At 61.1% G+C, this 56,127-nt stretch carries 53 protein-coding genes (1 of these 53 only partly in view); 23 read left to right on the forward strand and 30 right to left on the reverse strand.

The features are described from left to right. On the reverse strand, positions 1 to 1,928 hold a 1,928-nt coding region (locus ACLD1X_RS22870), incomplete at its 3' end, for a carbon starvation CstA family protein (protein ID WP_429371523.1). A gap of 160 nt (positions 1,929 to 2,088) precedes the next feature. Between ACLD1X_RS22870 and ACLD1X_RS22875 the strand changes: the two genes are divergently transcribed. Then, complete coding sequence (locus ACLD1X_RS22875; protein WP_429371525.1) at positions 2,089 to 2,457, forward strand: PilZ domain-containing protein; 369 nt, start codon at positions 2,089 to 2,091, stop codon at positions 2,455 to 2,457. 119 nt (positions 2,458 to 2,576) lie between these two features. Here the strand turns inward: ACLD1X_RS22875 and radA are convergent, their stop codons facing one another. Beyond that, complete coding sequence (gene radA / locus ACLD1X_RS22880) at positions 2,577 to 3,944, reverse strand: DNA repair protein RadA (protein WP_429371527.1); 1,368 nt, start codon at positions 3,942 to 3,944, stop codon at positions 2,577 to 2,579. A 615-nt stretch (positions 3,945 to 4,559) separates the two neighbouring features. On the opposite strand from radA, the gene mscL reads away from it, so the two are divergent. Next, positions 4,560 to 4,973, forward strand: coding sequence for a large-conductance mechanosensitive channel protein MscL (gene mscL, locus ACLD1X_RS22885; protein WP_429371529.1), 414 nt, complete (start codon positions 4,560 to 4,562; stop codon positions 4,971 to 4,973). A 45-nt stretch (positions 4,974 to 5,018) separates the two neighbouring features. Here mscL and ACLD1X_RS22890 read toward each other — a convergent pair whose 3' ends face one another. After that, positions 5,019 to 5,795: a ferredoxin--NADP reductase gene (locus tag ACLD1X_RS22890; RefSeq protein WP_429371531.1), complete on the reverse strand. Its 777-nt coding sequence runs from the start codon at positions 5,793 to 5,795 to the stop codon at positions 5,019 to 5,021. A gap of 302 nt (positions 5,796 to 6,097) precedes the next feature. Between ACLD1X_RS22890 and ACLD1X_RS22895 the strand changes: the two genes are divergently transcribed. Together ACLD1X_RS22895 and ACLD1X_RS22900 are read left to right on the forward strand one after the other, a co-directional pair. Next, positions 6,098 to 6,811 (forward strand): helix-turn-helix transcriptional regulator, encoded by a 714-nt coding sequence (locus ACLD1X_RS22895; RefSeq protein WP_429371533.1) that lies wholly within the window; start codon positions 6,098 to 6,100, stop codon positions 6,809 to 6,811. A 175-nt stretch (positions 6,812 to 6,986) separates the two neighbouring features. Next, complete coding sequence (locus tag ACLD1X_RS22900; RefSeq protein ID WP_429371535.1) at positions 6,987 to 8,111, forward strand: methyltransferase; 1,125 nt, start codon at positions 6,987 to 6,989, stop codon at positions 8,109 to 8,111. A gap of 64 nt (positions 8,112 to 8,175) precedes the next feature. Here ACLD1X_RS22900 and ACLD1X_RS22905 read toward each other — a convergent pair whose 3' ends face one another. From ACLD1X_RS22905 to ACLD1X_RS22915, 3 genes are all read right to left on the reverse strand, one after another. Then, positions 8,176 to 8,343, reverse strand: coding sequence for a DUF2474 domain-containing protein (locus ACLD1X_RS22905; RefSeq protein WP_007975773.1), 168 nt, complete (start codon positions 8,341 to 8,343; stop codon positions 8,176 to 8,178). 87 nt (positions 8,344 to 8,430) lie between these two features. Beyond that, positions 8,431 to 9,438, reverse strand: a complete 1,008-nt coding sequence (gene cydB, locus ACLD1X_RS22910; protein ID WP_429371538.1) for a cytochrome d ubiquinol oxidase subunit II — start codon at positions 9,436 to 9,438, stop codon at positions 8,431 to 8,433. A 3-nt stretch (positions 9,439 to 9,441) separates the two neighbouring features. After that, the gene (locus tag ACLD1X_RS22915; RefSeq protein ID WP_429371540.1) at positions 9,442 to 10,878 is read right to left on the reverse strand and encodes a cytochrome ubiquinol oxidase subunit I; all 1,437 of its coding nucleotides are present in this window, start codon (positions 10,876 to 10,878) and stop codon (positions 9,442 to 9,444) included. A gap of 484 nt (positions 10,879 to 11,362) precedes the next feature. On the opposite strand from ACLD1X_RS22915, the gene ACLD1X_RS22920 reads away from it, so the two are divergent. Next, the gene (locus ACLD1X_RS22920) at positions 11,363 to 12,613 is read left to right on the forward strand and encodes an MFS transporter (RefSeq protein WP_429371542.1); all 1,251 of its coding nucleotides are present in this window, start codon (positions 11,363 to 11,365) and stop codon (positions 12,611 to 12,613) included. 6 nt (positions 12,614 to 12,619) lie between these two features. Here the strand turns inward: ACLD1X_RS22920 and ACLD1X_RS22925 are convergent, their stop codons facing one another. Both ACLD1X_RS22925 and ACLD1X_RS22930 read right to left on the reverse strand, forming a co-directional pair. Beyond that, positions 12,620 to 13,171 carry a DJ-1 family glyoxalase III gene (locus ACLD1X_RS22925; RefSeq protein WP_429371544.1) on the reverse strand — a complete coding sequence of 184 codons (552 nt, stop codon included), beginning with the start codon at positions 13,169 to 13,171 and terminating at the stop codon, positions 12,620 to 12,622. A gap of 68 nt (positions 13,172 to 13,239) precedes the next feature. Next, entirely contained in the window at positions 13,240 to 13,686 is a 447-nt protein-coding gene (locus ACLD1X_RS22930) for a DUF4879 domain-containing protein (RefSeq protein WP_429371546.1), read from the reverse strand. A 223-nt stretch (positions 13,687 to 13,909) separates the two neighbouring features. Between ACLD1X_RS22930 and ACLD1X_RS22935 the strand changes: the two genes are divergently transcribed. Continuing rightward, the gene (locus ACLD1X_RS22935; RefSeq protein WP_121105741.1) at positions 13,910 to 15,205 is read left to right on the forward strand and encodes an NCS2 family permease; all 1,296 of its coding nucleotides are present in this window, start codon (positions 13,910 to 13,912) and stop codon (positions 15,203 to 15,205) included. Next, a complete protein-coding gene (gene trmA, locus ACLD1X_RS22940; protein WP_429371548.1) occupies positions 15,202 to 16,281 on the forward strand; it encodes a tRNA (uridine(54)-C5)-methyltransferase TrmA in 1,080 nt (359 codons plus the stop codon). The genes ACLD1X_RS22935 and trmA overlap by 4 nt, the downstream gene beginning before the upstream one ends. A gap of 30 nt (positions 16,282 to 16,311) precedes the next feature. Here the strand turns inward: trmA and ACLD1X_RS22945 are convergent, their stop codons facing one another. Together ACLD1X_RS22945 and ACLD1X_RS22950 are read right to left on the reverse strand one after the other, a co-directional pair. Next, entirely contained in the window at positions 16,312 to 16,782 is a 471-nt protein-coding gene (locus ACLD1X_RS22945; protein ID WP_429371550.1) for a DUF2442 domain-containing protein, read from the reverse strand. Next, a complete protein-coding gene (locus ACLD1X_RS22950) occupies positions 16,779 to 17,207 on the reverse strand; it encodes a DUF4160 domain-containing protein (RefSeq protein WP_429371552.1) in 429 nt (142 codons plus the stop codon). Before ACLD1X_RS22950 ends, ACLD1X_RS22945 begins: the two co-directional genes overlap by 4 nt. Before the next feature lie 226 nt (positions 17,208 to 17,433). On the opposite strand from ACLD1X_RS22950, the gene ACLD1X_RS22955 reads away from it, so the two are divergent. From ACLD1X_RS22955 to ACLD1X_RS22965, 3 genes are all read left to right on the forward strand, one after another. Next, positions 17,434 to 18,345 (forward strand): LysR substrate-binding domain-containing protein, encoded by a 912-nt coding sequence (locus ACLD1X_RS22955; protein ID WP_429371554.1) that lies wholly within the window; start codon positions 17,434 to 17,436, stop codon positions 18,343 to 18,345. Positions 18,346 to 18,485: 140 nt separating this feature from the next. Beyond that, positions 18,486 to 18,926 carry a type II 3-dehydroquinate dehydratase gene (gene aroQ / locus ACLD1X_RS22960; protein ID WP_429371556.1) on the forward strand — a complete coding sequence of 147 codons (441 nt, stop codon included), beginning with the start codon at positions 18,486 to 18,488 and terminating at the stop codon, positions 18,924 to 18,926. 5 nt (positions 18,927 to 18,931) lie between these two features. After that, positions 18,932 to 19,786 (forward strand): shikimate dehydrogenase, encoded by an 855-nt coding sequence (locus tag ACLD1X_RS22965; protein WP_429371558.1) that lies wholly within the window; start codon positions 18,932 to 18,934, stop codon positions 19,784 to 19,786. 55 nt (positions 19,787 to 19,841) lie between these two features. Here ACLD1X_RS22965 and ACLD1X_RS22970 read toward each other — a convergent pair whose 3' ends face one another. Together ACLD1X_RS22970 and quiC are read right to left on the reverse strand one after the other, a co-directional pair. Beyond that, entirely contained in the window at positions 19,842 to 20,519 is a 678-nt protein-coding gene (locus tag ACLD1X_RS22970; RefSeq protein WP_429371560.1) for a TetR family transcriptional regulator, read from the reverse strand. A 101-nt stretch (positions 20,520 to 20,620) separates the two neighbouring features. Continuing rightward, positions 20,621 to 22,522, reverse strand: coding sequence for a 3-dehydroshikimate dehydratase QuiC (quiC, locus tag ACLD1X_RS22975; RefSeq protein WP_429371562.1), 1,902 nt, complete (start codon positions 22,520 to 22,522; stop codon positions 20,621 to 20,623). Between the two features lie 268 nt (positions 22,523 to 22,790). On the opposite strand from quiC, the gene ACLD1X_RS22980 reads away from it, so the two are divergent. Then, entirely contained in the window at positions 22,791 to 24,128 is a 1,338-nt protein-coding gene (locus ACLD1X_RS22980; RefSeq protein WP_429371564.1) for an MFS transporter, read from the forward strand. 62 nt (positions 24,129 to 24,190) lie between these two features. Here ACLD1X_RS22980 and ACLD1X_RS22985 read toward each other — a convergent pair whose 3' ends face one another. The 4 genes from ACLD1X_RS22985 to ACLD1X_RS23000 form a co-directional block, all read right to left on the reverse strand. Then, positions 24,191 to 25,069: a DMT family transporter gene (locus tag ACLD1X_RS22985; RefSeq protein WP_413703983.1), complete on the reverse strand. Its 879-nt coding sequence runs from the start codon at positions 25,067 to 25,069 to the stop codon at positions 24,191 to 24,193. A 149-nt stretch (positions 25,070 to 25,218) separates the two neighbouring features. Further along, on the reverse strand, positions 25,219 to 26,034 hold the full coding sequence (locus ACLD1X_RS22990) for a sugar phosphate isomerase/epimerase family protein (RefSeq protein WP_429371566.1): 816 nt from the start codon (positions 26,032 to 26,034) through the stop codon (positions 25,219 to 25,221). A 2-nt stretch (positions 26,035 to 26,036) separates the two neighbouring features. After that, positions 26,037 to 27,092: a Gfo/Idh/MocA family protein gene (locus tag ACLD1X_RS22995; protein WP_429371568.1), complete on the reverse strand. Its 1,056-nt coding sequence runs from the start codon at positions 27,090 to 27,092 to the stop codon at positions 26,037 to 26,039. Positions 27,093 to 27,332: 240 nt separating this feature from the next. After that, complete coding sequence (locus ACLD1X_RS23000) at positions 27,333 to 28,109, reverse strand: IclR family transcriptional regulator (protein ID WP_008022590.1); 777 nt, start codon at positions 28,107 to 28,109, stop codon at positions 27,333 to 27,335. Positions 28,110 to 28,283: 174 nt separating this feature from the next. Here ACLD1X_RS23000 and ACLD1X_RS23005 point away from each other — a divergent pair, with 174 nt between their 5' ends. The 5 genes from ACLD1X_RS23005 (at position 28,284) to ACLD1X_RS23025 (ending at position 33,794) form a co-directional block, all read left to right on the forward strand. After that, complete coding sequence (locus ACLD1X_RS23005; RefSeq protein ID WP_429371570.1) at positions 28,284 to 30,032, forward strand: FAD-dependent oxidoreductase; 1,749 nt, start codon at positions 28,284 to 28,286, stop codon at positions 30,030 to 30,032. After that, complete coding sequence (locus ACLD1X_RS23010) at positions 30,016 to 30,849, forward strand: aldo/keto reductase (protein WP_429371572.1); 834 nt, start codon at positions 30,016 to 30,018, stop codon at positions 30,847 to 30,849. The genes ACLD1X_RS23005 and ACLD1X_RS23010 overlap by 17 nt, the downstream gene beginning before the upstream one ends. A gap of 100 nt (positions 30,850 to 30,949) precedes the next feature. Beyond that, positions 30,950 to 31,807 carry a KPN_02809 family neutral zinc metallopeptidase gene (gene ypfJ / locus ACLD1X_RS23015; RefSeq protein WP_429371574.1) on the forward strand — a complete coding sequence of 286 codons (858 nt, stop codon included), beginning with the start codon at positions 30,950 to 30,952 and terminating at the stop codon, positions 31,805 to 31,807. A gap of 133 nt (positions 31,808 to 31,940) precedes the next feature. Next, on the forward strand, positions 31,941 to 32,834 hold the full coding sequence (gene ypfJ / locus ACLD1X_RS23020) for a KPN_02809 family neutral zinc metallopeptidase (protein ID WP_429371576.1): 894 nt from the start codon (positions 31,941 to 31,943) through the stop codon (positions 32,832 to 32,834). Then, the gene (locus tag ACLD1X_RS23025) at positions 32,835 to 33,794 is read left to right on the forward strand and encodes an alpha/beta hydrolase (RefSeq protein ID WP_429371578.1); all 960 of its coding nucleotides are present in this window, start codon (positions 32,835 to 32,837) and stop codon (positions 33,792 to 33,794) included. Positions 33,795 to 33,931: 137 nt separating this feature from the next. Here the strand turns inward: ACLD1X_RS23025 and ACLD1X_RS23030 are convergent, their stop codons facing one another. The 3 genes from ACLD1X_RS23030 to ACLD1X_RS23040 all read right to left on the reverse strand — a co-directional run bounded on the left by ACLD1X_RS23030 (position 33,932) and on the right by ACLD1X_RS23040 (position 36,066). Next, positions 33,932 to 34,525, reverse strand: coding sequence for an HAD family hydrolase (locus tag ACLD1X_RS23030; protein WP_429371580.1), 594 nt, complete (start codon positions 34,523 to 34,525; stop codon positions 33,932 to 33,934). Continuing rightward, complete coding sequence (gene tesB / locus ACLD1X_RS23035) at positions 34,522 to 35,391, reverse strand: acyl-CoA thioesterase II (RefSeq protein ID WP_429371582.1); 870 nt, start codon at positions 35,389 to 35,391, stop codon at positions 34,522 to 34,524. The genes ACLD1X_RS23030 and tesB overlap by 4 nt, the downstream gene beginning before the upstream one ends. 105 nt (positions 35,392 to 35,496) lie before the next feature. Next, a complete protein-coding gene (locus tag ACLD1X_RS23040; RefSeq protein WP_429371584.1) occupies positions 35,497 to 36,066 on the reverse strand; it encodes a GNAT family N-acetyltransferase in 570 nt (189 codons plus the stop codon). Between the two features lie 79 nt (positions 36,067 to 36,145). Here ACLD1X_RS23040 and ACLD1X_RS23045 point away from each other — a divergent pair, with 79 nt between their 5' ends. Together ACLD1X_RS23045 and ACLD1X_RS23050 are read left to right on the forward strand one after the other, a co-directional pair. Continuing rightward, on the forward strand, positions 36,146 to 37,066 hold the full coding sequence (locus ACLD1X_RS23045; RefSeq protein WP_429371586.1) for a histone deacetylase family protein: 921 nt from the start codon (positions 36,146 to 36,148) through the stop codon (positions 37,064 to 37,066). 292 nt (positions 37,067 to 37,358) lie between these two features. Continuing rightward, complete coding sequence (locus tag ACLD1X_RS23050) at positions 37,359 to 38,600, forward strand: TIGR03862 family flavoprotein (RefSeq protein WP_429371588.1); 1,242 nt, start codon at positions 37,359 to 37,361, stop codon at positions 38,598 to 38,600. Between the two features lie 117 nt (positions 38,601 to 38,717). Here the strand turns inward: ACLD1X_RS23050 and ACLD1X_RS23055 are convergent, their stop codons facing one another. Both ACLD1X_RS23055 and yedA read right to left on the reverse strand, forming a co-directional pair. Continuing rightward, the gene (locus tag ACLD1X_RS23055) at positions 38,718 to 40,058 is read right to left on the reverse strand and encodes a DEAD/DEAH box helicase (protein ID WP_258682688.1); all 1,341 of its coding nucleotides are present in this window, start codon (positions 40,056 to 40,058) and stop codon (positions 38,718 to 38,720) included. A 64-nt stretch (positions 40,059 to 40,122) separates the two neighbouring features. Continuing rightward, positions 40,123 to 41,064 (reverse strand): drug/metabolite exporter YedA, encoded by a 942-nt coding sequence (yedA, locus tag ACLD1X_RS23060; protein ID WP_429371591.1) that lies wholly within the window; start codon positions 41,062 to 41,064, stop codon positions 40,123 to 40,125. 164 nt (positions 41,065 to 41,228) lie between these two features. Here yedA and ACLD1X_RS23065 point away from each other — a divergent pair, with 164 nt between their 5' ends. Then, entirely contained in the window at positions 41,229 to 41,681 is a 453-nt protein-coding gene (locus tag ACLD1X_RS23065) for an Lrp/AsnC family transcriptional regulator (protein ID WP_007990688.1), read from the forward strand. Between the two features lie 122 nt (positions 41,682 to 41,803). Here the strand turns inward: ACLD1X_RS23065 and ACLD1X_RS23070 are convergent, their stop codons facing one another. The 3 genes from ACLD1X_RS23070 to ACLD1X_RS23080 form a co-directional block, all read right to left on the reverse strand. Beyond that, the gene (locus tag ACLD1X_RS23070) at positions 41,804 to 42,415 is read right to left on the reverse strand and encodes a 3'-5' exonuclease (RefSeq protein WP_429371593.1); all 612 of its coding nucleotides are present in this window, start codon (positions 42,413 to 42,415) and stop codon (positions 41,804 to 41,806) included. Between the two features lie 22 nt (positions 42,416 to 42,437). Continuing rightward, the gene (locus tag ACLD1X_RS23075; protein WP_429371595.1) at positions 42,438 to 42,917 is read right to left on the reverse strand and encodes an NYN domain-containing protein; all 480 of its coding nucleotides are present in this window, start codon (positions 42,915 to 42,917) and stop codon (positions 42,438 to 42,440) included. Positions 42,918 to 43,038: 121 nt separating this feature from the next. Beyond that, positions 43,039 to 43,815, reverse strand: coding sequence for a DUF2076 domain-containing protein (locus ACLD1X_RS23080; RefSeq protein ID WP_429371597.1), 777 nt, complete (start codon positions 43,813 to 43,815; stop codon positions 43,039 to 43,041). Positions 43,816 to 43,993: 178 nt separating this feature from the next. Here ACLD1X_RS23080 and ACLD1X_RS23085 point away from each other — a divergent pair, with 178 nt between their 5' ends. Beyond that, on the forward strand, positions 43,994 to 44,668 hold the full coding sequence (locus tag ACLD1X_RS23085; RefSeq protein WP_429371599.1) for a YciC family protein: 675 nt from the start codon (positions 43,994 to 43,996) through the stop codon (positions 44,666 to 44,668). Between the two features lie 66 nt (positions 44,669 to 44,734). After that, positions 44,735 to 45,814: an endonuclease/exonuclease/phosphatase family protein gene (locus tag ACLD1X_RS23090; RefSeq protein WP_429371601.1), complete on the forward strand. Its 1,080-nt coding sequence runs from the start codon at positions 44,735 to 44,737 to the stop codon at positions 45,812 to 45,814. A gap of 136 nt (positions 45,815 to 45,950) precedes the next feature. Here ACLD1X_RS23090 and ACLD1X_RS23095 read toward each other — a convergent pair whose 3' ends face one another. From ACLD1X_RS23095 to ACLD1X_RS23115, 5 genes are all read right to left on the reverse strand, one after another. Continuing rightward, the gene (locus ACLD1X_RS23095; RefSeq protein ID WP_111288249.1) at positions 45,951 to 46,784 is read right to left on the reverse strand and encodes an ABC transporter ATP-binding protein; all 834 of its coding nucleotides are present in this window, start codon (positions 46,782 to 46,784) and stop codon (positions 45,951 to 45,953) included. Next, positions 46,772 to 47,575: an ABC transporter permease gene (locus tag ACLD1X_RS23100; protein ID WP_007990681.1), complete on the reverse strand. Its 804-nt coding sequence runs from the start codon at positions 47,573 to 47,575 to the stop codon at positions 46,772 to 46,774. The genes ACLD1X_RS23095 and ACLD1X_RS23100 overlap by 13 nt, the downstream gene beginning before the upstream one ends. An 8-nt stretch (positions 47,576 to 47,583) precedes the next feature. After that, positions 47,584 to 48,570, reverse strand: a complete 987-nt coding sequence (locus ACLD1X_RS23105; protein ID WP_429371604.1) for an ABC transporter substrate-binding protein — start codon at positions 48,568 to 48,570, stop codon at positions 47,584 to 47,586. A gap of 379 nt (positions 48,571 to 48,949) precedes the next feature. Then, on the reverse strand, positions 48,950 to 50,320 hold the full coding sequence (locus ACLD1X_RS23110; protein WP_429371606.1) for an aspartate aminotransferase family protein: 1,371 nt from the start codon (positions 50,318 to 50,320) through the stop codon (positions 48,950 to 48,952). 21 nt (positions 50,321 to 50,341) lie between these two features. Then, positions 50,342 to 51,832, reverse strand: coding sequence for an aldehyde dehydrogenase (locus ACLD1X_RS23115; protein WP_429371608.1), 1,491 nt, complete (start codon positions 51,830 to 51,832; stop codon positions 50,342 to 50,344). A gap of 226 nt (positions 51,833 to 52,058) precedes the next feature. Between ACLD1X_RS23115 and ACLD1X_RS23120 the strand changes: the two genes are divergently transcribed. Further along, on the forward strand, positions 52,059 to 52,979 hold the full coding sequence (locus ACLD1X_RS23120; protein WP_429371610.1) for a LysR family transcriptional regulator: 921 nt from the start codon (positions 52,059 to 52,061) through the stop codon (positions 52,977 to 52,979). Positions 52,980 to 53,092: 113 nt separating this feature from the next. Here the strand turns inward: ACLD1X_RS23120 and hrpB are convergent, their stop codons facing one another. Then, complete coding sequence (gene hrpB / locus ACLD1X_RS23125) at positions 53,093 to 55,609, reverse strand: ATP-dependent helicase HrpB (RefSeq protein ID WP_429371612.1); 2,517 nt, start codon at positions 55,607 to 55,609, stop codon at positions 53,093 to 53,095. A 109-nt stretch (positions 55,610 to 55,718) separates the two neighbouring features. On the opposite strand from hrpB, the gene ACLD1X_RS23130 reads away from it, so the two are divergent. Then, on the forward strand, positions 55,719 to 56,127 hold the 5' portion of the coding sequence (locus ACLD1X_RS23130; protein WP_429371614.1) for a polyribonucleotide nucleotidyltransferase. Its footprint extends 11 nt past the window's final position; only the first 409 of its 420 coding nucleotides appear in the window; its start codon is at positions 55,719 to 55,721; the stop codon falls past the right edge of the window.

Here is a 56,127-nt window from a genome sequence, read left to right on the forward strand (position 1 = left end):
GTGTAGGCGTTGAAGATCACGTGCTGCATCTGGGTGATGTCCTTGGCCGGGGCGATGATCTGACCATTGGCCAGGGCATCGCTGTATTTTTTTGCCAGGGCCAGGAAGCCGATCGCCGGGTTGGCATCGAACAGCTTGATGAAGCCGGCGGTGGTGGTGCAGATCAGCAGCCATGCCGCCGGCACCAAGGTTACCCAGATGTAGCGTTGGCGTTTCATCTTGATCAGCACTACGGTGCCGAGCATCAGCGCTATACCGGCCAGCATCTGGTTGGAGATACCGAACAGTGGCCACAAGGTGTTGATGCCGCCCAGCGGGTCGATTACGCCCTGGTACAGCAACCAGCCCCACATGGCCACACAACCGGCGGTGGCGATCAGGTTGGCGGTCCAGGATTCGGTGCGACGCAGGGCCGGCACGAACGAGCCGAGCAGGTCCTGGAGCATGAAGCGCCCGGCACGGGTACCGGCGTCGACCGCGGTCAGGATGAACAGCGCTTCGAACAGGATCGCGAAGTGATACCAGAACGCCATGGTGTTTTCACCCGGCAGGACACTGTGCAGGATCTGTGCGATCCCCACCGCCAGGGTTGGCGCACCGCCGGCACGGGCCAGGATGGTGGTTTCACCGATGTCGCGGGCCACCGCTTGCAGGGCTTCCGGGGTAATCGCGAAGCCCCAGTTGCTGACCGCTGTCGCGACCGCCACCACATCACCGCCGACGACCGCGGCCGGGCTGTTCATGGCGAAGTACACGCCCGGCTCGATCACCGACGCGGCAACCATTGCCATGATCGCGACGAACGACTCCATCAGCATGCCGCCGTAACCGATGTAGCGGGCGTTGGTTTCGTTATCCAGCAGTTTCGGCGTGGTGCCGGAAGAGATCAGCGCATGGAAACCCGACACCGCGCCACAGGCGATGGTGATGAACAGGAACGGGAACAGACCGCCCTTCCATACCGGGCCGGTACCGTCGATGAACTGGGTCAGGGCCGGCATTTTCAACTCGGGCATGGTGATCAGGATGCCGATGGCCAAGGCGACGATGGTGCCGATTTTCAGGAAGGTGGAGAGATAGTCACGCGGCGCCAGGATCAGCCACACCGGCAACACCGCCGCGACAAAACCGTAGCCGATCAGCATCCAGGTGATTTGTACGCCAGTGAAGCTGAACGCCTTGGCCCACACCGGGTCCGCGGCGATCTGCCCGCCGAGCCAGATCGAACCGAGCAGCAACAGCACGCCGATCACCGAGATTTCACCGATGCGACCGGGGCGGATGTAGCGCATATAGATGCCCATGAACATCGCGATCGGGATGGTCGCCATCACCGTGAAAATGCCCCACGGGCTTTCGGCCAGGGCTTTGACCACGATCAGCGCCAGCACCGCGAGGATGATGATCATGATCAGGAAGCAACCGAACAGCGCGATGGTGCCGGGGATGCGACCCATCTCTTCACGGACCATGTCGCCCAGCGACCGGCCGTTGCGGCGGGTGGACATGAACAGGACCATGAAGTCCTGCACGGCACCGGCCAGCACCACGCCGGCGATCAGCCACAGCGTACCGGGCAGGTAGCCCATCTGCGCGGCCAGCACCGGGCCGACCAGCGGCCCTGCACCGGCGATGGCGGCGAAGTGGTGACCAAAAAGAATGTGTTTGTTGGTCGGAACGTAGTCCAGACCGTCATTGTTGAGTACAGCGGGAGTGGCCCGTCGCGCATCGAGCTGCATGACATTGTTGGCGATGAACAGACTGTAGTAGCGGTAGGCAACCAGATAGATGGCCACGGAAGCGACCACAATCCACAAGGCGTTGATTGCCTCGCCTCGGCGCAATGCCACGACACCCAGGGCGCACGCACCTACGATTGCCAGCAACAGCCAAGGCAAATGGCGTAGCGGGCTATTATTATTTTTCATTTTATTATTCCAGCCAGAGTGGACAAGAAAGACAGCCACCTCGAGTTTAGCGCTCCTGACGGCAAAGGCCATACCCCGACATTGGTCTGGACACCGGCACCCGCTGGCAGCCTTTGATCAGGCGGGTCTATAGTCAGCGTACATTTCCGAGGATCGCGCCATGATCGAGCACCCTGCCGAACGTCGCCGCTTCAAACGTATTGCGTTCGATGCCCGAACCGAGCTGAGTCAGGGTGAATCCACCTGGCCGGTGAAGCTGGTTGATCTGTCGCTCAAGGGTTTACTGATCGAGCGACCCGATCCGTGGTCGGGCAATCCACGGCAGGATTTTCTGGTCGACATTCATCTGAGCGAAGAGGCCGACATCACCATGGATGTGCGATTGACCCACGACGACCATGGTCAACTCGGCTTTGCCTGCCTGCACATCAGCCTGGAGTCCATCGAACGCCTGCGGCGGTTGATCGAGCTCAACCTTGGCGACCAGCAGGAGCTTGAGCGCGAACTGGGTGCCCTGATCGAAGTCTGACCGCCCGGCATCTATCCAGTGTGGGAGCGAGCCTGCTCGCGAAGAGGGCATCACATTCAACACTGATGTTGTCTGTCATACCGCCTTCGCGAGCAGGCTCGCTCCCACAAGGTCAGTGTTTATTCGAACAATGCGTCGAGTGCCTGCTCCAGGCGCGTAACGGCAATGATCTGCAACCCTGCCGGTGCCTCTTTCGGCGCATTACCCTTGGGCACGATGGCCCGCTTGAAGCCGTGCTTGGCCGCTTCTTTCAAACGCTCCTGGCCGCTCGGCACCGGGCGCACCTCACCGGACAGCCCGACTTCACCGAACACCAGCAGATCGTGGGGCAACGGCCGGTTACGCAAACTGGACATCACCGCCGCCATCAACGCCAGGTCGGACGCCGTTTCCAGCACCTTGACCCCACCGACCACGTTGAGGAACACGTCCTGATCGTGGGTCGGAATGCCACCGTGACGGTGCAGCACCGCCAGCAACATCGCCAGCCGGTTTTGATCCAGCCCCAGCGTGACCCGACGCGGGTTGGCCAGGTGACTGTCGTCCACCAGCGCCTGAACCTCCACCAGCATCGGCCGCGTGCCTTCCCAGGTTGCCATCACCACACTGCCTGGGACCTCTTCCTGGGCGCGGGTCAGAAAAATCGCCGACGGATTGGAGACTTCTTTCAGTCCCTTGTCGGTCATGCCGAACACGCCCAGTTCATTGACGGCACCGAAACGGTTCTTTACCGCCCGCAGCAGACGCAGGCGTCCATCGGACTCACCTTCGAAATACAGCACGGTGTCGACCATGTGCTCCAGCACCCGAGGGCCAGCCAGCGCGCCTTCCTTGGTAACGTGGCCCACCAGGAAAATCGCCGTACCGCTCTGCTTGGCATAACGCACCAGCAACGCCGCGCTTTCGCGCACCTGGGATACACCACCCGGTGCCGATTGCAGTTGCTCGGTAAAGATCGTCTGGATCGAGTCGATCACCATCACCCTGGGCTTTTCCTGGCGGGCCGTGGCAATGATGGCTTCGATGCAGGTCTCGGTCATGACCCGCAGTTGATCCTGAGGCAACCCCAGGCGTCGTGCGCGCATGGCCACTTGTTGCTGGGACTCTTCACCGGTGACGTACAGCGCCGACATGCTCTTGGCGAGGTTGCACAGGGTTTGCAACAGAATGGTCGACTTGCCGATGCCCGGGTCGCCACCGATCAGCACCACCGAGCCATCCACCAGCCCTCCGCCCAGAACCCGGTCGAGTTCGCTGGATGCGGTGGAGAAACGCGGAATTTCTTCGACACTGACTTCAGCCAGGGTCTTGATCTGCGCCTGCTGGCCAGCCCAGCCGGTACGACCGCTGGGGGCGGCTGCCCCGCCGCTTTCCACCAGGGTTTCGGTGAGCGTGTTCCAGGCCCCGCACTCACCACACTGGCCAGCCCATTTGGGGAAAGTTGAGCCGCACTCGGTGCAGCCGTACATGCGCTTGGCCTTGGCCATCGGAACTCCCGGAAAAAAACGCGATGATAGCTCAGCTGGGGTGCGCGAGTGCGGCCAGATATTTCGCAAGCCCATTGACGGCTTCAAACATCCTGATTAAATCCAGGCATATTGAGATACACACTTCACGAAACCTTGTATAAGTTTTTCTCTCAATACGGCCAACAAACTCTAGCAATATGCCATACCGCATGACTTGAAACTTATACAAGATTTATTCATTCTCATTATTTATGCATAACTACGAATACACTTACACATAACACGGAGCCAACTCTGAGAATACACAAATTATTAAACAGAAAAAATTAACTAAATAGTTCGCACCACAATATGCACCATTAACTTTCAACACGACTTCCTGACTTCCAATTTCCGGATCAATTTCAACATCACGATTCAGTTGTTGTCTCTCAACCCTGGCTCGCTCATATAAACGCCGCCTGCTTACCCTGCAGAAGGGCTGGCCGCCCCGCAGATGCGATCGATCGGTGAGTTTTTCAACACAGCCAGGGTCGATTGCCGGCAAGCACAACAGGCACTTGATTCAAGCAGGATGCGATTTGCTGATTTACACTGCGTCTATCAACCTCATCTGTAACAAGGAAATAACCTATGGGCGTGTTAAACGAGTTCAAGGCCTTCGCGGTCAAAGGCAACGTGGTCGACATGGCCGTCGGCATCATCATCGGTGCGGCCTTCGGCAAAATCGTCACGTCGTTTGTCGGTGACCTGATCATGCCGCCAATCGGGATGTTGATCGGCGGTGTGGACTTCAGTGATCTGGCCATAACGCTCAAGGCAGCAGAAGGCACTACCCCGGCGGTGGTGCTGGCCTACGGCAAATTCATCCAGACCATCATCGACTTCGTCATCGTCGCCTTCGCTATTTTCATGGGCGTCAAGGCCATCAATCGCCTGAAGCGCGAAGAGGCCGTGGCCCCTAGCCTGCCGCCGGCCCCCACCAAGGAAGAGGAACTGCTGGGCGAGATCCGTGACTTGCTCAAGGCCCAGAACAACCGGCCTTGACTGCATTGGCAGAAAGAAAACGGCGCCTTTGAGGCGCCGTTTTTCTTACCAGAAGTTTTCCACCGCCACCTGGCCCGGTCGCCGGCTGAGGCTCAAGTGCATGTCCCATTGTTTAAGCAGCTTGCGCGTGTCATCGATCATCTGCGGATTGCCGCACAGCATGACCCGTGAATGCTCGGGCGTCAGCGCTACACCGGCGACGCGCTCCAGCTCGCCGTTTTCAATCAGCGTGGTTATCCGCCCGTTCAATGCACCAGGATGCTGCTCACGAGTGACCGTGGTGATGAATTGCAATTTGTGTGCGTATTCCGCCAGATACTCACGTTGCGTCAGCCCTGCGATCAGTTCCAGATAAGCCAGCTCCCGGGCTTCACGAACGCTGTAGACCAGGATGATCCGCTCGAATCGCTCCCAGACTTCGAAGTCCTGGAGTATCGACAGGAACGGCGCCAGGCCCGTGCCTGTGGATAACAACCACAGGTCACGCCCGTCTGCAAAGCGGTCAAGCGTCAGATACCCAAAGGCCTGTCGGTCGACCAGCAGTGTATCGCCAACACCCAGACGGCTCAGCTCGCTGGTGAACTCACCGCCCGGTACGACAATGGAAAAGAACTCCAGGAACTCGTCAAACGGCGAGGACACCATGGAGTAGGCGCGCCATACCGTGCCGCCGTCAGCCTTGGTGACGCCCAATCGGGCAAACTGCCCTGCCCGAAAACGAAACCCCGCATCCCGCGTGGCGCGCAGGGTAAACAGGTTCGGAGTCAGAGGATGCACCTCGAGCAAGGTCTGGCGCGTAAATTTTTCTTCACTGACGGACATGGAAGGCTCCAATCAACAGACACCCCCAGTGTCCCGCAAAGGAAGCAGCGTAACCACCGGTAATTTGTAGTGGCATTAATGTGCATCTGTGACCGCTTACTAAACACCACAAACAACCATAGATATAAAATGACACATGGCATCTTATAATTCATCGATAGCCTAAGAACCTGAAATACACTTTTCCAACAATCAAAGAGCAAAATTGTCGCACCATATCCGTAGGAATTGCCCTACACTCGTGACGTGCCGGATTTCGGATCCAATTTTTTACAAAAAGACGCACTTATGGAGAACATTCCATGGAGATCTGGAAAGAATCACAACTCAAGCAATTGGCGCATACACAAGAGATCAATACGGCCTATCAAATCGCACTCAACTTCGCCAGAAACCTGGGATATAAATTTTGTGGATTTTCAATTACTTCGAACTCAGTCGGGGTCGACACCCGTTCAGTGAACCTGAACAATTTCCCCCATGAGTGGAATATTCAATATGAAAAGAACAACGCCACGCAAATAGACCCAGTAGTAGCGCATTGCAATCACTCAATGTTGCCTGTTCTCTGGAGCAAAGAGCTTTTTTCCAGTACGCCATGGCTCTGGCAGTTGTTACAGCAACAAGGTTTGCAGCATGGTTGGTCCCAGGCGATCCACGATGAGGAAACCGGCCTGCACAGCATTCTCAGCCTGGCCAGAAGCCATTGCCCGATCTCGGCCTATGAGCTGTACGAGAATCTCGGATTTTCGGTATTCATCAGTCGCCATTTGCACGCTCTTGCGATCGCCATGCAACCGAAAAAACCGGCTCACCCCAAGGCTTCCCCCTTGTCACGGCGGGAACTCGAAGTACTGAAACTGTCGGCCGATGGCAAGACGGCCTATGAAATTGCCAGGATCCTCAATTTGAGTGAACGCACCGTCAACTTTCATGTGCACAGGGCTATCGAGAAACTCGGCGTCAACAACAAGATTGCGGCCGTCATCGCCGCGGCCCGGTCCGGAGCCATCTGAAAACGCCCGGCGGCGGGAAAACCTGCGGGCAATCCAAGGTAAAAAAACGTACCATTTGCGATCCTTCTTGAGTGTTGACGTGTAGTCCTTCCCGACGCAGTACACTCGGACGGCTCCGCCCGCTCCAACGCCTTCAGGCAGCGGGACATCCGTTGATAATCCAGAGCCCCACCCCATGCCTTTGCTCGAAACCCCCTTCGCCAGCCTCGACCTGATCCGTCAGCCCGAACAGCAGAACGAACCGCTGCAAGCCTTCGATGCGGCCGATGAATACCTGCTCAATCATCTGGCCGAACAGCAGCCGGCGCCAGACTCCCGGGTATTGGTGCTCAATGACAGTTTCGGCGCGTTGGCCGCCAGCCTGGCGGGTAAGGTGCGGGTGGTCAGCAGCGGTGATTCGTTCCTGGCTTTCCAGGGTATGGAAAAGAACCTGGTGCGCAACGGCCTGGCGTTTGATGCGGTACCGGGCATCCCCGCCAGCGAGGTCCCTCTCGGGCCGTTCGACTGCGTGCTGATTCGTGTACCGAAAACCCTGGCGCTGCTGGAAGAACAACTGATCCGCCTGCAAGGCCAACTGGCACCCGGCGCCCAAGTGGTTGCCGCGGCCATGATCAAGCATCTGCCCCGGGCGGCGGGAGACTTGCTGGAGCGTTACATCGGCCCCGTGCAAGCCTCGTTGGCCGTGAAGAAGGCGCGGCTATTGATTGCCACGGTTCAAGACAAAACGCCAGTCGTATCGCCTTACCCGACGCGATACAGACTCGATGAACCGGCTATCGAACTGCTCAACCACGCCAATGTGTTTTGCCGTGAAGGCCTGGACATTGGCACCCGGGCGTTTTTGCCACACCTGCCGAAAAACCTCGGCACGGCGCGGGTCGCCGATCTCGGTTGCGGCAACGGCGTTCTGGCCATCGCCAGCGCCCTGCAAAACCCCGAAGCCCACTACACCCTGGTGGACGAATCCTTCATGGCCGTGCAATCGGCCCGCGAAAACTGGCGCGCAGCGCTGGGTGATCGGGAAGTGACCGTGCGTGCCGGCGATGGCCTGGCCGGCCAGGAAGCGCAATCGCTTGATGTCGTACTGTGCAATCCACCGTTTCACCAGCAGCAAGTGGTTGGCGACTTCCTGGCCTGGCGGATGTTCCAGCAGGCGCGCGAAGCGCTGGTCGTGGGCGGCGCGCTGTACATCGTCGGCAATCGTCATTTGGGTTACCACAGCAAGCTGGCGCGGTTGTTCCGCGGCGTCGAGCAAGTGGCGGCCAATCCGAAGTTCGTGATCCTCAAGGCACGCAAGTAACAGGCAAAAAAAACCCTCCGGTCGGAGGGTTATAAAACCGTGCCTTGAGGCTACGGGAGAGATGTCAGTGCGTGGTCAGGCCGGCCGCGTTCATGAACAGTCGCATCAGGCTGGCGACGATGAACAAGGCGCCCACGCTGCCGACCCAGATCAGCGCCAACCAGCCGAGCCGCTGCCACAGCGGCTTTTTTTCGGCTTCTTCAATGTCGTGCAGGGAATGTTTGGCAGCCATAACGTTTCAATCCTCTTCAAGATTGATGGCGTCGCCTCCGACGCCATCGCGAGCAAGCTCGCTCCCACAGGTGCAGGGTGCAACAGGCTAGTGATAGCCGTCTTCATGGGTGACCTTGCCGCGGAACACGTAGTAGCTCCAGAAGGTGTAGCCCAGGATGAACGGGATGATGAACAGCGTGCCCACCAGCATGAAGCCCTGGCTTTGCGGCGGCGCGGCCGCATCCCAGATCGAGATCGACGGCGGGATGATGTTCGGCCACAGGCTGATGCCCAGCCCGCTGTAACCGAGGAAGATCAGCACCAGGGTCAGCAGGAATGGCGTGTAGTGCGCATTGCGGGCCACGGCGCGGATCAGGCCGTACATCGTCACCAGCACCAGGATCGGCACCGGCATGAACCAGAACAGATTCGGCATGGTGAACCAGCGTGCGGCGATTTCCGTGTGGGCCAGCGGGGTCCAGATGCTGACGATGCCGATCACTGCCAGCAGCACGTAAGCCAGTGGCCGTGCCAGGTCATGCATCTGTTCCTGCAACTTGCCTTCGGTCTTCATGATCAGCCAGGTGCAACCGAGCAACGCATAGGCCACCACCAGCGCCGCACCACAGAACATCGTGAACGGCGTCAGCCAGTCCAGTGAACCACCGGCGAACTGCCGGTTGACCACCGGCAGCCCATCGATGAACGCGCCGAGCGCAACGCCCTGGAAGAACGTTGCAGTGACCGAGCCACCGATGAACGCCTTGTCCCACAGGTGACGCTTGTCATCCCTGGCCTTGAAGCGGAACTCGAAGGCCACACCGCGGAAGATCAACCCGATCAACATCAGGATCAACGGCAGGTACAACGCCGAAAGCACCACCGAGTACGCCAGCGGAAACGCGCCGAACAACGCCGCGCCCCCCAACACCAGCCAGGTCTCGTTGCCGTCCCAGACAGGGGCGACGGTGTTCATCATCACATCGCGATCGGTCTTGCCCGGAATGAACGGGAAGAGAATGCCGATGCCCAGGTCGAAACCGTCCATGACCACGTACATCATGATGCCGAAGATGATGATCACGGCCCAGATCAGCGGAAGATCAATACCCATGATTCAAATCTCCTTGGTCAGGCTGTGGTCGGCATCGACGTGATCGTCGTCGGCTGCGGACAGCGGACGGGCCGGTGTGCGCTTCTGGCCGGGGCCGCCGTCGTTGGTTTCCTTGCCTTCGTCGATCTTCGGCCCCTTGCGCACCAGGCGCATCATGTAGCCAAGACCGGCGCCAAACAGCGCGAAATAAACCACGACAAACAGGATCAGGGTGATGCTCATCTGCATGAAGCTATGGTTGGACGACGCATCCGCCGTACGCATCAGGCCGTAGACCACCCACGGCTGACGACCGATTTCCGTAGTGAACCAGCCGGCGAGGATCGCGATCAGGCCTGACGGCCCCATCCACAACGCCAGGTACAGGAACGGCCGCGAGGTGTAGAGGGTGTCACGCTTGCGCAGCCACAGGCTCCACAACCCGGTGAAGATCATCAGGAAGCCCAGGCCCACCATGATCCGGAATGACCAGAACACGATGGTCGAGTTTGGCCGGTCTTCGGGCGGGAACTCCTTGAGCGCCGGCACCTGTTTATCCAGGGAATGCGTGAGGATCAGGCTCCCCAGGTACGGGATTTCGACAGCAAACTTGGTCCTCTCCTCCTTCATGTCGGGCCAGCCGAACAGGATCAACGGCGTCGCCTCGTTGCCTTTGTTTTCCCAGTGCCCCTCGATCGCAGCGATTTTCGCTGGCTGATGCTCCAGCGTGTTGAGGCCGTGGAAGTCACCGATGACCGCCTGGATCGGCGCCACGATCAATGCCATCCACATGGCCATCGAGAGCATCTTGCGGATCGCCGGGTTGTCCTTGCCGCGCAGCAAATGCCAGGCCGCGGAGGCACCGACGAAGAAGGCCGTGGCCACGAACGCCGCCGTGGCCATGTGCATCAGGCGATAAGGGAACGAGGGGTTGAAGATAATCGCCAGCCAGTCGGTGGGGATGACCTGGCCGTTGACGATCTCGAAGCCCTGCGGGGTCTGCATCCAGCTGTTGGAGGCGAGAATCCAGAAGGTCGAGATCAGCGTACCGATAGCGACCATCACGGTGGCGAAGAAGTGCAGGCCACGCCCGACCTTGTTCCAGCCAAACAGCATGACGCCGAGGAACCCGGCCTCGAGGAAGAACGCCGTGAGCACTTCATAGGTCAGCAACGGCCCGGTCACGGAACCGGCGAAGTCCGAGAAGCGGCTCCAGTTGGTGCCGAACTGATAGGCCATTACCAGGCCGGAAACCACCCCCATGCCGAAGTTGACGGCAAAGATCTTCGACCAGAAATGATAGAGGTCACGGTAGGTGTCGTCATGGGTTTTCAGCCAGAGGCCTTCGAGTACCGCCAGGTAACTCGCCAGGCCGATGGTGATGGCCGGAAACAGAATGTGGAACGAGATGGTGAACGCGAACTGGATTCGGGCGAGATCAAGTGCCTCTAAACCGAACATAAGTCTTCCTCTGTCAGGTAGTACGGCTGCCGGCTGGAAGCCTGCACCCACGGCCCCCACGGATATGGAGTGTGGCGAATCCCTTTTTGTTCTTTTTCTGCACGCATCACAACGCAGGGAGTCTGGCCTTGCGGCCGCCGGATCAATTCCCTTTGCGGGTCTTGATCTGGATCAATCAACGTTGAAAGAGTAGTCCCATTTTCGGGGATAACCCGCGTGGTCTTTTGCCGCGTGACAAGTTGCCTCATGGCCTTTGTTATCTGCTGCAACACATATCCTGTGGGAGCGGGCTTGCCCGCGAAGGCGGAGTGTCAGCCGACTTCAATGCCGGATGTGCCGCCCTCTTCGCGGGCAAGCCCGCTCCCACAGTGTTTCCTGTGTTCTCAAGATAGGTATCTAGCTAACTAAATTTTTTGTCATGGCAACTTCCTGTTACAGGTTGATGCTAATCTCGCCGTTCCCCTCTCCCCAGATTTTCCCGCAGATGCCCAGCCAAGAGCCCTTGCTGTTACGTCACCACCGTCCTTTTCTTGCGTTCTGGCTGGCCCGGATATTCACCGCCAGCGGCTTCCAGATGCTCACCGTGGCCATCGGCTGGAACCTGTATCAATTGACCGGCAACGTGCTTGACCTGGGCCTGGTCGGCCTGGTCGAGTTCGCTCCGCGCGTGCTGTTCATGCTGCACACCGGGCACGTCGCCGACCGCTATGACCGGCGCAAGGTGGCGGCGATCTGCCAGTCCTTGCAGGCTCTGATCGCCCTGTCGCTGGCCATCGGCAGCGCGACCGACCATGTCACCCGGGAAATGATCTTCATCCTGGCCTTCCTGCTCGGTGCCGCTCGCTCCTTTGAAATGCCGACCACCCAGGCCCTGCTGCCCAGCATCGTGCCCAGCGCGCTGTTTCCCCGTGCGGTGGCCGCCGCGCAATCGGCCCAGCAATCGGCAACCATCGTCGCCCCGGCCCTGGGCGGCTTGCTCTACGCCTTCGGCAGCGTCTGGGTGTATGGCCCGACGGTGTTGTTGTATGTCATCGCCTGTTCGCTGATGCTCAACCTGCCAGCCCGGCAAACCCCGCTGAACAAGGGCAAGGCCACTCTGGATTCACTGCTGGCGGGCATTCGCTTCATCCGCAGTCGACCGGACATTCTCGGGGCGATCTCCCTCGATCTGTTCGCGGTGCTTTTGGGCGGTGCAACGGCGCTGCTGCCGGTGTTCGCCAAGGACATCCTGCTGACCGGCCCCTGGGGACTGGGCCTGTTGCGCTCGGCACCGGCAGTGGGTGCGCTGCTGATGTCACTGCTACTGGCGCGGTTTGCCGTGGAGCGCAATGTCGGGCGGGTGATGTTCACCGCCGTGGGCATCTTCGGTGTGGCAACCATCGCCTTCGGCCTGTCGACCTCGTTCTGGTTTTCCTTGGCGGTGTTGGTGGTGTTGGGCGCGGCAGACATGATCAGCATGGTGATCCGCGCCTCGTTCGTGCAACTGGAAACCCCGGACGAAATGCGCGGCCGGGTCAGCGCCGTGAACGGTTTGTTCATCGGTGCTTCGAACCAGCTGGGAGAATTCGAATCGGGCCTGACTGCCCACTGGTTCGGCACCGTGCCAGCCGTGGTCATGGGCGGGATCGGCACGTTGGTGGTGACCGGGGTGTGGGTCAAACTGTTCCCGACACTGGCCAGCCGCGATCGCATGCACGTGGCTAAAGATGAAGAGAAGGAAGAGGCGAAAGCCTGAAACAACCTAAACCAACAACTCCCCCGCCACCGTCGTGCGCATGGCTTTGCCGCAGAGTTGCTCCACCAGTGCCAGGGCAAACGCCAAAGCGGCGCCTGAGCCCTGGGCAGTGATGCAATTGCCGTCGACCACCACCGGCTGATCGACGAAGGAGCAGCCCGACAGTTGATGGCTGGCCGAAGGCAGGCAGGTCATGCGCCGTTGGCGTAATACCCCAAAGGCCTGCAGCGCCACGGCGGGCGATTCGGCGATGCCGGCGAACAGGCGACCGGCTGCCGCCTGATCCTTGATCAACTGTTGCAGGGGTTGGTGTGCCGCCAGGTGCTGCGAACCCACCGCACCACCCGGCAAGGCGATCAGGTCAAAGGGTTGCGCCAGCAAGTCCACCAGCATCGCATCGGACGTCAGGCGAGTACCGCGGGCACAGGTGAGCATGCGCCGCCCTTCGATGCTGGCCACCACCACTTCTATTCTGGCGCGGCGCAGTACGTCGATCAGGGTCACGGTTTGCAGGTCGTCGGTACCCTCGGCAAGGGCAATCAAGGCTCTAAAGGTCATCGGGTACTGTCCACGGAGTGATCTTTTAAGCGTAGCCAGCTTTCCTGACCCTTGTTCAATACCTGCGGTTACTGGATATAAAGCTGCGTCGACATCGTATTGCCGGGCGCATTGATGGAAGTGTTGCTGAAGGTCAGCGTGCCTTCCTGCTTGCCTGCCAGATCAAGGGCATACAAATAGCCGACGGTTTTTTCCCCCGGGGTACAACTGGTCAGGTTGCCGTTCTTGAACGCGCAGACCGGTGTGCGGGTGCCATTCACTTCGAAACCGTCCAGGGCGACATGGGCCTCGCGCCCATAACCCACTTCCAGCACGTACACCGTGATATTCGGGCCATTGTGGTCGCAGCGGGTCCGGGTTTGCCCTTCGTCGATGTTCTCGACGCCACAGGACGGCGATGCGACTTTGAGCACTTTCAATTGCGTCAGCGGCGGAGCCGAAGCCGCCACGGCCGTTTGAGCCCCGAAAAACAACGCCATCGCTACTCCGAAGGCGGCAACCAGACGCTTTTTCATGCAGGACCCATCCACCCCAAAAAACCAGCGCGCAGTATGGCGCACTTGGCTTTGTCGCAAAACATCGACGACGATCACCACCATAAGCAGCCATATTCCCAAGCTACTGGTATGATGCGCGGCTTTTTCCGGCCCACAGTAATTTCCAGGCGCGTTCTGCTGCCTGTGCTTTGCTGTTGAGGTCGATACATTCACGGCGCCCGGCGCGCCACGGGGAGCAGACATGCTGGAAAGGCTGTTTCAACTCAAGGCACACAACACCAACGTGCGGACCGAGATTCTGGCGGGCGTCACGACCTTTTTGGCCATGGCCTACATTCTGTTCGTCAACCCGAGCATCCTCGGCGAGACAGGCATGGACAAGGGCGCGGTGTTTGTCGCCACCTGCCTGGCAGCTGCCATCGGCTCGACGGTCATGGGCCTGATCGCCAACTACCCGATCGCCCTCGCACCGGGCATGGGCCTGAACGCCTTCTTTACCTACACCGTGGTCCTGCACATGGGCCATACCTGGCAAGTGGCGCTGGGCGCGGTATTCATCTCGGCGGTGTGTTTCTTCCTGCTGTCGATCTTCCGCATCCGTGAGTGGATCATCAACAGCATCCCGCTGCCGCTGCGCTCGGCGATCGCTGCCGGCATCGGCCTGTTCCTGGCGCTGATCGCCCTGCACAACGCCGGTATCGTGGTCAGCAACCCGGCGACCATGGTCGGCCTCGGTGACCTGAAACAACCGGCGCCGATCCTCGCCACCCTCGGTTTTGCCCTGATCGTCGCGCTTGAAGCCCTTGCCGTGCGCGGTGCGGTGCTGATCGGCATTCTGGTGGTGACCATCGTGTCGATCGTGATGGGCTTCACCCCGTTCGGCGGCGTGATGTCGATGCCGCCGTCGCTGGCCCCGACCTTCCTGCAGCTGGACATCAAGGGTGCACTGGACATCGGTCTGGTCAGCGTGATTTTTGCGTTCCTGTTCGTCGACCTGTTCGACAACTCCGGCACCCTGATCGGAGTGGCCAAGCGCGCCGGCCTGATGGGCAAGGACGGCCACATGCCGAAAATGGGGCGCGCCCTGATCGCCGACAGCACCGCGGCCATGGCCGGTTCGCTGCTGGGCACCTCGACCACCACCAGCTACATCGAATCAGCCGCTGGCGTGAGTGCCGGTGGCCGCACCGGCCTGACCGCCATCGTCGTCGCGATCCTGTTCCTGCTGGCGCTGTTCTTCTCGCCACTGGCCGCCAGCGTTCCAGCCTTCGCCACCGCACCGGCCCTGCTGTTCGTCGCCGTGCTGATGACATCCGGCCTGGCCGAAATAGACTGGGACGACATCACGGTTGCCGCGCCGGTCGTAATCACCGCGCTGGCGATGCCGTTCACTTACTCCATCGCCAATGGCATCGCCTTCGGTTTCATTTCCTGGACCGCCATCAAGCTGATGTCCGGTCGCGGCCGTGAACTGAACCCGGCGCTGGTGATCCTGTCGATCCTGTTCGTGATCAAGCTGGGTTGGTTCAACGCATGACTTTTGATTCCCAGGCCTATGCCGTTCAGCTCGAAGAAAAGGTCACGCGTTTGCGCGACCTGCTGGCCCCGTTCGATGCACCCGAGCCAGCCGTTTTCGATTCGCCGCTGAAAAACTTTCGCCTGCGCGCCGAGTTCCGCCTGTGGCGCGAGGCCGGCGAGCGTCATTACGCGATGTTTTCCCAGGAAGACAAACGCACGCCGATCCTGATCGAAGAGTTCCCGATTGCCAGCCTGCGCATCAACCAGTTGATGCCGCAGCTCAAGGCTGCATGGCAGGCCAGCGCGGCCCTGAGCCACAAGCTGTTCCAGGTGGAGTTCCTGACCACGCTGGCCGGCGACGCGATGATCACCCTGTGCTATCACCGTCCGCTGGACGAGCACTGGCACGCGGCGGCTTCGAAACTGGCCACGGACCTGAACGTCAGCATCATCGGCCGTTCCAAGGGCAAGCGCGAAGTCATCGGTCACGATTATGTGGTCGAGCAACTGGACGTCGGCGGCCGTACCTTCAGTTTCCGTCAGCCAGAGGGCGCCTTCACCCAGCCCAACGGTACGGTGAACCAGAAGATGCTCAACTGGGCATACGATGCGCTTGGCGATCGCCCGGACGATTTGCTGGAGCTGTATTGCGGCAACGGCAACTTCACCCTGCCCCTCGCTACCCGCGTGCGCAAAGTGCTGGCCACCGAAATCAGCAAGACCTCGGTCAACGCAGCGTTGAGCAATCTCAGCGAAAACGCGGTGGATAACGTCACCCTGGTGCGTTTGTCCGCCGAAGAACTGACCGAAGCCCTGAACGAAGTGCGTCCGTTTCGCCGCCTGCACGGCATCGACCTCAAGAGCTACGAGTTCGGCAGCGTGTTCGTCGACCCGCCCCGCGCCGGCATGGACCCGGACACCTGCGAGCTGACCCGGCGCTTCGACAACATCCTGTACATCTCCTGCAACCCGCAGACCCTGGCCGCCAACATCGCCCAACTGCACGACACCCACCGCATCACCCGGTGCGCGATGTTCGACCAGTTCCCGTGGACCCATCACATGGAGTCCGGGGTGATGCTGACCCGGCGTTGATGGCTCCTGCCAGCCACAAAAAAGCCGTCTTCACGACGGCTTTTTTGTGGGCACTTGCAAGGCAGCATCGACCTTGCGCGGGCGCCCGCCTTTTCTGCCGTTAGCCCGCGCAGCTTCAGACTTTGCGGCGCTGCTCTGACGACCATTGCGCGAAGCGACGACCGAGGCCGCCATGGCCATCAGCGGCTTGCTCGCAGAGATCATCCCGGCGATAGAGACATGCAGGTCCTTGCCCTCATGGCACAGTGCAGTCCCCGCGTAGCCGAAAGTCAGACTGGAGAAGTCCTCGACCTCGAAATCATCGAACTCCGGATAGTTGGCCACGGGTAACAATACGCCGCTGCCGTCTTCGAAGCTGACGGCCAGACAGGGGGGCAAGTAAGTAACCGCTGTCGCTTGCAGGCTGTTTTTCTTGCGTATTTCGCCACGCTCAATGGCTTTGTCCAGGCCACTTTCCGTTATGGGATTATCGGCCTGAACCTTGGCTTTTATGGTTTTCATAACTCAATCTCCACACCTTCCTGTGTGCCAACCAGAGACAGCACTGTCTTGTTCGATTCAGGTACGTACCAAGCCGATCCAATCATATTGGTCGTGCTGACAACCCTTTTCACCACAACGACTTCGTTGCTTTGCCAGTCCCACAATTGATTATCAAGACAGGCCGTTTGCAGTTTTTGCCACCAGATACTCCGGGCGCGCCGCAAATGGGCAGGATGCTTGAGCGACTGGCGCAAACCCTCGAGCACCGCCAACGGTGGCCGGCGCGAAAGCGGGACAACATCCCAGAGCTCGACAGCGTTGTGCCAAAAGCTGAACCTGAATCTCGCACTCCACGTACCCGCTTCCACATGCGCATGAGGCGGACAATGCTCGTCTCGCAACATGATCACGACCGACAGTCCTTTGAAACTGCATACCTTCATGCTAACCCATCCGTTAGGTTAACGAATCCGTGGATTCGACATTCCCTGGAGAATCCGACCGCTGGCATTGGCAGTCGAATCGTTTCTTCCGTCCTCAGGCTAGCGTTCCGGCGATTCTCGGGCCTGCGGAGCACCACGCGAATTGGTAAGAAATCCTTTCTTTACAGCACTTGCACCTGATAAATACTGATCCAGTTCCCTCATCTGATCCCCGGTGTAATCAATCATGCAGCGACAATTCGACGATCTTCAGTTGGGCAGCATCGAACTGTTTTGCCTGGCCGCCGAGGCCGGCAGTTTTACTGCCGCGGCGCTGGTGGCAGGTGTCACGCCCGCTGCCGTCAGCCGTTCGGTGTCGCGCATGGAAGAACGCCTGGGCGTGCGCCTGTTCGCGCGCACCACACGCAGCGTGAAGCTGACCGACAGCGGTCGCCGCTATTACGAGGAATGCCGCCAGGCCCTGGCACAACTGGTCGAGGCCCAGCGTGAGGTGATGGGCCAGCAGCAAGTGCCGTCCGGTACTTTGCGCATCAGTATTCCGACCACCTACGCGCATCATCGAATCCTGCCGCTGCTGCCGGAATTTCGCGCGCGTTATCCGGCGGTGAAGGTCGAGTCGCACATCAGCAACCGCAACATCGATTTCGTCGGCGAAGGCTACGACATGGCGATTCGTGTGCGAGCCATCCCGGATTCGGGCCTGATCGCCCGACAACTGGAAGATGCCGCCCTGGTGATGATCGCCAGCCCTGATTACCTGAAACGGGCCGGCACTCCGCAAACCCTCGACGATCTCGAAAACCACGAATGCATTCAGTACGAATTGCCCAGCAGCGGCCGACGCATTGCCTGGCTGTTCAACGATGAAGGCCTGCCCCGGGAGATTCTGGCCGAGGGCAACCTCAGTTGCTCCGACGATGTGCTGGGCGGCGTGACCCTGGCCAAACATGGGGCCGGGTTGTTTCAGACCTACCGCTTTATCGTTGAAAAGGAGCTGGCCGACGGATCGCTGGTGGAAGTGCTCAAGCCGTATGGCGGACGCTCGCGGCCATTCACGCTGCTTTACCCGCAAAGCCGTCATGTCCCGCTGCGCTTGCGGGCGTTCATTGATTTTCTGGTGGAGCATCTGCCGCGCTGAACAGCGAAAGTGTCCGATCATCGCCCACAAACCGTCGGCGTGCCTTCTCTGCAATTGACCGAATTAACTAGTTAGTACAATTTATCTCCACAGGCCGGGAACCTCGGCCGATTCCAAAAACAATAAGTGGAGAGATTCCGATGCCCCCTATCGTTCTGGTGCTCAACGGCCCGAACCTGAACCTGCTCGGCACCCGTGAACCGGCGACTTACGGCCACGAAACCCTGGCAGACATTTCGGCCCTGTGTGGGCGCGCCGCCGAAGAATTCGGCCTGGCGGTGGAGTTTCGCCAGACCAACCACGAAGGCGAATTGCTCGACTGGATTCACGCGGCCCGCGGTCGCTGCGCCGGGATCGTCATCAATCCTGCCGCGTGGACCCACACCTCGGTCGCCATCCGCGATGCCTTGGTCGCCAGTGAACTGCCAGTCATCGAAGTCCACCTGTCCAACGTGCATGCCCGCGAGCCCTTCCGCCACCACTCGTTCGTATCTGCCATTGCGACGGCGGTGCTGGCCGGTTTTGGCAGCCACGGCTATCGCCTGGCGCTGGAACACTTCAGTCTTCGTTTGAAGGGGTGATCGCCGTGACTCAGAACAACGTGATACTGGCCGGGCTGATCGGCGCCGGCATCCAGGCTTCCCGCACACCGGCCTTGCACGAGCACGAAGGCGATGCCCAGGGAATGCGTTACCTCTATCGCCTGATCGACCTCGACTCGTTGAAACTCGACAGCAATGCCCTGCCCGACTTGCTGATGGCTGCCGAGCGCATGAACTTCACCGGTCTGAACATCACCTTTCCGTGCAAGCAGGCAATCATCCCGTTGCTCGACGAATTGTCGCCGGAAGCCCGCAGCATCGGTGCAGTGAACACCGTGGTCCTGAAGGGCGGCAAACGCATCGGCCACAACACCGATTGCCTGGGATTCGCCGAAGGGTTTCGCCGCGGCTTGAAGGACGTTGCCGTTGAGCGTGTCGTCCAGATGGGCGCCGGCGGCGCAGGGGCAGCAGTGGCCCACGCCTTGTTGAGCGAAGGCGTACAACGGCTGAGCATTTTTGACGTGGACATCCGTCGCGCCCAGGATCTGGCCGACAACCTCAATCAGCATTTCGGCGTCGGCCGGGCAATAGCCGGGTATGACCTGCCGAGCGCCCTGGCCCAGGCTGACGGCCTGGTGAACACCACGCCGATGGGCATGAAAAAGCTGCCGGGCATGCCGGTCCCGGCCGAGTTGCTTCGAGCCGAAATGTGGGTGGCGGAAATCGTTTACTTCCCGCTGGAAACCGAACTGCTGCGCAACGCTCGCGCCCTCGGTTGCCGGACGCTGGACGGCGGCAACATGGCGGTGTTTCAGGCGGTGAAGGCGTTCGAATTGTTCAGCGGCGTGGTGCCGGATGCCCAGCGAATGCTGGCGCACTTTCAGAGCATGAATGGCTGAAAAGCTTCGCGGGCAAGCCACGCTCCCACAGGATCGGAGCTTGCCCGCGATGGATTCAGGCTTGCAGGTAGCGCAGAACCGACTCGCAAATCATCTCCCGATGACGCTGCTTGATGCGTTCGTCCGGCAGGTCGATCTGAAAAATCTCACCAAAGGTATGGCGGTTCGAGACGCGATAGAAGCAGAACGAACTGATCAGCAGGTGCACATCCAGCGGATCAAGACCGGCGCGGAACAGCCCTTGCTCGGCGCCGCGACGCAGAATCTCGCCCAGTGAGTCGAGGATCGTGTTGTTCATCGCCTTGATCGCATCGGAGCGCTTCACGTACTCGGCGTTGTGAATGTTCTCGATGCTGACGATGCGCACGAAATCGACATTGCGATCATGGTGATCGAAGGTGAACTCCACCAGCCGCCGAATCGCCTCGACCGGCGCCAGTTCCGCCAGGTGCAGGCGATTTTCGGTGCTGCGGATATCGCCGTAGAGTTTCTCCAGCACCTCGACGTAGAGCTGCTCCTTACTGCCGAAGTAGTAATAGATCATGCGCTTGGAGGTGTGGATGCGCTCGGCGATGGCATCGACGCGAGCACCGGAAAGCCCCTGCTGGACGAACTCGACAATCGCCTCCTGCAGGATGTTCTCGCGGGTCTTTTCCGGGTTGTTCTTGCGACTCTTGCGCGGCTCGGCACCTGTTTCTGCGGAGGCTGCGGGGAGTTCTGAAGTCATTGTCATTGCGGGCTCAGGCCATCACTGCACAGGCTGGCGATTATGGGCCGCGCGACCCGGTGAAGGAAGCCGCGCAGTCCACGTTTAATCCCGCGCTTACGAATTTCCTACAACTTCGCCTGACGCAATGCGCCGCTACGGGATTTGGCCATGGCCGCCAGTCGCACCGCGACGTTGGCTGCGCCGTAGCCGGCATAACCGTTTTTACGCTGGATGATTTCAAAGAAGAATCGTCCCTCGAACGGCTCGGTGTACACATGAAACAGTTCACCGCCCTGGGCGTCGCGGTCGTACAACACATTGTAGTAGGCCAGTTCGCTGAGGAACTCGTCGTCGAAGTCGAACCGCGCCGCCAGGTCATCGTAGTAATTGAGCGGGATGTCCAGCAGTGGCACGCCCGCCTCTTTTGCACGGCTGACCTGGGCAAAGATGTCATCACAATCAAACGCGATGTGATGCACACCGGAGCCGCGATAACTCGACAGCGCGTGTGAGATCGCGGTGTTGCGGTTTTCGGAAATGTTCAGCGGCAGGCGGATCGAACTGTCGCGGCTGCGCAAGGCACGGCTCTTCACCAGCCCATAAGGATCCGGCAGCACGACTTCATCGTCCGCCTCGAAATCCAGCAGGCTCTTGTAGAACAGCACCCAGCTGTCGAGGCTGTCGGCCGGCAGCGCCATCGCCATGTGGTCGATGCGTTTGAGGCCGCCGTAGACCGGCGCTTGCGGGTAAAGATTGAAGTCAGTGCCATAGACATCGGCGTGTTGATCCACCAGATAGATCAGGCTGCCATCCGGCGCGCGCACCGCTGCCAGCTCCAGCTCATTGGGGCCGACCAGCCCGCGATAGGGCTGGCCCTTGTAGGCCACGGCACGGGCCAATGCACTCGCACTGTCCTTGACCCGCACGGCGGTCGCGCACAACGAAGGGCCGTGGGCTTCGAAAAAGCTGTGGCCGAAGGAGTAAGGCTCCGAGTTCAGGATCAGGTTGATATCGCCCTGGCGCAACAGGCTGACGCTCTTGGAGCGATGCTGCCCGGCCTTGACGAAACCCAGTCGTTCCAGCCAATGGGAGAGCTTGGCGCCGAGGCTTTCGTCCACGGCGAATTCGAGAAACTCGATGCCGTTGTACTCGCTGGCCTTGGGTGTTTCGAACAGAATTTCTGGCTTGGCCGCAGGCGAGGCCTCCTGCGCCAGACGCTCACGGGTTTTCTCTTCCAGGTACAACAACGAGCGCAAGCCGTCGGCGGCGTTGGCCCGTGGCGGCGCGGCGCGGAAACCATCGTTGAAGATTTCCAGCGACAACGGCCCGGTGTACCCGCTCTTGATGATCGGCGCGAGGAACCCCGGCAAGTCGAATTCACCCTGGCCCGGGAAGCAGCGAAAATGCCGGCTCCACTCCAGCACGTCCATGGCCAGGATCGGCGCGTCGGCCATTTGCACGAAGAAGATCTTGTCGCCGGGGATCTGGGCGATAGCACCGGGATCACCCTTGAGCGACAAGGTGTGAAAGCTGTCCAGCAACACGCCAAGGCTTGGGTGATCGGCTTGACGCACGATGTTCCACACCTGTTGATACGTGTTCACATGCCGGCCCCAGGCCAGTGCCTCGTAACCGATGCGCAGGCCGCGTGCCCCGGCACGCTCGGCCAGCAGCCGCAGATCGTCGACCAGAATCTGTTCATCGCCGACGGACTCGGCCGAGGCGTTGCTGCACACCAGCACCAGGTCGGTGCCCAGCTCCTGCATCAGGTCGAATTTGCGCTCGGCGCGTTCCAGGTTGCGCGACAGCCGGTCACGTCGACAGCCTTCGAAATCACGGAACGGTTGAAACAGGGTGATGGCGATCCCGAGATCGGCACACATCTGTTTAATTTCCCGTGGACTGCCGTCGTAGTAGAGAAGGTCGTTCTCGAAAATTTCGACACCGTCGAACCCGGCGGCGGCTATGGCTTCGAGTTTTTCCGGCAGGGTACCGCTCAAGGATACGGTGGCAATGGAACGCTGCATATTTCGGCTCCCGGTGGAGGCTTCGGCTACAGGGAATTTGCGCCGCTTTTAAAAGAGTGAGGGAATTATTGAGCCGGCCGATGCATTGAGCAATTTAAAGTGTACTACCCAGTTAGTTTTGTGTTCGATTATCGAACAAAATGGCGGTTGGCGAATTGACGATTTTTTGTCCAATGCCCAACATCGTCCTCACATCAAGTCCGGGCACGCAGCACCGGCCGCGATGTCCAGAACACCAAATAACAAATTCAAAAAACGGGTGGTACACATGATTCCTTCCCAAAGCTCACGCGTGGCTCCGGCCATGAATGTCACTGCCGGTGGCATCGGCGACAAGATCCGCGGCGCCATGGCGGTCGGCAAAACCCGTTGGGGCATGCTGGCACTGGTGTTTTTCGCCACCACCCTGAACTACATCGACCGCGCCGCTCTCGGCGTCATGCAGCCCATCCTGGCCAAGGAAATGAGCTGGACGGCGATGGATTACGCCAACATCAACTTCTGGTTCCAGGTCGGCTACGCCATCGGTTTCGTGCTGCAGGGCCGGTTGATCGACCGGGTCGGCGTGAAGCGCGTGTTCTTCTGCGCCGTGCTGCTCTGGAGCCTGGCGACCGGCGCCCACGGCCTGGCCACTTCGGCGGCCGGCTTCATGGTCTGCCGCTTCATCCTCGGCCTGACCGAAGCCGCCAACTACCCGGCCTGCGTGAAAACCACCCGCCTGTGGTTCCCGGCCGGCGAGCGCGCCGTGGCCACCGGGATTTTCAACGCCGGGACCAACGTCGGTGCGATGTTCACCCCGATGCTGCTGCCGCTGATCCTCCACGCCTGGGGCTGGCAGGCCGCGTTCCTGTGCATGTCGGCACTGGGCGGGATCTGGCTGCTGTGCTGGGGCTTGAAGTACTTCAATCCGGAAGAGCACCCGAGCGTCAAACAATCGGAGCTGGATTACATCCAGAAAGAAGTCGAGCCGGAACAGGCCCGCGTGCCGTTCTCGAAAATCCTGCGCATGCGCGGCACCTGGGCCTTCGCCCTCGCCTACTCGATCACCGCGCCAGTGTTCTGGTTCTACCTGTACTGGCTGCCGCCGTTCCTCAATCAGCAATACAACCTGGGCATCAACGTGACCCAGATGGGCATTCCGCTGATCATCATCTACCTCACTGCCGACTTCGGCAGCGTTGGCGGCGGCATCCTCTCTTCGTTCCTGATCGGTCGCGGGGTCAACCCGATCAAGGCGCGGCTGATGTCGATGCTGCTGTTCGCCTGCTGCATCATCGGCGTGATCATGGCTGCCGGCTCCAGCAATCTGTGGGTCGCCGTATTCGCCATCTCCCTGGCCATCGGCGCGCACCAGGCCTGGACTGCGAACATCTGGAGCCTGGTGATGGACTACACGCCCAAGCACATGATGAGTACGGTATTCGGCTTCGGTGGCATGTGTGCGGCGATTGGCGGGATGTTCATGACCCAGTTGGTCGGCCATATCCTGACCGTCACCAACAACAATTACACGGTGCTGTTCACCCTGATCCCGGCGATGTACTTCATCGCGCTGACCTGGATGTACTTCATGGCACCGCGCAAGATTCCGCAAGTAGAAGGCTGATGTTCCCTCGGCGCAGGCCCGATCTCGGGCCTGCGTTTTTTTTGCCTGCGTTTTGCCGGAGCTTAGCGGCGGCTTTGCTGCCAGGCCGCCGCCAACCCGCTGCAACAGATCACGGCAATGCCGATCACGGTGGTCAGTGTCGGCGTGTGGGAAAACAGCAGCCAGCCCAGCAGGCCGGCAAAGATGATCTGGCAATAGCTGAACGGCGCCAGCAGTGCCGGTGCAGCGAGACGAAACGCCTGGGTCAGGAACAGGTGGGCCGTCATCCCGCAGGTCCCCAGCGCCACCATCATCGCACCATGCATCAGGTTCGGCGTCTGCCAGAAGAACGGCACCAGCGCACTCATCACCAGCGTGTTGCACAGGCCTGCGAAGAAATTGCTGGTGGTCGGGCTGTCGATCTCGCTGAGCTTGCGCGTCAGCAGTTGATAGAAGCAGAAAAACAGCGCCGAGCAGAACGGCAGCAACACCGCCGGGGTGAACAGATCGCCCCCCGGATGAACGATGATCAGGACCCCGATGAAACCGCAAATCACCGCCAGCCATTGCCCCCGCGTCACTCGCTCCTTCAACAGCGGCACCGACAAGGCGGTGACCAGTACCGGCGCCAGGAAGTTGACCGACGTGGCCTCGGCCAGCGGGATGTACATCAACCCCGTGGTGAAAAACAGACTGGTGCCCAGCAGGCACAGCGCCCGGATCACCTGAAGCAATGGCCGTTTGGTACGCAGGACCCGCAGCCCGGATTGCGGCAGGAAAATCCCGGCCATCAACAAGGTGTGAACCACGTAGCGCGCCCAGACCACCATGACAATGGGATAGAACCCGGAGAGGTATTTGGAAAAGGCGTCGTGGGTGGAAAACAGGAAGGTTGCGACAACGATCAGCAAGATCCCTTTGAAGGGCTGATTGACGCCGGAAAGCGGGGTGCTGACGGTCATTGGGTTTCCTTTTTTACATCCTTAATTTGTAGGAGCGAGCTTGCTCGCGATGGTCGTAAACGATGCTGATGGCCGCCTGGATAAACACGGCGCCCTCATGTCCATCGCGAGCAAGCTCGCTCCTACAGGCGATATGTGCGCAGCACCGATTACAGCCGCGCCAACAATTCCCGGGTTTTATCCAGCGCCATCTGCGCCCGCTCCGATCCACTCACGCCCTGCTCCAGCAACTGCACGGTGGGAATCTCCAGGCTCAATGGAATGTTAGTCGGCAAACACCCCAGCAATCCCGGCAAATCACAATCGCCATCGCCGGGAAAACGCCGTTCGTTACGCGCCTGGCGCAAGATCTCCGCCATATCGGTCGGCCGCAGTCCTGCGACGTCACACAACTGTGCATACCGTAACCGCGAGGGAGCAACTTTGGCCAGATCTTCCAGCCGCGATCCCGAACGATCGAAGTGGAAGGCGTCCACCAGCACGCCGCCGTTTTCCCGCCCGGCGTTTTCTACAATACGCACGGCTTGTTGAAGATTGCGCGCATCAGTCCAGGGCATGAACTCCAGATGCGGGTGCAAGCCATAGAGTGCCGCCAGATCACAGAGTTCGGCAAAATGTTCCGTCAGCCGTTGTTCGTCAGGATCGTTGCCGGCCACCAGCAATTCACTGGCACCCAATTGGGCGCCCACCTCCAGGATTTTCTCGAAGTCGGCAACAACGGTCTCCGGCTTGAGGCGCAGGATTTCGACGTCCAGCACCCCGATACCGGTATCGCGCAGACGCGCCAGGGTTTGGCGCCGCAATTGGCTGTCGGCCACCAAGGCAAAATGGTGTTCCTCAGGGGTCGCCGGTACCAGGCGCAAGCCGACATGACTGTAACCGGCCCGCGCGGCGACCTCGATCATGTCCGGAGGTGAAAGCTCCAGCACAGTCAGGCTGGCCAGGGAGAAGATTCGCTCGCTCATGGTCAACCCTCGACCAGGGATGGCGTGCAGGCACGACCGGTTTCCGCGGCTTCGCGGATGGCTGCGATCAGCGCCAAAGTGCGTGCAGCATCGGCGGCACTCACCAGCGGCTCGACTTCCCCACGCGCTACACGCACAAAGTGCTGCAACTGCAGGCGCAAGGCCTCTTCGCCACTGAAGCTCTCCTGGGTAGCCAGCAACGGTTGATGCCATCCGCCATCGGCTTGCGTGTAGTGCCAGTGCTTGAGTTGCGGAATGCTCAGCGCCCCACCGGTTCCGGCCAATAAGTAGCACGGTTGATCGGCGTGACGCGGATAAACCGGGTTCTCTCCTGAATCCAGCTCCCAACTCCAGGGGGCGGCCACCGCATCCGAGCCGGTCAGGCTGCCCAGCGCACCGTTGTCGAATTGCAGCAACACCGCCGCGCAATCTTCGTTGGCAAACCCGCGTATGGCATTGCTGGTAATGGCTTGAACCTGGCGCACCTCGCCGCACAAGTGCCGCAGCAGATCGAGGTCGTGGATCAGGTTGGTCAATAACATCCCCGCACCGGCCTCGCGGCGCCAGGATGTCTCGAAATAGCTGTCGGGCTTGCGCAACTGCCACAGCGCCGTGACCGTGGTCAACCGGCCCAATGCGCCGCTGTGGACAAGTTCGTGGGCGCGGACGATCAGCGGATTGTGGCGACGGTGATGGCCGACCAACACTGGAACACCACTCGCCTTCGAAGCAGCCACCAACTCCCGGGCTTCATCCAGATGCACACCCACCGGTTTTTCCAGCAGTACCGGCACGCCGGCTGCAAGACAATCGAGGGCCGTACTGACGTGCAGCGTGTTGGGGTTGGCGACGATGACGGCGTCCGGCTTCGCCTGCTCCAGCATCTGACGATAATCGGCGAAATGGGCCACACCCCATTCAGCCGCAAGACTTGCCGCCTGCGGCCCAGGATCGGCTACGGCGCACAAGGTCGCTTCGGTCATGGATTGCAAATGCCGGTAGTGCTGCTGGCCCATGTTGCCAGCACCGATCAAGGCGATGCGAAGGGGTGAGTTCAAGATGCGGTCCTCTTGTCTGTGTTATTGGAGCGATGAATTCCAATAATTTAGAACCGAGTTCCAGATTCTTACACAGACCACTTCTGAAAGTGTTCGAACAGCGCACAGCTTCTCAAGTTGAACGCTGTTCAAAATGTGGGAGCGGGCTTGCTCGCGAATGCACTGTGTCAGGCACCATTGATGTCAGCTGACACACCGCTTTCGCGAGCAAGCCCGCTCCCACAAGGGATTTCGGCGGCCTTAGCTGAACAACTCCGACGCCAGGCTCGCCGCCGACAGCTCCTCGGCGTACGCCAGCAACAACGGCGCCAGCTCATGCAGGCGCGCCCCCGGCATCCGCGCGCTCGGCCCGGCGACGCTGAGTACGCCGATCACCCGCCCATCGGCAGGATGGCGCACCACCGCCGCAATGGCCGAAGTCCCCACCGCCGAGCTTTCCTCGACGCAGGCGTAGCCCTGCTCCCGCGCCAGACGCAGGCGCTCGAGCAATTCGATGTTGGAGCGCGGCGCGTTCGGCCCCACATGGTCCGGCACTTGCGCGCCCTGCCGCTCCACCAGCGACAAGGCTTCGGCATCGCTCATGCACGCCAGCCACGCATGCCCAGAAGCGGTGTAGAACAATGGCGCATCGCGGCCCATGTCCGGGTCGTAACGCAGACCGGAGCGAGCGCCCTGGGATTTGGCGATCCAGGTCTGACGCTCGCCGTCGATCACGCCCAGGCGCACCAGCTCGCCGGTTTCCTGAGCCAGTCGGTCAAGCACCGGCTGCACGATATCGGCACCGCTGCTCGACAGGTAACGAAAGCCCATCGCCACCAGTTTGGTCGAGAGGTGATAGCGCAAATTCTCCGGGTTCTGCCGCACGTAACCGAGGCGGATCAGCTCGGCCAGCAGGCGATGGGTAGCGCTTTTTGGGATGTCCAGCTGCTCCGCCAGCGTCTGCATCGGCAGGCCACGGGGATCGCTGGTGAGGCTTTCGAGCACACTGAAAACACGTTCGATCTGACTGCCGGCCATGGTCGCTTCCACACAAAATTTGCTCGATTCTAGAAGACATCCGATCGAATGCGAAATCTGGAACTGACCGTTCGATAACCGCCCGCTTTATGCCCTCAAGACTTTTCCGAATTCCTCTGACTCTTATATTTTATGGAATCAGATTCCAAAAAATATAAAGCCGGAGTTCAAACAATGCCTGCCCAAGCGCACTTCCTTCCCGACATCGACTGCGATGTGCTGATCGTTGGTTCCGGTGCGGCGGGGCTGTCGGCGGCCGTAACCGCCGCGTGGCACGGGTTGAAAGTCATCGTGGCAGAAAAGGACCCCATGTTCGGCGGTGCCACGGCCTGGTCCGGCGGCTGGGCCTGGGTGCCTTGCAACCCGCTGGCCCGGCGTGCGGGCATCGTCGAAGACGTTGAACGGCCTCGCACCTATCTGCAGCACGAACTGGGTGAACGCTTTGACCCGGCGATGATCGACGCTTTCCTGGAGGCTGGCCCACGGATGGTGTCGTTCTTCGAGCAGCACACCACGCTGCAATTCGCCGACGGCAACGCCATTGCCGACATTCATGGCGACACGCCCGGGGCAGGCACCGGTGGACGCTCGGTGATCGCCGCCCCTTACGACGCACGAAAAGTCGGCAAGCTGCTCAAGCGTCTTCGCAAAACCATGCGGGAAACTTCGTTCATGGGCATGCCGATCATGGCGGGGGCGGATCTCACGGCATTCCTCAGCCTGACCCGTTCACTGTCGGCAGCCCGGCACGTTACGCGGCGCTTCGGTCGTCACCTGTTCGACCTCATCGTGCATGGCCGGGCGATGCAACTGGTCAACGGCGTGGCACTGGTGGCGCGCCTGGCAAAATCCGCGGACGACCTCGGCGTGCTGCTCTGGGAATCCGCGCCCGTGACCCGACTGCTGCGCGAGAACGATCAGGTACGCGGTGCGGTGGTCAGCACCGCCAAAGGTTTGGTGCGTATCCATGCACGCAAGGCCGTAGTGCTCGCGGCGGGCGGTTTCGCCAATGACATCGAGCGCCGCAAGGCACTGTTCCCCCGCACACCGACCGGACATGAGCATCTGGCCTTGCCGCCCCTCGGCGTTTGCGGCGATGGCCTGCGCCTGGGCGAAAGCGCCGGTGCACAGGTGAATACCGACATGGCGTCTGCCGTCGCCTGGGCGCCGGTTTCTCAAGTGCCGCACAGCGACGGCAGCACGGGACACTTCCCGCACATCATCGAGCGCGGCAAACCCGGCATCATCGGTGTGCTGAGCAACGGCCAGCGCTTCGTCAATGAAGCCAACGGCTACTACGACTACGTAACGGCCATGGTCGCCGCCGCCCCACCGGGTGAAGAAGTGGCGTCGTGGCTGATCTGCACCCATGGCTTTCAGCGTCGTTATGGCCTGGGCATCTCTCGGCCATTTCCGGTGCCGCTGTCGCCCTTCATCCGCAGCGGCTATCTGAAAACCGGCAACACGCTTGAGCAATTGGCTGCGGCCTGCGGTATCGACCCGAACGGCTTGCGCAGCACCGTGTCGGACTACAACCGCCATGCGCGCAACGGCGAGGACCCGCAGTTCGGTCGTGGTTCCACGCCCTACAACCGCAAACAGGGTGACGCATTACAACGACCCAACCCATGCGTCGCGCCGATCGAACAAGGCCCGTTTTATGCCGTGAAGGTCCAGCCGGGCTGCTTCGGCACCTTCGCCGGGCTCAAGGTCAACCCACACGCCCAGGTCCTGGACGACGCGGCGCAGCCCATCGCCGGGCTGTATGCGGCGGGCGGCGACATGGCGAGCATCATGGGCGGTCATTACCCCGCTGGCGGCATCAATCTTGGCCCGGCACTGACCTTCGGTTACATCGCTGCGCGCCATATCGCCGGCGTCACTGCTTATGAAAAGGAGATCGACCATGCAGCACATCGTTAACGCACAGGGTTTGAACATGCCGAAACTTGGCCTCGGCACCTGGCCAATGCTCGGCGAGGAATGCACCCGTGCCGTGGAGCAGGCTCTGGCCCTGGGTTACCGGCATATCGACACGGCAGCGGCCTACAACAACGAAGACGCTGTCGGTCAGGCGCTGGCGAACAGTCCGACACCCCGCGAGCAAATCCACGTCACGACCAAAGTCTGGTGGGACCAACTGCAACCCGGCGCGATGCGCCATTCCATGGACCGCAGCCTCAAAGCTTTGCGCTGTGAATACGTCGACCTGTTCATGCTCCATTGGCCAGCCACCGACTGGGATCTGCCGCGCACCATCGACACCCTGGTGTCGTTCAAGGAACAAGGCCTGGCGCGCAACATTGGCGTGGCAAACTTTCCGCTGGCTTTGTTGCGCAAAGTCGTCGAAGAACTGGGAGCGCCGCTGTCGGCGATCCAGGTCGAGTACCACGTGCTGCTCGGACAAAACGCCCTGCTCAACTACGCCCGTCAACACGACCTTGCGCTGACGGCCTACACGCCACTGGCGCGCAACAAGGTGTCGCAGATTCCGGCCATCCGGCAGATCGCCGCGAAACACGGTGTAGTGCCGACCCAGGTCGCGCTCAAATGGCTGCTCGACCAACCCAATGTGGCCGCGATTCCCAAGGCCAGCAGCGAGGCCAATCAACTGGCCAATCTTTCGGCGCTGGATGTGCAACTGGATGACGAAGACCGTGCCTTGATCGCCAGCCTGTCCAAGCGCGAACGTCAGGTCAGCCCGGACTTTGCTCCGATGTGGGACGCGTTCGATCAGTAACCTTACCAGTCCTTACACATTTCTCCTTCGCGCTTTTGCCTGAGCGGTTATTCATAGACCTGGCGATCAACACCCCATCAATCCATGAGAGACCGCAGCCATGTTATGGACCAAGGCAAGACGCAGCGACAATGTGAACGATACGCGCAAGGGCAAGGATGCCCGCATCCTCACAGGGAAAACACTAGGGGCCGGACTGGCCGCTATTGCACTGGCAGGTGCAGGGATTTACTCGACGCTGGACACGAAACCGGATGCGCCCACGAACATCCTGCCCCCGCCCGGCGCTTCCCTTTCGATTGAGCCTGCGCTAGATCGGCAACTCCTGTTCGTCCAGTCAGTGTTGGGCGATACCGAAGACACCTGGAAACAACTCTTTGCGCAATCGGGCCGGCACTATCCGCCGCCCACGCTGACGCTGTTCGACAACGACGTGACCTCGGCATGTGGCTTCGACAGTTCCGCCAGCGGCCCTTTCTATTGCCCGGACGACCAGCAGGTGTACCTCGACCTGCAATTTTTCGCGAAGCTGGAGCAGCAGTTCTCTGTGGTCGGCGACTTCGCACGGGCCTACATCATCGGTCACGAAATAGGCCATCACGTGCAACTGGAACTGGGTCTTTCCACCCCCTACGAACAGGCCTTGCTGGACCAGCAACCCGTCACTGGCGATGGCGGCCTGGAAGTCCGTGCGGAATTGCAGGCCGATTGCCTGGCCGGTGTCTGGGCGCACCATGCGCAACAGCGTCTGGACTGGCTGGAACCCGGCGATATTGAAGCCGCCCTGCATGCCGCGACTGTGTTTGGTGACGACCACTTGCAGCGTTCCCGAAACGTTCCCGTTCGGCCAGAGACGTTCAGCCACGGTACGTCGCAGCAGCGTGTGAATTGGTTCAAAACCGGTTTCACCACGGGTCGCACCGAGACTTGCGACACCTTCTCCGCCGCGAACCTGTGACCGCATCCGCCTGTGAAGTCGCTAATGTGAACGTGGATCGAACCGTTGCCACTCAAGGCTGTCTGACGACCGGACTGGCGCCGCTCCCACACAGCAGCAACACTCATCGCACCGATAACCTGAGGATTCCCACATGCTATGGAAAAAAGGCCGACGCAGTGACAACGTGGTCGATGCCCGTGGCGATGATGCAGGCGGCGGTGGCGGCGGGATGCGCTTCGGCGGTGGCAAGGGCCTGAGCCTGACGGCGATCCTCCTGATCGTCGGCATCGGCTGGATCACCGGTCAGGATCCGCTGCAGATCCTCGGACAACTGACCGGGCAAATGGGTCAGCAATCGGCGCCCGCCACCAATCAGAGCCGCAAGGCACCGCCAGCCAATGATGAAGGCGCGGAATTCGTGCGCTCGATCCTCGGCGACACCGAGGACACCTGGGGCGCGATATTCCAGCAGGCCGGCCGCCAATACAAAGAACCGACCCTGGTGCTGTTCAGCAACCGGGTGAATTCGGCCTGCGGTCTTGCCACTTCGGCGACCGGCCCGTTCTATTGCCCGGCGGACCAGAAGGTCTACCTGGACATGGCGTTCTTCCAGGAAATGTCCCAGCGTTTTTCCGCCGCCGGCGACTTCGCCCAGGCCTATGTGATCGCCCATGAAGTCGGACACCACGTGCAGACCTTGCTCGGGGTGTCCGCAAAAATCCAGGCCGCTCGCCAACAAGGCCGGCAGATGGAGGGCGACGGCGGTTTGCTGGTTCGTCAGGAGCTGCAGGCCGATTGCCTGGCCGGCGTCTGGGCCAACAATGCGCAAAAGCGCCTGAACTGGCTAGAACCGGGCGACATCGAAGAAGCACTGAATGCAGCGAACGCCATCGGTGACGATCGCTTGCAGCAACAGGGTCAGGGCCGCGTGGTCCCGGACTCGTTCACCCACGGTACGTCGGCGCAACGGGTGCGCTGGTTCAAAACCGGTTTCGCCCAAGGCCAGGTAAGCCAGTGCGATACCTTTGCGACGAAAAATCTGTAAATGAAGAAGTGGTTGTTGGTTGTTCTGTTTACTTGCGCAACGTCCCAGGCCGCCGAGCATGGGGTCAAGGAACTCAGCTCAGGGCGCCTGCTGTTGAAATCAGGTGAAATCGCGGTGGGCATCAGCCCTGCCCCGGCAAAAATCGAGCGGGTGCTGATCATCATCCACGGGCGTTTGCGCAACGCACAAACCTATCTGCAAAGCGGCGAACACAGCGCCGAACTGGCCGGGCAGAGTGCAACGACACTGGTGATCGCCCCGCAGTTTCTCAATGAAACCGACGTTGCAGTCCATCCGGTGGCCGACACTGTCTTGCGCTGGCAAGGCAATGAATGGATGGCCGGCGGCGAATCCACGGCGCCGTTTCGGCTGAGTTCCTACGCGGCACTCGACGAAATCATCACCCGCCTGGGTGACCGCCAGCAGTTTCCGGATGTGAAGCAAATCGTCATCGCCGGGCACTCCGGTGGCGCGCAGGTGGTTCAGCGCTATGCGGTGCTCGGTCACGCGCAGGCCGGCCTCGATGCAGCTGGCGTGCAGGTGCGCTACGTGATCGCCAATCCGTCGTCCTACGCTTACTTCGATGAGCGCCGGCCCGTGGCGTTCAGCCACGCCGGTTGCCCGGATTTCAATCGCTGGAAGTACGGACTGACGGATTTACCGGCCTACGCCGAAGGACAAAGCGCTGCACAATTGCAGGAAAACTACCTCAAGCGTGAAGTCGTTTACTTGCTGGGGCAGCAGGACATCGACCCGAATCATCCGGCACTGGACAAGAGCTGTGAGGCCCGGGCGCAGGGACCGTATCGATTGGCCCGCGGGCGTTTTTACTTTGACTACCTGAAGCGGCTGGCACCCAAAGGGTTGAACCAGCAACTGATCGAAGTGCCCGGGGTCGGGCATAACGGGGATGGGATGTTTACCTCGCCGGAGGGGCAGAAGGCGCTGTTCAGTCAGTAGGTTTTACAGTGCTGCATCTGACGCCATCGTCGGAACGCCGCCCGGGGCAAGCCCGCTCCCACAAGGCTCTCGGCAATACACAATGTTCGTGTTCACTGAAGATCACTGTGGGAGCTGGCTTGCCAGCGATGAGGCCCTCAAGCCGAAAGCATCTGCCGCAACTCGACACAATCCGTCGCATGCCAATCGGTCAATTCCGGCCACGGATTGTCCGGCAGATTCACCAGCACCGTGCGTGCTCCCGCCGCCCGCCCGCAATCGAGGTCGAAGCGGTAATCGCCGACCATTACCAGCTCGCTGGCCGGCACCTTCCACGCCTCGGCCAGTTTGAGCAGCCCGCCCGGATGCGGTTTGGGCGGTGCATCATCGCGGCCCAGCACATCCTCCAGCGCAAAGCAGTCGGCCAGGCCAATGGCCTGCAGCGTGACATGCGCCAACTCCCGGGCATTGCGCGTGAGAATGCCCAGGCGATAACCGCGTCCGGCCAGCTCGCGCACCAACTCCACCGCGCCCGGCGCCGGTTTCGAACCGAGGGCCAGGTCCCGTTCGTGCTCCAGCAGCCACGCATGCTTGGCCGCGGCTTCATCGGCCGGCAGCGCGGCGAGGTGGGTCAGGATGTCGGCTTCGGCAGGAATCGCCAATGCGACGCGAATCGCCGCGAAATCGTGCACGGCCACGGTCAGGGTGCCGTCCATGTCGAACACCCAGTGACGCACGTCGGCCAGGCTCACGCCCAATCCTTGCGATGACGGATCAAGCCTTCCTGGGTGACCGAGGCCACCAGTTGCCCGGCGCGGTTGAACACGCTGCCACGGGAGAACCCGCGCGAGTTGCCGGCCCACGGACTGTCCATCGCGTAGAGCAGCCAGTCATCGGCACGCAGATCCTGGTGGAACCACAGCGAGTGATCGAGACTGGCGACCTGCATGTCCTTGTGCCAGACCGATTTGCCGTGGGGTTGCATCGAGGTGGTCAACAAGCCGAAGTCCGATGCATAGGCCAGCAGGTATTTATGCAGCGCCGGCGAATCGGCCAAGGCGCCGTCGGCGCGGAACCAGACGTACTTGATCGGGTCGGAGGGCAGCGGGTTATAGGGATCTTTTTCGGTGACCGGGCGGAATTCGATCGGCTTGGGGCACAACAGCTTTTCGCGCATTTTCTCGGGGATCAGGTGTGCACGCTGCTGGGTGATTTCCAGCTCCGATGGCAGGTTTTCCGGACCGACCACTTGCGGCATTTCGCTCTGGTGCTGGAAGCCTTCTTCGTCGTACTGGAACGACGCACTGCAAGTGAAAATCGGGTGGCCCTTCTGGATCGCCGTCACCCGGCGCGTGCTGAAACTGCCACCGTCACGCACCCGGTCAACCTGATACACCACCGGCAACCCGGCATCGCCCGGACGCAGGAAGTAGCCGTGCATCGAGTGCACATGGCGCGCCTCTTCAACTGTCTGACTGGCCGCCGACAGCGACTGACCGAGCACCTGACCACCGAACAGCTGACGAAAACCCAGGTCCTGGCTGCGGCCACGGAACAGGTTTTCTTCGATCGGTTCCAGGGTCAGCAGGTCGACCAGATCTTCCAACACTTGGCTCATTCAGACTCTCCTCACGCAAAACATTGCCGCGCAGTCTTGGCTGCGCCGGTCGATTCAGGTTCTGGCCAATGCCAACATGGGGCCATTGTAAACGTCCGTGCCAGGTTATCCATGCAAGGTTTGCAGCCATTGTTCGCGGCTGATGCGATACAGCACATGCCGGCGCAACGGATGATCGGCTTCAAGGCGCGGGTGATCGAAGTCATCTGCCGGATCATGCTGCATGCCAATGGCCTGCATGACTTTCTCTGACTGCAGATTGGCTTGCGTGGTGAAAGCCACGACCTCTTTCAGCGGCAAGCGGTCGAACCCGCAGCGCAGAGCGGTCCAGGCCGCTTCACTGGCGTAACCGAGGCCCCAGTGCTCGCGGGCCAGGCGCCAACCGATTTCCGTGGCGGGGGTGAAAGGCGCGTCGAAGCCGACAACGTTGAGCCCGGTAAACCCGATGAACTGGCCAGAGTCCTTTCGCTGCAGGGCCCAGAGACCATAACCATGCTCGGCGAAATGACCACGGATTCGCCCGATCAATGATGCACTCTCCAACCGGCTCAAGGTTTCCGGGAAATAACGCATCACCTGCGGATCGGCACACATTGCCGCAAAGTCCGCCAAGTCTTCATCGCGCCACTGACGCAACAACAGCCGAGCGCTTTCAAGTTCCAGTATTGGCTCCATCGTGCTCCGCCCCTCCATTTCAATGTCGCCAGTCTACAACGCTGGTAGGATCGTTCTCTCATTCCTACATGAAATGACCATGCCACTGCCGCTGATTTATCACGAAGACTACAGCCCCGAGTTTCCGGCTGATCACCGCTTCCCCATGGACAAGTTCCGCCTGTTGCGCGATCACCTGGTGGACAGCGGCCTGACCCGTGACGTTGACCTGCTGCGCCCGGATCTGTGCCCCGCTGACATTCTCGCCCTCGCCCATGACCCTTCGTATATCGAACGCTACATGAGTGGCGAATTGTCCCGCGAAGACCAGCGCCGCCTCGGCCTGCCCTGGAGCGAGGCCCTGGCCCGGCGTACGGTGCGGGCGGTCGGTGGCTCGTTGCTCGCGGCCGAGCAGGCGCTGGAACATGGCCTGGCCTGTCACCTGGCCGGCGGCACCCACCATGCGCACTACGACTACCCCGCCGGGTTCTGCATCTTCAATGACCTGGCGGTGATCAGCCATTACCTGCTGGAAAGTGGTCGGGTGAACCGGGTGCTGATCTTCGATTGCGACGTGCATCAAGGCGACGGGACTGCACGAATACTGCACAACACTCCTGAGGCGGTGACCGTTTCCCTGCACTGCGAGAAGAACTTTCCCGCACGCAAGGCCGAAAGTGATTGGGACATTCCGCTGCCCAACGGCATGGGCGATGCCGATTACCTGAAGGTGGTGGACGATGCACTCAACTACCTGCTGCCGCTCTACCGGCCGGATCTGGTGCTGTATGACGCCGGGGTCGATGTGCACAAGGACGATGCCCTGGGTTATCTGAAGCTGACAGACGAAGGCGTCGCCGCCCGTGATGAAAGCGTGATGCGCCATTGCCTGGGCCGCGACATTCCGCTGGTCGGGGTGATCGGCGGCGGCTACAGCAAGGACCGCCAGGCCCTGGCCCGCCGTCACGGCATCCTTCATCACAGCGCGCAACGCGTCTGGCAGTCATCAGGTTGTCACTGAGCTGTGGATGCTTTACCCACAATGCCTGTGGAGCTGCCTGTGGATAACCTGAGTGAAAGGGACTACAGGCCATGCGGGGCTTGGGCTACAGAACGGTGGTCATTTTTTAACCAACCCTCGAATTCACCAACGATCCCTGTGGGAGCGAGCCTGCTCGCGAAAAACGCAACGTCGCCGCTGGACATCTGGTTTCCCGCGTAATCGTTCAAGACCATCGCGAGCAGGCTCGCTCCTACAGAGGTCTGGGCTGGTAGAATGCCCGGCTTCATTTGCCAAAACCGCAGCGCACTCCATGACCCGATCTTCGACCGCCTCCCCTTCCCACGTTGCCATCATCGGCGGCGGTCCCGCCGGCTTGATGGCGGCCGAAGTGTTGAGCCAGGCCGGGGTCAAGGTCGACCTGTACGACGGCATGCCTTCGGTCGGACGAAAGTTCCTCCTGGCTGGCGTTGGCGGCATGAACATCACTCACTCCGAAGCCTACCCTGCGTTTCTCTCGCGCTACGCCGAACGTGCCCCGCAAATCGCCCCACTGCTGCGCGGCTTCGGTGCCGAAGCGCTGTGCCAGTGGATTCACGAACTGGGTATCGATACCTTCGTCGGCAGTTCCGGCCGGGTATTCCCCACCGACATGAAAGCCGCGCCGCTGCTGCGCGCCTGGCTCAAACGCCTGCGCGACAGTGGCGTAGTTATCCACACCCGCCACCGCTGGCTTGGCTGGGATGAGCATGGTGGTTTGCGCATCGACAGCCCGGAAGGCGAAAAAACCGTTCAAGCCGATGCCACCCTGCTCGCCCTCGGTGGCGGCAGTTGGGCACGCCTGGGCTCGGACGGCGCATGGATGCAGCCACTGGAGCAACACGGCGTAGGATTGGCGCCGTTGCAACCGAGCAATTGCGGCTTCGAGGTGCAGGCCTGGAGCGAATTGATGGTCAGCAAATTCGCCGGCGCGCCGCTGAAAAACATCGCCATCGGCCTTAACGACGACATCCCCCGCCTCGGCGAATGCGTGATTACCGCCACCGGGATCGAAGGCAGCCTGATCTACGCCCTGTCGGCACCGATCCGCGAGGCAATCAACCAGCAGGGTTCGGCAACGATTCACCTGGACCTGCTGCCGGGCCGGCCTGTGGATAAAGTCCAGGCGGCATTGAGCAAGCCCCGGGGCTCACGCTCCATGGCCAAGCACCTGCACAGTCAGTTGGGCATCGATGGGGTGAAAGCGGCGCTATTGCGAGAACTGACCAACGCCGATTGCTTTGCCGACATGGCCTTGCTGGCCAATGCGATCAAGGCTTTGCCACTGACGCTGGTGAAAACCCGTCCACTGGACGAGGCGATCAGCAGCGCGGGTGGCGTGCTGTTCGAGGCGATGGATGAGCGATTGATGCTCAAGCAAATGCCTGGCGTGTTCTGCGCCGGGGAAATGCTCGATTGGGAGGCGCCGACCGGCGGCTATCTGCTGACCGCGTGTTTCGCCAGTGGGCGAGCGGCGGGGTTGGGGATGCTGGAGTGGTTGCGGCGCAAGGGCTGACGACCGAGGCGCGCCCTTCGCGAGCAAGCCCGCTCCCACAGGGGATTTGTGAACGACACAGATCCAGTGTGGGAGCGGGCTTGCTCGCGAAGGCGGCTCAACAGTCGCCGAAGTTAATCAAGGCTTACGCTTACGCGGCCCGGTATTGAACACCGGCACCTTGCGCACAGGCTTGATCGAAGGCTCCGCCGGCGCAACTTCGCCGCTATCCACCCACTTGCCAAGATTGCGTTTACCACCGCCACCACCGGACGCCTTGGGCTTCTTCGGTTTTTTCGGTTTCTTGATCACCTGGCCGCTGGCATCGGTGTCCGGCACGCGGTGCTCCGGCTCGAAGTCCGGCTCGTTCTGCCGCTTCAAGGTCTGACGGGTCAGCATCTCGATGGCCGACAGCAGGTTCACTTCATCGGCGCAGACCAGGGAAATCGCCTCGCCCGTGGAACCCGCACGGCCGGTACGACCGATGCGGTGGATGTAGTCTTCAGCAACGATCGGCAGGTCGAAATTGACCACCAACGGCAGGTCTTCAATGTCCAGACCACGGGCGGCGACGTCGGTGGCGACCAGAATCTGCACTTCACTGGCCTTGAACCGGTCGAGTGCGCGCTGACGGGTTGCCTGGGGTTTGTCGCCATGGATGCCGTCGGCGTTGATGCCCAGCCCCTGGAGTTTTTCCACCAGCGCGTCCACGCCATTGCGGGTCTTGGCGAACACCAGCACCTGCTTCCACTTGCCCTTGCGCATCAGGTGCACGAACAGTTCCGGCTTGCGCTTCTTGTCCACCGTCACGATCCATTGCTTGACCGTATTGGCCGCCACGTTGCGCGGGCTGACTTCGATGCTCAGCGGGTCGTTGAGCATCTGCCCGGCCAGCAGGCGGATGTCATCGGAGAAGGTCGCGGAGAACAGCAGCGTCTGACGTTTCTTCGGCAGCGCACGGTAAATGTTCGCCAGCTCCTCGGAAAAGCCCAGGTCGAGCATGCGGTCGGCTTCGTCCAGCACCAGGGTTTGCAGCTGGTTGAACTTCAGCGCGTTCTGGCGGAACAGGTCGAGCAAGCGGCCCGGGGTCGCCACCAGCAGGTCGACACCGCTGCGCAGCTTCATCATTTGCGGGTTGATGCTGACACCGCCGTACACCGCGTATGTACGCAGCGGCAGGTTTTCAGCGTACTGGCGCACAGCTTCGTGAACCTGCTCGGCCAGCTCGCGGGTCGGCACCAGGATCAGCGCGCGAACCGAGTTGGCGGTGACTTTCGGCCCTTCCATGGCCAGCAGTTGCAACAGCGGCAGGGCGAAACCGGCAGTCTTGCCGGTGCCGGTCTGGGCGGCGGCCATCAGGTCGCGACCGGCCAGCACCGCCGGAATGGCTTGCGCCTGAACCGGCGTCGGAGTCTGGTAGCCGAGCTTCTCGAGAGAGCGCAGCAAGGGTTCGATCAGGCCAAGGGTGGCGAAAGTCATGGGAGTACCGTAGGAAAATTCAGCGCGGTTGTGCATACAAGAGTGCAATGGCGCGCAGTTTACCCTAATTCACACGGGATTCCGCTGACACCACCGGTGGCACGACCGGCGCTACTGGCTGTTGCGGTGTACGCCGCCACTGCGGCAAGCCAATCAGCACCACGGCGCTGATGATCACCAGCATGGCCAGTGCTTCCTCGATGCCGATGGTTTCGCCGACAAACACGATCCCCAACAACACCGCCACGGCCGGGTTGACGTAGGCATAACTGGTGGCCGCCGCCGGACGCACGTGTTTCAACAGGTACATATAGGCGTTGAAGGCGATGATCGAACCGAACACGGTCAGGTACGCCAGCGCGGCCCAGCCTTCAATTGGCGGAACCTTGTCCATGTGCTCACCGCTGACCGCACTGCCAATCAGCAACACCACGCCACCCACCAGCATTTCCACGGCACTGGCCATCGCCCCTTGAGGCAACGGCAAATGTTTGCTCCACACCGAACCGAAGGCCCAGGTGGCCGCCGCAAAAATCAGCAGGGCAGCACCCAGCGGGCTCGATTGCAGGTTGGAGCCGAGGTTGAGCATGACGATGCCGATCATTCCGAGCGCAACGCCAGCCCATTCCAGACGGGTATTGCGCGCCCCCCAGAAATAGCCACAGAGCAAGGTAAACAGCGGCACCGTCGCCACGGCCAACGCGGCCACTCCGGAAGCCACGCCCGTGTGTTCGGCCACGCTGACCGCCCCGTTACCACACGCCAGCAGCAATATGCCGATGATCCCGGCGGCTTTCCATTGCGCCCAGGTTGGCGCCGGCGCCCCGCGCCAGCGCAGGAAGGCGTACATCAAGGTCCCGGCGATGACGAAGCGGACCCCGGCGAGCAACAAGGGTGGCCAATACTCCACGCCGATACGGATCACCAGGTAGGTCGAGCCCCAGATCACGTACAACGCGAAAAAGGCAGCGATCAACGGTAAGGGGAAGCGACGTAGGCCGGACATGGGGGCAACTCACAGGCAGAACAGGTGAACGGCTATTCTAGAAAGGCCAACGGCGGAAAATAAGTTACAAAACCTGTTTATCGCACCGGTACACTTTTCAAAACACGGAGATTTTTGCGATAAACCGTGTTTTCGAAAGTCCGTCATTTTTCAGGAGTGCCACGATGGATAAGTACGACCGCATGCTGCTCAGCGCCCTGCTGGAAAATGGTCGCGCGTCCTACGCGGACCTGGCGCGCAAGGTCAACCTGTCCGCCCCGGCCGTGGCCGAGCGCGTGGCCAAGCTCGAAGCCAGCGGCGTGATCACCGGCTACCAGGCAAAGGTCGACATGGCCAAGCTCGGCCTGCCGATCCAGTGCGTGATCGAACTGCGCCTGAACCAGCACGGCAACCAGAAGGCCTATGACGATCTGATCAAAATTCCGCAACTGACCGAATGCCATCGGGTGACCGGCGATCCTTGCGTGATCATGCAGGCAGCCGTGGGCTCGATGCCGGAGCTGGAAGAGCTGATCAACCGGATCGCCACGTTCGGGTTCAGCAAGACGTCGATTGTGTTGTCGAGTGCGATAGAGAAGCGGGTGCCGTTGGGGCATATCGAAGGGAATGGCAAGTAACCCCCTGTAGGAGCGAGCTTGCTCGCGATGGTCGCCAACGATAACGCGGGAAACCTGACACCCCGTGTTGTTCTCGGGTTCATCGCGAGCAGGCTCGCTCCTACAGGAGATTTGCGATGTTCCTAGAATCCGCGATAGCGCTTGAGGTGTTCGCCGACTTTCGCCGCCGGGACCTTCTGCAACTTGCACAGCAAGTCATGGGACAGCTCGCGCAAGCCGTGCTTGTGCCGCAGCTCTTCGGTCAGATGTGTGGTCAGGTTGGCCGCCATCTCGGCATCGGCCATGGCCCGGTGCGCCTTGCCGGTGTCGGGCAGGTTGGCGAAGGTGGTGAGGGTGCCGAGTTTGTGGTTCGGCGCGGCGGGCATCAGGCGGCGGGCCAGTAGCAGCGAGCAGGCAAAGTTCTGCAAGCGGGTGCGTTTGATTCGCCCCAGCTCAAAGTCCCAGAACTTCTGGTCGAACGCGGCGTTGTGCGCCAGCAGTGGCGTGGTGCCGACGAATTCATTGACCTCGTTCATCACCTGCTCCGCCGACGGCGCGGTGCGCAGCATGGCGTTGCTGATGCCGGTGAGTTGCTCAATGAAGGCCGGGACGCGCACGCCGGCGTTCATCAGGCTTTGGTAACGCTCGACGATGCGCCCCTGTTCAAGGATCACCACGGCAATTTCCGTGGCCCGGCAGCTGCTGCTCGGGGAGATCCCGGTGGTTTCAAAGTCGATGACTGCGATGCGTTCCAAACCTGGTTCAACTCCGTAAAAATCAATTCTTGAGCAACAACGAGCCTTCGATCGGCACATAGCGGCTGGCGGCGCGGATCAGCGAGTTGGCGGTCAGGCCCGGCACGCCATAGGCCACCGCTTGCACCCCATGTTTGCTGATAATGCGCTCCAGCAGCATGTCGAAATCACCATCGCCGGAAGCCAGGACGATTTCATCGACATGGTCGGCGGCATCCATGATGTCGAGGGTGATGCCCACGTCCCAGTCACCCTTGGCCGAACCATCGCTGCGCTGGATGTACGGCTTGAGTTTCACGGTGAAACCGAGGTTACGCAGGATCTGCTGGAACTGCTGCTGTTTGCTGTCGCCACGGTCGATGGCGTAGGCGTAGGCTTCGACGATCTCACCCTGTTTGCTGACGTCAGCCCACAGCGCGGCATAGTTGAAGTGGCAACCATAAGCCTGACGCACGGTGTAGTAGAGGTTCTGGACATCGGCGAACACTGCGATTTTTTTCACCGGCATTCCTCAAAGGCGGAATCAGGCACCGGGCCCGAAAAGTCGCCCAGTATGCCAGCCCGGAGGATTGTTCCGCGAATAATCGCCCCGGAGCGCCGTTGCGCTCCGGACGAATGGCAGGTCAGACGAAGGAATCGTCGTCGCCGCCGAAGAGCGAGTCATCGCTGTAATCGGCGTCGCTGAACCCGCCCTGATCGTTGCCGTAGGAGTCGTTACCGGCCATGCGCTGGCCGTCGCCCCAGCCATTGTTGCCCTGGTCGTTGACCTGGGCCGGCTCTTCCTTGATGACTTCGACGATTTCCGGTTGCTGGTTGTGATGGAACAGGCTGCTGATGCCTTGTGCCAGCATCACGCCACCTGCCACGCCGGCGGCGGTTTTCAGCGCACCACCGAGGAAACTGCTGCCAGCCGCTGCCGGAGCCTGCTGTTGCGGGGCATAACCCTGTTGTGGAAAGTTTTGCGGCGGTGCGCCAAAGCTCTGCTGCGGCGCTGGCGAGCCGAACGACGAGCGTCCCGGCTCACGCCAGCCACCGCTCGATGGCGGCGCGCTCTGGGCTGGCGCCGGCTGTGGTTCACGGGAAGCACCGCCAAAAATACTCGACAAAAAGCCACCACTGCTCGGTGCCGGAGCCGGGGTCGCCTGCGCCTTGGCCTGTTGCAGCTCGGCCTGCAACTGCTGGACTTGCTGGGTCAGCTGCCGGTTCTGTTCATCGAGGCTCTTGATCGCCGCCTCTTGCACCAGAATCGCCTGGGTCATGAAATAACCTGCCGCGGGCTGACGCGTCAGGTGTTCCTTGATCCGCGCCTCGGCCTGGGCGTCGCGCGGGGCTGAGTCCGTTTCGGCCTGTTGCAGCCGGGAAAACAGTCCATCGATCAGGGTTTGTTCTTCGCTATTCATGGCGACCTCGTAGATTGCCGGGGGAAAACGTTGTCCTTTCCACTGAGGATAAGGTGCCCGACCTTAATGGAGGCTGAAACAAGATGTTTCAATGATCTTTACCGATCGTTTACGTTTGCGTCCCCGATAGCTTCATCGGTTAAAGTGAGCCACTGCTTCCAACCTGCGATACCAACCGATGAATCCGTTAGACGTCCTGCGTGACTCGCTGTATTTCTTCAAGCGCAATCTGGGCCAGATCGTGCAGCTGTGCCTGCCGCTGGTGATTCTCGAGGCGCTGCTGCAACAAGTGGTCGACCACTCCACGGAGCCGGACAGCTTCCCCGGCATCAGCGTGATTGTCGGCTTGCTGGTGTACCCGCTGTACACCGCCGCGCTGATTCTGTTTCTCGACGCCCGCAGCCGAGGCGAGTCGCCGCGCAACCGCGACCTGCTGGCGACGGCAGCGAGCCTGTGGCCGCGCTTCGCCCTGCTGACGGCACTCAATACCGTGCTGATCCTGCTGGGCCTGTCACTGTATTTCCTGCCGGGCATCTACCTGATGGTGACCCTGGCGTTTGGCGAATACCTGCTGGTGTTGCGCGGCCTGGCGCCGCTGGCGGCCATGAAGGAAAGCCTGCGTCAGACCCGCGGTCATTTCATGCGCATCCTGCTGTGCATTCTGTGTGTGATGGGGCCGCTGTGGCTGCTCAAGGGAGTTACCCTGGCGGTGTACCCCGAGCCACAGAACCCGGTGATCTCACTGCTGATCGACAGCGCCCACAGTTTCCTGCAGCTGTTTACCAGCGTGGTGCTGTTCCGACTGTTCATGCTGATCAGCCCGTTGCCCGAAAGCCCTGACAACTCGCTTTGACCTTGGGCTCGACCATCGCTCTCGAGTATCCTCGGGAGCAATTTTGTAACGCCAATAAGCCGAGCCATGACCCGTCTACTGCGCTACACCCTGCCGGGCCTGCTGATCGTGATCGGCCTGATCGCCGTGATGATCTACAGCCTGACCTGGCGCCCCGATGCCAAAGAAATGTTGCCTGTCAGTTGCAGTGAACAGGCACCCACCCTGGTCCCCGGGCAGACGCTGAAGGTGATGACCTGGAACGTCCAGTACCTGGCCGGCAAGCGTTACGTGTTCTGGAATGACCTGGCCGCAGGTGCCGACGAACGCCCCACTCTGGAAGACATGGCCTTCGGTCTCGACGAAGTGGCGCGGGTGATTCGCGACGAACAACCGGACATCGTGCTGTTGCAGGAGCTGGACGACGGCGCCAAGGCCAGCGATTACCAGCACCAGTTCAAACTGCTGCAGGAGCGACTCGCCGATCTGTACCCATGCAGCGCCAGCGCCTTCGACTGGAAGGCCGACTTTGTACCGAACCCGCATATCTTCGGCAGTGTCGGTCGGCAACTGGCGACTCTGAGCCGATACCAGGTGGAACACGCCGAACGCCTGCAACTGCCCGTCGCCCAGGGCAACCCGATCAGCCGCCAATTCAAACCCAGGAACGCCTTGCTGGTGAGCTACTTGCCACTGAGTGACGGTGGGCAGATCGCGGTGCTCAATACCCATCTGGAGCGTGCGACCCAGGCCGACAACACCTTGCAAAAGCAGGTGGACGCCGTGGTCAGGACCCTCGACAGATTCGAAAGCCGTGGCACGCCCTGGCTGATCGGCGGGGATTTCAACCTGTTGCCACTGGGCCAGTATCGACGCCTGCCCGATGCGCAACGCACGCCCTTCTCCGCCGACAGCCCGTTGCACATCCTGTGGGACAAGTACCCGATGATCCCGACCAACAACGAAGCCAGTGGTATCGATCGCGAACGCTGGCTGACGCATTACCCGAACGACACCGGGCTGAACGGCCCGGACCGGACCGTTGACTACCTGTTCTACAGTCCGCGGATCAAACGGGTAGAGGCGATGGTGCGGCAGGACGATACGTTGCGTATCTCCGATCACCTGCCGGTGATTGCCCGGTTTCTGTTGCCGGCTGCGCCGTAGCACCTCACTCAAGTCAGATGCAAAACCTGTGGGAGCGGGCTTGCTCGCGAAGAGGCCAGTACATCCGACATCAATGTTGTCTGATACACCGCCTTCGCGAGCAAGCCCGCTCCCACAGGGTCTGTGCCGACCTGACTTAATGCACCTCTTCCAGATCATCATGCAGCAGCCCGAAGATCTCGCGCTTCATCTCGATGAACGAGCGCTCCATGACCATGTCCAGGTTGCGTGGACGTTCAATCGGCACATCCAGAATCTGCTTGATCCGCCCGGGCCTTGCGCCCATCACATACACCCGGTCGCCCAGCAGGATCGCTTCGTCGATGTCGTGGGTCACGAACAACACGGTCTTCTTGCTGTTGCCCCAGACCCGCAGCAACAACTGCTGCATTTGCAGGCGCGTCTGGCTGTCGAGGGCGCCGAAGGGTTCGTCCATCAGCAGGATCTGCGGGTCATTGGCCAGCGCCCGGGCAATGGCGACACGCTGCATCATCCCCCCAGACAACTGCTTGGCGTAGTTGTCGGCAAAGCCGCTCAGGCCCACTTCATTGACGTAGTAGTCGACGATGTCCTTGCGTTGCGCCGCCGGCATGCCGCGCCGCTTGAGGCCGAACTCGACGTTCTGGCGCACCGTCAGCCACGGGAACAGCGTGTAGCTCTGGAACACCATGCCGCGATCCGCACCGGGGCCTTCCACCTGTTGGCCGCCGACGTAAATCTCGCCCGAGGTCGGTTCGGCCAGGCCGGCGGTGAGGTACAGCAGGCTCGACTTGCCGCAGCCCGAAGGCCCCACCAGCACAGCGAATTGCTGGTCCGGCACCTCGAAGGACACCTCCTGTAACGCGGTAAAGGTTCCGCCATCGGGTTTCCTGTAGCTCAGGCTGACCTTGTCCACTTGCAGCCGCGGCGCGTTCACCGGGGCGGTCTGAGGGGCGACAAAACGATGAGTGGCGGCGGTTACTGAGCCCATGCGGTGATCCTCAGACGTAGGAAACGGAACAGTTGATCGGTGACCAGGCCCAGCAGGCCGATGATCGCGATGGCGAGGAAAATCACATCCACCTGAAAGCCACGCATGGCCTTGAGGCTCAGGTAACCCAGGCCACTGGAAGCGGCGACCAGTTCAGCCACCACCAGGTAGGTCCAGGCCCAGCCCATCGTCACCCGCAAGGTGTCGAGCACGCCCGGCAGCGACGCCGGAGCGATCACATGCAGCACCGCGTCACGCCGGTTCGAACCGAGGGTATAGGAGGCATTGATCAGGTCTTTGGAGATGCCTTTGGACACGTCCGCGATCATCACCAGTTGCTGGAAGAACACACCGAATATGATCACCGACACTCGCTGCTCCAGACCGATGCCGATCCACAGGATGAACAGCGGCACGAACGAGGTCACCGGCAGGTAGCGAATGAAATTCACCAACGGCTCAAGGAAAGCCTGGACGATGCGAAAGCTGCCCATCAGCAAACCCAGCGGCACCGCCACCAGGGACGACACAATGAACCCGACCATCACCACTTCGACGCTCGCCCACACATGCTGGCCGAGGGTGCCGTCGCGACCCAGGCGCACGGCGGCCTCGACCACCGCCCCCGGCGTCGGCAGGAACATGCCCGGCACCACGCCGCCATAGGACAAGCCGGCCCACAGGCCGACCAACAGCACCCAGGCCAACCCGCTTGCGCTCCAGATCACCGAGACCGGCAAACCGGTCTTGGGCGTGATGCAGCGGCTCAGCCATGAATTGCGCTTGAACATGCAGCCTCCTAGAGCGGGGTAACGAAACGGTTGTCGATCAGGTCGTCATTGCTGACGTTGTAGGGCTTGCCTTGCAGCTCGCTGGCGGTCTCGTTGGCCAGCTGGATCAGCGGTGCGCTGTCACCCGGTTTGCCCGGCGCGCCCAGCAGCTTTTCACTCATGGCCTGGTCGTAGAAACGCACGCCCTGGGCGGCCGCCTCGAGCTCCTTCGGATCGGCCAGGTAGCCACCAACGCCCTTGGCCATGATCTTGTAGGCTTCCTTCGGATGATCCTTGGTGTACTGCACGGCCTTGTACAAACCGGCCACCAGTGCCTTGACGTCTTGCGGCTGTTTTTCGATGACGGTGCAGTTCAGTGCGACGACGTCGACGATCACTCCCGGTGTACTGCTGCTGTCGACCAGCACCTTGCCCTGCTGCTTGTCGCGCACCATCGACAGGTGCGGTTCCCAGGTCACGGCGGCCGGTACGCGACCGGCGATGAACGCGGTGGCGGCATCGTCGGCCGTCATGTTCTGCACGGTGATGTCGCTCATTTTCATGCCGTTCTTTTTCAGCAGATACGACAACCAGAACTGCGAGGTCGAACCTTCGTTCACCGCCACGGCCTGGCCTTTGAGTTCCTGCAGGCTCTTGACGTCCTTGCCCACCAGCACGCCGTCGCCACCATGGCTGTCGTCCAGCGCGGCCACGGCCTTGAAGCAGAATTGCGGACGGTACTTGAGCACCTCGTCGATGGTCGACGCCGAGCCGGACAACTCGCCGGAAGCTTGTGCGGCCATGTACATCGCCGCTTCTTCGACCACCGGCAACTCGACGGTCAAACCGTTTTCCTTGAAGTAGCCAAGGTCCTGGGCCAGGTACAGGGTGCCGTAGCCGACCCAGGTGGTATGGCCGATGGACAGGGTGCCGGCCTGGGCGCTGGTGGCGACCGTCGCGGCGATGGCGGTGACCGCCAGTGGATGGACAACGCGCGTAAGCAAGGACTTGATCATGGAGCACTCCCAAAGCTGTTGATTTAGTTTTGTCATGGGCAGTACGGCCAGCGGCCCGGCCTTTGGTCTCTGATGGACCTTCGGCATGTCGCGTTGGGCTGGCTGGCGAGATCGATGTTGGCCCAAGGGCGGGATTAGGAAAATGAGGAAATATGTCGATGCGAACGATGAAAAAACTCGCTAGCGCGCACTGCCGAAGGGCGCTGTGGGCGGGGATGCCCAGGGTGGGTGCAAGGCGTTAAAAATGTGTTGAATCGGCTATAGCATTCGCGAGCAAGCCCGCTCCCACAGGTTTTGTGTAGCGCCTAAAACTTGCGGCCGACACAAATCCTGTGGGAGCGGGCTTGCTCGCGAAGAGGCCCGAGAGAACGCTACAAGATCAGAGCCGGCCGTATTCCTGCGCCGTACGATCCACCGCTTTCAAGGTCTTGGCGATCAGTTCATCAATCTCTTCACGGCTGGCAATCAACGCCGGGGCCATGATCATACGCCCCAACGTCGAACGAATGATCACCCCTTCCTCAAAACCAATCGTACGGCAGCGCCAGGCAATGTCGTTCTCGTTGGCAAAACGCTTGCGGCTGGTTTTGTCTTCGGCCAGTTGCAGCGCCGCGACCATGCCCGTGCCCTGGATATCGCCCACCAGCGGGTGCTTGCCGAACACTTCGCGCAGGCACTGTTGCAGGTACGGACCGATGTCATCCTTGACCCGCGTCACCACGCCTTCATCGCGCAGGGCCTTGAGGTTGGCAATTGCCACCGCCGCCGCCACCGGGTGCCCGGAATAGGTCAGGCCGTGGGCAAACACGCCGCCCTGTTCCACCAGCACCGAGGCCATTTTTTTCGACAGGATCAAGCCGCCCATGGGGATATAACCCGAGGTCAGGCCCTTGGCGATGGACAGGGTGTCCGGCTCGAAACCGAAGTACTCGTGGGCGAACCATTCGCCGGTACGACCGAAGCCACCGATCACTTCATCGGCGCACAGCAGCACATCGTACTTGCGGCAGATGCGCTGGATTTCCGGCCAGTAGCTTTCTGGCGGGAAGATCATGCCGCCGGCCCCCTGGAACGGTTCGGCGATGAAGCCTGCGACCTTGTCCGCGCCCAGTTCGAGAATCTTCGCTTCCAGTTGCTGTGCCGCGCGCAGACCGAATTCAGCGGGCGTCAGGTTGCCCTCGTGAGCGAAGAAGTACGGCTCGTCGATGTGCTCGATGTCCGGAATCATGCCGCCCATTTCGTGCATGAATTTCATGCCGCCAAGCGCCGTCGCGGCCAGGGTCGAACCGTGGTAACCGTTCCAGCGGCCGATCATGATTTTCTTCTCGGGCTTGCCGAGCACCTGCCAGTAACGACGCACCGTGCGGATCAACACCTCGTTGGCTTCGGAACCTGAGTTGGTGTAGATCGCGTGGCTGTAGTGACCCGGCAGCAGGCTGAACAGCAGTTCGGACAGCTCGATCACCTGCGGGTGGGTGGTGTGGAAAAACATGTTGTAGTACGGCAGCTGTTCCAGCTGCTGGCTCGCCGCGGCTGCCAGGTCCTTGCGCCCGTAACCGAGGTTGGTGCACCACAACCCGGACATGCCGTCGAGGTAACGCCGGCCATCGTTGTCCCACAGGTGCAGGCGCTCGCCACGGACCATCACCCGTGGCCCCTCGTCATTGAGGGCTTTCTGATCGACGAACGCATGGATGTGGTGCGCAGCGTCGGCGGCCTGGTAGTCGCGGGTTTCACGTGGTGTGGTCATCGCCTGTTCTCCGTTTTGTTATCAGCGCAATTGAAACCAGGTGGTCTTCAACTGGGTGTATTTATCGAATGAATGCAGGGACAGGTCGCGGCCGAAACCCGACTGCTTGCCGCCGCCAAAAGGCACGGTCACGTCCAGTGCATCGACGCTGTTGACCGACACCGTGCCTGCTCGCAATTGTCGCGCCACACGGTGAGCGCGGTTGAGGTCGTCGGTCCACAGCGAGGCCGCCAGACCGTAGACGCTGTCGTTGGCCAATTGCAAGGCATGGGCCTCGTCGTCGAATGCCGTGACAGCCAGCACCGGGCCGAACACTTCATCGCGAAACAGCGGCATGTCCGAGGTCACGCCGGTGAAAATCGTCGGCTGGATGAAGTTGTCCGAGCCATTGAAGATCGACTGCCGACCACCACAAACCCTGGTCGCGCCTTGCTGCTCAGCCTGCTGGATGAACTTCATGATGCGCGCGGTCTGCCGGCTGTCGACGATGGCCCCGGCGGCGCTCGACGGGTCCAGCGGATCGCCCGGCTGCCAGCGTTCGGCCTGGGCCTTGAGGCGCTCGACGAACTCGTCATGAATCGAACGCTGCACCAGCAACCGCGAGTTGGCCGAGCAGACTTCGCCCTGATTGAAGAAGATGCCGAATGCGGCTTTCTCGGCCGCCAGGTCCAGATCCTGACAATCGGCGAACACCAGGTTGGCACTCTTGCCGCCGCACTCCAGCCACACCTGCTTGAGGTTCGACTGGGCCGAGTACTGCATGAAGTATTTGCCGACTTCGGTGGAGCCGGTGAACACCAGGCAATCGACGTCCGGATGCAGGCCCAGGGCCTTGCCGGTCTGCTCGCCGAGGCCCGGCAGCACGTTGAGTACACCGGCAGGAATACCGGCTTCCAGCGCCAGCTCAGCCAGACGCAAGGCCGAAAACGGCGACTGCTCGGCCGGTTTGAGAATCACCGAATTGCCCGAAGCCAGGGCCGGGGCGAGTTTCCATGCGGCCATGTCCAGCGGGAAATTCCACGGCACCACGGCCGCGACCACACCGAGGGCTTCGCGGGTGATGGTCGCCAGCACGTTCTGCGCACTCGGTGCGACCTGATCGTAGAGTTTGTCGAGGCTTTCGGCGTACCAGCGAAACACGCCCGCGGCACCCGGCACATCAATGTTGTAGGCATCCGCAACGGGCTTGCCCATGTTCAGTGAGTCGAGCAGCGCCAGTTCTTCACGGTGATCGAGGATCAAATCGGCCAGACGCAGCAGCACTTGCTTGCGTTCGCTCGGTGAGCGCGCAGCCCAGGTGCCCGCCTCGAAGACCTGCCGCGCATTGCGCACCGCTGCGTTCACGTCGTCTTCGCCGCAAGCGGCAACGTTGGCCAGGCACTGGCCGGTGGCGGGGTTGATCGCGGCGAAAGTCTGCCCCGACTGCGCTGCACGGCACTGACCATCGATCACGGCCTGGTCGGGAAACCGCAGGGAAGCGGCTTTGCGTTGCCAATACTCAAGCTCGAACACGTTCGGATGCTCCAGAGGACGTTCTTGTGTATTGGATAGTCGCTCAGGCCCAAGCGGTGGAAAACCAGTAAAAATGTGTTCGCAGGCCAAGAAAAAACTACGTAGCCAATCTCCCTTCCGGCGCAGCATGTGGTTATTGTTCAACCACGACAAATCGCTGCCCGAGCGGATAGGGGTGGCGCGCAAATTGCCAGGATGCCTGATCCGTTCTCCCCCGAGGTTTGCTGTGGCTGCCTACAATCTGCGTCAACTGAAATACTTCATCACCACCGTCGAGTGCGGCAGCGTGGCCGAGGCCTCGCGCAAGCTGTACATCGCCCAGCCTTCGATCTCCACGGCCATCAAGGGGCTGGAAGACAGTTTCGGTGTGCAACTGCTGATCCGCCATCACGCCCAGGGCGTGTCATTGACCCCCAGCGGTGCACGCTTTTACCGCAAGGCCCAGGAACTGCTGCGCATGGCCAAGGAGTTCGAGCAGAACGCCTTGGCCGACAACGATGTAGTGTCCGGGCAGATCGATATCGGCTGTTTCGAAACTGTCGCGCCGCTGTACCTGCCGCAATTGATCGCCGGTTTCTCGGCGTTGTACCCGGGGGTGGAAATCCGCATCCGCGACGGCGAGCAGCAAGAGCTGGTGCAAGGCCTGACCTCCGGCGCCTTCGATCTGGCGATCCTCTACGAGCACGACCTCGACGGCACCATCGAAACCGAACCGCTGATGCCGGCGCAACGGCCTTACGCACTGCTACCCGCGGATCACCGTTTCGCCCAGCAGGCGCAAGTGTCGCTGCGGGACCTGTGCCTGGAACCGATGATTCTTCTGGACGTGCAGCCGAGCCGGACCTACTTCGTCAGCCTGTTCGAAGAGCTGGGACTGACCCCGCGCATCGCCTTCAGCTCTCCATCGATCGAGATGGTGCGCGGCATGGTCGGACAAGGCTTCGGCTTCTCGATCCTGGTGACCAAGCCGCATTCGGAGTGCACCTACGACGGGCAGAAAGTGGTGTGCGTGGACATCGCCGAAGACGTCACCGGTTCGGGACTGGTGGCGGCGTGGCTCAAACGCGGGCAACTGACCAAACCGGCGCAGTTGTTTGCTGACTATTGCCGCGAGCAGCTGACTGCCAAGGCCGAAAGATCACACTGATCTCCTGTGGCGAGGGGGCTTGCCCCCGTTGGGGCGCGCAGCGGCCCCCAAAAAGGCCTGCTGCGCAGTCCAACGGGGGCAAGCCCCCTCACCACAGAGTCCAGTGTTTACCGTTATTTACGCGGCTTGATCCGCGCAGTCGCTTCGGCCACCAGTGGATCATCAGGCCAATAGTGCTTCGGGTACCGCCCCTTCAAATCCTTCTTCACCTCGGCGTAGGTGCTGCGCCAGAAGTTGGCCAGGTCCTGGGTCACCTGCACCGGCCGTCGCGCCGGGGACAACAGGTGCAGCTTGACCACTTGCCGGCCCCCGGCGATGCGCGGGGTTTCGGCCAGGCCAAACAACTCCTGCAAACGCACCGCGAGAATCGGCGGCTGTTCGCTGTAGTCCAGACGAATCGACGAGCCCGACGGCACGCTCAAATGATGCGGCGCCAGCTCGTCCAGCCGCTGCGGCAGCGGCCACGGCAGCAGATTGTGGACGATGCTCGACAGGTCCAGATTGGCGAAGTGACTGAGCCGGGAAACCTTGCCCAGATACGGCATCAGCCAGTGTTCCAGGCTTTTGAGCAACGCCGCGTCGCTGACATCCGGCCACTCGCTCTCGCCCTTGCCGGCGAGGTCCAGTTGCCGCAACAACGCGACTCGCGCTTGCCACTGACGCAGCTCCGGTGTCCACGGCAACAGCTCCAGCCCCTTGCGCCGCACCAGATTCACCAGCGCCTGGCTGCGTGCACTTTCGTCGAGGCCGGTGAGCGGTTCACGACTGAGGATCAGCTCGCCAACCTTGCGTTGGCGCTCGGCCCGCAGCACGCCTTCACGTTCATCCCAGTCCAGTTGATCGACGCAGCGCACCTGCTCGGCCAGCACCGAATCGAACAACGCCGGATCGAAGTCCGTCGCCAGATAAATCCGCTCCTCACGCTGGCCCTGACGACTGCCCAGATCGGCGATCACCAGCCACGCTTGCTTCATCAGGCTGTCTGCCTCGGCGAACAAGGCTGCTCGACCGTTGGCCAGGCGATACTCCGCACCACCGGCACGGCGTTGTTGGGCGACCCGGTCGGGATAGGCCAGCGCCAGCAATGCACCCAACCAGCGCGGATGCTCGGGATCGCTGACCGGTTCCGATGCCTTGCCCCGCAGATAACCACGGTACTGCCGCGCCAGTTGCCGTGCGCGCTGCACGCCGCCCTGGGCACCGCGTGCGGCACGCTCTTCGCCAGACAGCAGCACCAGTCGGCTGTGCAAGTCCGCCCCGGCGCCGCGCAGAATATCGCGCTCGCCGAGCAGCGCCGCGACATCGCAGGCCATGTCTGCCAGACCCAGCGCCTGGCCGCGCAGCAACAAATGCGCGATGCGCGGATGCGCCGGCAATTCCGCCATGGCCTGACCGTGACGGGTCAGCGCTTCGCCCTCCAGTGCGCCCAGGCGCTCGAGCAGATCCTGGGCCTGTGCATAAGCGGCGGCCGGCGGTACGTCGAGCCACACCAGTTGCCCGGGCGTCACGCCCCAGCGCCCCAGTTGCAAGGCGAGCCCGGCGAGGTCCGCCGAAAGGATTTCCGCGCTGCCGTAGGCCGCCAGTTGCTCGTGCTGGTCCTGGGACCACAAGCGATAACACACGCCGGGCTCCAGGCGCCCGGCCCGGCCCGCGCGCTGGGTGGCACTGGCCTTGGAAATGCGCTGGGTGTCGAGGCGGGTCATGCCGCTGCCGGGGTCGAAACGCGGCACCCGCGCCAGCCCGGCATCGATCACCACGCGTACGCCGTTGATGGTCAGGCTGGTCTCGGCGATGTTGGTGGCCAGTACCACTTTGCGTTTGCCTGCCGGTGCCGGATCGATTGCCGCCCGTTGCGCCGTCAGGTCAAGTTCACCGTGCAGCGGGCAGAGCAACACTTGAGGGTTTTCGCCCAACGCATCGGCCAGTTGTTGATGCACGCGCCGGATTTCCGCCTGCCCCGGCAGGAACACCAGCACGCTGCCGGTCTCGTCGTTCAAGGCTTCCAGGATGGTCTGCACCAGACGCGGCTCGATGAATTCACCAGCCTGAAACGGCCGGCCCCAGCGCATCGCCACCGGGAACATGCGCCCTTCGCTGCGCAGGATCGGCGCGTCGTCGAGCAACCCGGCCAGGCGCTCGCCTTCCAGGGTCGCGGACATCAGCAGGATTTTCAGCGGTTGGTCATCACGAAACAGTTCCCGGCCATTGAGGCTCAGGGCCAATGCGAGGTCGGCGTCGAGGCTACGCTCGTGGAATTCGTCGAAAATCAGCAGGCCGACGCCTTCCAGCGCCGGGTCATCCTGCAGGCGCCGGGTGAGGATGCCTTCGGTGACCACTTCGATACGGGTGTTGGGGCCGACCTTGCTGTCGAGCCGAATGCGATAACCCACGGTTTCGCCGACCTTCTCCCCCAGCTCACTGGCCAGCCGCTCCGCTGCTGCCCGCGCGGCCAACCGGCGGGGTTCAAGCATCAGGATGGTCTGCCCGGCCAGCCACGGCTCGTTGAGCAAGGCCAAAGGCACGCGGGTAGTCTTACCGGCGCCGGGCGGCGCTTCAAGCACGGCTTCGTGGCGTGTAGCGAGGGCTTCACGCAGGGCGGGTAAAACTTCATCGATCGGCAAAGAAATCATGCTGGCTCCAAAACAGAGGGCCGAGTATAACGGCGAACTGCAAGGCGTTCGTCAGGGTCTTAATTCATACCGACGACGTTTCGTTTCGAGATTACCCAGGAGATTTCATATGCGTGCTCCCTTTCGCCTGATTGGCGGTGTTCTGGTCGCAACCTTGCTGACTCAAGTGACAGCCTGCGGCTCGATCTTCTACCCCGATCGCCGTGGCCAGATCGAAGGCAAGATCGACCCGGCCATTGCCGCGCTCGACGCCGTTGGCCTGCTGTTCTACATCATCCCCGGCCTGATCGCGTTTGCCGTGGACTTCGCCACCGGCGCGATTTACTTCGAACCGGGCAAGACCGCGCAGGTCGACCCGCAAAAACTCAAGGACGCCATCGGCCCCGACGGCAAAGTCGATAACCGCAAGTTGCAGACTATTCTGGAAAGCGAACTGGGCCGCAGCTTCCCGCTGGACGATCCACGCCTGATCCAGCACAAGGGCAGCGCCCAGCAACTGGCGATGTTCGGCCTGCAAC

The organism is Pseudomonas sp. 18173, from assembly GCF_050432945.1.
In the GTDB taxonomy this organism is placed as follows: domain Bacteria; phylum Pseudomonadota; class Gammaproteobacteria; order Pseudomonadales; family Pseudomonadaceae; genus Aquipseudomonas.

What these genes read in the sequence shown, in the direction of transcription:
- ACLD1X_RS22875 (WP_429371525.1), top strand. Translation starts at nt 2,089, where the DNA reads ATGATCGAGCACCCTGCCGAACGTCGCCGCTTCAAACGTATTGCGTTC.
- radA (WP_429371527.1), bottom strand. Translation starts at nt 3,944, where the DNA reads ATGGCCAAGGCCAAGCGCATGTACGGCTGCACCGAGTGCGGCTCAACT.
- mscL (WP_429371529.1), top strand. Translation starts at nt 4,560, where the DNA reads ATGGGCGTGTTAAACGAGTTCAAGGCCTTCGCGGTCAAAGGCAACGTG.
- ACLD1X_RS22890 (WP_429371531.1), bottom strand. Translation starts at nt 5,795, where the DNA reads ATGTCCGTCAGTGAAGAAAAATTTACGCGCCAGACCTTGCTCGAGGTG.
- ACLD1X_RS22895 (WP_429371533.1), top strand. Translation starts at nt 6,098, where the DNA reads ATGGAGATCTGGAAAGAATCACAACTCAAGCAATTGGCGCATACACAA.
- ACLD1X_RS22900 (WP_429371535.1), top strand. Translation starts at nt 6,987, where the DNA reads ATGCCTTTGCTCGAAACCCCCTTCGCCAGCCTCGACCTGATCCGTCAG.
- ACLD1X_RS22905 (WP_007975773.1), bottom strand. Translation starts at nt 8,343, where the DNA reads ATGGCTGCCAAACATTCCCTGCACGACATTGAAGAAGCCGAAAAAAAG.
- cydB (WP_429371538.1), bottom strand. Translation starts at nt 9,438, where the DNA reads ATGGGTATTGATCTTCCGCTGATCTGGGCCGTGATCATCATCTTCGGC.
- ACLD1X_RS22915 (WP_429371540.1), bottom strand. Translation starts at nt 10,878, where the DNA reads ATGTTCGGTTTAGAGGCACTTGATCTCGCCCGAATCCAGTTCGCGTTC.
- ACLD1X_RS22920 (WP_429371542.1), top strand. Translation starts at nt 11,363, where the DNA reads ATGCCCAGCCAAGAGCCCTTGCTGTTACGTCACCACCGTCCTTTTCTT.
- ACLD1X_RS22925 (WP_429371544.1), bottom strand. Translation starts at nt 13,171, where the DNA reads ATGACCTTTAGAGCCTTGATTGCCCTTGCCGAGGGTACCGACGACCTG.
- ACLD1X_RS22930 (WP_429371546.1), bottom strand. Translation starts at nt 13,686, where the DNA reads ATGAAAAAGCGTCTGGTTGCCGCCTTCGGAGTAGCGATGGCGTTGTTT.
- ACLD1X_RS22935 (WP_121105741.1), top strand. Translation starts at nt 13,910, where the DNA reads ATGCTGGAAAGGCTGTTTCAACTCAAGGCACACAACACCAACGTGCGG.
- trmA (WP_429371548.1), top strand. Translation starts at nt 15,202, where the DNA reads ATGACTTTTGATTCCCAGGCCTATGCCGTTCAGCTCGAAGAAAAGGTC.
- ACLD1X_RS22945 (WP_429371550.1), bottom strand. Translation starts at nt 16,782, where the DNA reads ATGAAAACCATAAAAGCCAAGGTTCAGGCCGATAATCCCATAACGGAA.
- ACLD1X_RS22950 (WP_429371552.1), bottom strand. Translation starts at nt 17,207, where the DNA reads ATGAAGGTATGCAGTTTCAAAGGACTGTCGGTCGTGATCATGTTGCGA.
- ACLD1X_RS22955 (WP_429371554.1), top strand. Translation starts at nt 17,434, where the DNA reads ATGCAGCGACAATTCGACGATCTTCAGTTGGGCAGCATCGAACTGTTT.
- aroQ (WP_429371556.1), top strand. Translation starts at nt 18,486, where the DNA reads ATGCCCCCTATCGTTCTGGTGCTCAACGGCCCGAACCTGAACCTGCTC.
- ACLD1X_RS22970 (WP_429371560.1), bottom strand. Translation starts at nt 20,519, where the DNA reads ATGACAATGACTTCAGAACTCCCCGCAGCCTCCGCAGAAACAGGTGCC.
- quiC (WP_429371562.1), bottom strand. Translation starts at nt 22,522, where the DNA reads ATGCAGCGTTCCATTGCCACCGTATCCTTGAGCGGTACCCTGCCGGAA.
- ACLD1X_RS22980 (WP_429371564.1), top strand. Translation starts at nt 22,791, where the DNA reads ATGATTCCTTCCCAAAGCTCACGCGTGGCTCCGGCCATGAATGTCACT.
- ACLD1X_RS22985 (WP_413703983.1), bottom strand. Translation starts at nt 25,069, where the DNA reads ATGACCGTCAGCACCCCGCTTTCCGGCGTCAATCAGCCCTTCAAAGGG.
- ACLD1X_RS22990 (WP_429371566.1), bottom strand. Translation starts at nt 26,034, where the DNA reads ATGAGCGAGCGAATCTTCTCCCTGGCCAGCCTGACTGTGCTGGAGCTT.
- ACLD1X_RS23000 (WP_008022590.1), bottom strand. Translation starts at nt 28,109, where the DNA reads ATGGCCGGCAGTCAGATCGAACGTGTTTTCAGTGTGCTCGAAAGCCTC.
- ACLD1X_RS23005 (WP_429371570.1), top strand. Translation starts at nt 28,284, where the DNA reads ATGCCTGCCCAAGCGCACTTCCTTCCCGACATCGACTGCGATGTGCTG.
- ACLD1X_RS23010 (WP_429371572.1), top strand. Translation starts at nt 30,016, where the DNA reads ATGCAGCACATCGTTAACGCACAGGGTTTGAACATGCCGAAACTTGGC.
- ypfJ (WP_429371574.1), top strand. Translation starts at nt 30,950, where the DNA reads ATGTTATGGACCAAGGCAAGACGCAGCGACAATGTGAACGATACGCGC.
- ypfJ (WP_429371576.1), top strand. Translation starts at nt 31,941, where the DNA reads ATGCTATGGAAAAAAGGCCGACGCAGTGACAACGTGGTCGATGCCCGT.
- ACLD1X_RS23025 (WP_429371578.1), top strand. Translation starts at nt 32,835, where the DNA reads ATGAAGAAGTGGTTGTTGGTTGTTCTGTTTACTTGCGCAACGTCCCAG.
- tesB (WP_429371582.1), bottom strand. Translation starts at nt 35,391, where the DNA reads ATGAGCCAAGTGTTGGAAGATCTGGTCGACCTGCTGACCCTGGAACCG.
- ACLD1X_RS23040 (WP_429371584.1), bottom strand. Translation starts at nt 36,066, where the DNA reads ATGGAGCCAATACTGGAACTTGAAAGCGCTCGGCTGTTGTTGCGTCAG.
- ACLD1X_RS23045 (WP_429371586.1), top strand. Translation starts at nt 36,146, where the DNA reads ATGCCACTGCCGCTGATTTATCACGAAGACTACAGCCCCGAGTTTCCG.
- ACLD1X_RS23050 (WP_429371588.1), top strand. Translation starts at nt 37,359, where the DNA reads ATGACCCGATCTTCGACCGCCTCCCCTTCCCACGTTGCCATCATCGGC.
- ACLD1X_RS23055 (WP_258682688.1), bottom strand. Translation starts at nt 40,058, where the DNA reads ATGACTTTCGCCACCCTTGGCCTGATCGAACCCTTGCTGCGCTCTCTC.
- yedA (WP_429371591.1), bottom strand. Translation starts at nt 41,064, where the DNA reads ATGTCCGGCCTACGTCGCTTCCCCTTACCGTTGATCGCTGCCTTTTTC.
- ACLD1X_RS23065 (WP_007990688.1), top strand. Translation starts at nt 41,229, where the DNA reads ATGGATAAGTACGACCGCATGCTGCTCAGCGCCCTGCTGGAAAATGGT.
- ACLD1X_RS23080 (WP_429371597.1), bottom strand. Translation starts at nt 43,815, where the DNA reads ATGAATAGCGAAGAACAAACCCTGATCGATGGACTGTTTTCCCGGCTG.
- ACLD1X_RS23085 (WP_429371599.1), top strand. Translation starts at nt 43,994, where the DNA reads ATGAATCCGTTAGACGTCCTGCGTGACTCGCTGTATTTCTTCAAGCGC.
- ACLD1X_RS23090 (WP_429371601.1), top strand. Translation starts at nt 44,735, where the DNA reads ATGACCCGTCTACTGCGCTACACCCTGCCGGGCCTGCTGATCGTGATC.
- ACLD1X_RS23095 (WP_111288249.1), bottom strand. Translation starts at nt 46,784, where the DNA reads ATGGGCTCAGTAACCGCCGCCACTCATCGTTTTGTCGCCCCTCAGACC.
- ACLD1X_RS23100 (WP_007990681.1), bottom strand. Translation starts at nt 47,575, where the DNA reads ATGTTCAAGCGCAATTCATGGCTGAGCCGCTGCATCACGCCCAAGACC.
- ACLD1X_RS23105 (WP_429371604.1), bottom strand. Translation starts at nt 48,570, where the DNA reads ATGATCAAGTCCTTGCTTACGCGCGTTGTCCATCCACTGGCGGTCACC.
- ACLD1X_RS23110 (WP_429371606.1), bottom strand. Translation starts at nt 50,320, where the DNA reads ATGACCACACCACGTGAAACCCGCGACTACCAGGCCGCCGACGCTGCG.
- hrpB (WP_429371612.1), bottom strand. Translation starts at nt 55,609, where the DNA reads ATGATTTCTTTGCCGATCGATGAAGTTTTACCCGCCCTGCGTGAAGCC.